52 protein-coding genes, 2 tRNA genes and 1 riboswitch (1 of these 55 only partly in view) are annotated in these 56,230 nt (G+C 59.9%); of the genes, 26 read left to right on the forward strand and 28 right to left on the reverse strand.

Annotated features, from left to right (window positions below; genetic code table 11):
* Window positions 1-70 precede the first annotated feature (70 nt).
* Both AGR1_RS05315 and AGR1_RS05320 read left to right on the forward strand, forming a co-directional pair.
* On the forward strand, window positions 71-1,882 hold the full coding sequence (locus AGR1_RS05315; RefSeq protein ID WP_080790617.1) for a monovalent cation:proton antiporter-2 (CPA2) family protein: 1,812 nt from the start codon (window positions 71-73) through the stop codon (window positions 1,880-1,882).
* A 50-nt stretch (window positions 1,883-1,932) separates the two neighbouring features.
* Window positions 1,933-2,541 carry a pyridoxamine 5'-phosphate oxidase family protein gene (locus tag AGR1_RS05320; RefSeq protein ID WP_149146369.1) on the forward strand — a complete coding sequence of 203 codons (609 nt, stop codon included), beginning with the start codon at window positions 1,933-1,935 and terminating at the stop codon, window positions 2,539-2,541.
* Window positions 2,542-2,750: 209 nt separating this feature from the next.
* On the opposite strand, the gene AGR1_RS05325 is transcribed toward AGR1_RS05320, so the two are convergent.
* From AGR1_RS05325 to AGR1_RS30090, 7 genes are all read right to left on the reverse strand, one after another.
* Window positions 2,751-3,821, reverse strand: coding sequence for a GGDEF domain-containing protein (locus AGR1_RS05325; protein ID WP_080790622.1), 1,071 nt, complete (start codon window positions 3,819-3,821; stop codon window positions 2,751-2,753).
* 505 nt (window positions 3,822-4,326) lie between these two features.
* The gene (gene glp, locus AGR1_RS05330; protein WP_149146370.1) at window positions 4,327-5,544 is read right to left on the reverse strand and encodes a gephyrin-like molybdotransferase Glp; all 1,218 of its coding nucleotides are present in this window, start codon (window positions 5,542-5,544) and stop codon (window positions 4,327-4,329) included.
* A complete protein-coding gene (gene moaC / locus AGR1_RS05335; RefSeq protein WP_080790626.1) occupies window positions 5,545-6,036 on the reverse strand; it encodes a cyclic pyranopterin monophosphate synthase MoaC in 492 nt (163 codons plus the stop codon).
* 7 nt (window positions 6,037-6,043) lie between these two features.
* Window positions 6,044-6,859 carry an indole-3-glycerol phosphate synthase TrpC gene (gene trpC / locus AGR1_RS05340; protein WP_149146371.1) on the reverse strand — a complete coding sequence of 272 codons (816 nt, stop codon included), beginning with the start codon at window positions 6,857-6,859 and terminating at the stop codon, window positions 6,044-6,046.
* A 10-nt stretch (window positions 6,860-6,869) separates the two neighbouring features.
* A complete protein-coding gene (trpD, locus tag AGR1_RS05345) occupies window positions 6,870-7,898 on the reverse strand; it encodes an anthranilate phosphoribosyltransferase (RefSeq protein ID WP_080790629.1) in 1,029 nt (342 codons plus the stop codon).
* A 14-nt stretch (window positions 7,899-7,912) separates the two neighbouring features.
* Window positions 7,913-9,805, reverse strand: a complete 1,893-nt coding sequence (locus tag AGR1_RS05350; protein ID WP_149146372.1) for a peptidyl-prolyl cis-trans isomerase — start codon at window positions 9,803-9,805, stop codon at window positions 7,913-7,915.
* 321 nt (window positions 9,806-10,126) lie between these two features.
* Window positions 10,127-10,261 (reverse strand): hypothetical protein, encoded by a 135-nt coding sequence (locus AGR1_RS30090; protein ID WP_256387174.1) that lies wholly within the window; start codon window positions 10,259-10,261, stop codon window positions 10,127-10,129.
* A gap of 656 nt (window positions 10,262-10,917) precedes the next feature.
* On the opposite strand from AGR1_RS30090, the gene coaD reads away from it, so the two are divergent.
* The 6 genes from coaD (at window position 10,918) to AGR1_RS05390 (ending at window position 16,286) form a co-directional block, all read left to right on the forward strand.
* A complete protein-coding gene (gene coaD, locus AGR1_RS05365; protein WP_149146373.1) occupies window positions 10,918-11,412 on the forward strand; it encodes a pantetheine-phosphate adenylyltransferase in 495 nt (164 codons plus the stop codon).
* Between the two features lie 29 nt (window positions 11,413-11,441).
* A complete protein-coding gene (locus AGR1_RS05370) occupies window positions 11,442-12,011 on the forward strand; it encodes a peptidylprolyl isomerase (protein WP_077982177.1) in 570 nt (189 codons plus the stop codon).
* A gap of 35 nt (window positions 12,012-12,046) precedes the next feature.
* Window positions 12,047-12,556 (forward strand): peptidylprolyl isomerase, encoded by a 510-nt coding sequence (locus AGR1_RS05375; RefSeq protein ID WP_149146374.1) that lies wholly within the window; start codon window positions 12,047-12,049, stop codon window positions 12,554-12,556.
* 322 nt (window positions 12,557-12,878) lie between these two features.
* Complete coding sequence (gene queA / locus AGR1_RS05380; protein ID WP_149146375.1) at window positions 12,879-13,961, forward strand: tRNA preQ1(34) S-adenosylmethionine ribosyltransferase-isomerase QueA; 1,083 nt, start codon at window positions 12,879-12,881, stop codon at window positions 13,959-13,961.
* A complete protein-coding gene (gene tgt, locus AGR1_RS05385; protein ID WP_031233875.1) occupies window positions 13,961-15,091 on the forward strand; it encodes a tRNA guanosine(34) transglycosylase Tgt in 1,131 nt (376 codons plus the stop codon). The genes queA and tgt overlap by 1 nt, the downstream gene beginning before the upstream one ends.
* A 37-nt stretch (window positions 15,092-15,128) precedes the next feature.
* Window positions 15,129-16,286, forward strand: coding sequence for an aminodeoxychorismate synthase component I (locus AGR1_RS05390; RefSeq protein ID WP_149146376.1), 1,158 nt, complete (start codon window positions 15,129-15,131; stop codon window positions 16,284-16,286).
* Between the two features lie 119 nt (window positions 16,287-16,405).
* On the opposite strand, the gene AGR1_RS05395 is transcribed toward AGR1_RS05390, so the two are convergent.
* From AGR1_RS05395 to AGR1_RS05415, 5 genes are all read right to left on the reverse strand, one after another.
* Window positions 16,406-17,683 (reverse strand): type III PLP-dependent enzyme, encoded by a 1,278-nt coding sequence (locus AGR1_RS05395; RefSeq protein ID WP_187772047.1) that lies wholly within the window; start codon window positions 17,681-17,683, stop codon window positions 16,406-16,408.
* Window positions 17,667-19,199, reverse strand: coding sequence for an AMP-binding protein (locus tag AGR1_RS05400; protein WP_149146377.1), 1,533 nt, complete (start codon window positions 19,197-19,199; stop codon window positions 17,667-17,669). The genes AGR1_RS05395 and AGR1_RS05400 overlap by 17 nt, the downstream gene beginning before the upstream one ends.
* The gene (locus tag AGR1_RS05405; protein WP_080790642.1) at window positions 19,196-19,459 is read right to left on the reverse strand and encodes an acyl carrier protein; all 264 of its coding nucleotides are present in this window, start codon (window positions 19,457-19,459) and stop codon (window positions 19,196-19,198) included. Before AGR1_RS05405 ends, AGR1_RS05400 begins: the two co-directional genes overlap by 4 nt.
* Before the next feature lie 106 nt (window positions 19,460-19,565).
* Entirely contained in the window at window positions 19,566-20,306 is a 741-nt protein-coding gene (locus tag AGR1_RS05410; protein ID WP_187772048.1) for a hypothetical protein, read from the reverse strand.
* A 288-nt stretch (window positions 20,307-20,594) separates the two neighbouring features.
* On the reverse strand, window positions 20,595-21,722 hold the full coding sequence (locus AGR1_RS05415) for an S-(hydroxymethyl)glutathione dehydrogenase/class III alcohol dehydrogenase (protein WP_080790644.1): 1,128 nt from the start codon (window positions 21,720-21,722) through the stop codon (window positions 20,595-20,597).
* A 425-nt stretch (window positions 21,723-22,147) separates the two neighbouring features.
* Between AGR1_RS05415 and AGR1_RS05420 the strand changes: the two genes are divergently transcribed.
* The 3 genes from AGR1_RS05420 to AGR1_RS05430 are packed head-to-tail and all read left to right on the forward strand — an operon-like array spanning window position 22,148 to window position 24,544.
* A complete protein-coding gene (locus AGR1_RS05420) occupies window positions 22,148-23,362 on the forward strand; it encodes a TadE/TadG family type IV pilus assembly protein (RefSeq protein WP_149146379.1) in 1,215 nt (404 codons plus the stop codon).
* 1 nt (window position 23,363) lies between these two features.
* Window positions 23,364-23,930, forward strand: a complete 567-nt coding sequence (locus AGR1_RS05425; RefSeq protein ID WP_080790645.1) for a TadE/TadG family type IV pilus assembly protein — start codon at window positions 23,364-23,366, stop codon at window positions 23,928-23,930.
* On the forward strand, window positions 23,927-24,544 hold the full coding sequence (locus AGR1_RS05430) for a TadE/TadG family type IV pilus assembly protein (protein ID WP_080790646.1): 618 nt from the start codon (window positions 23,927-23,929) through the stop codon (window positions 24,542-24,544). The genes AGR1_RS05425 and AGR1_RS05430 overlap by 4 nt, the downstream gene beginning before the upstream one ends.
* 6 nt (window positions 24,545-24,550) lie before the next feature.
* Here the strand turns inward: AGR1_RS05430 and trmFO are convergent, their stop codons facing one another.
* The 3 genes from trmFO to AGR1_RS05445 all read right to left on the reverse strand — a co-directional run bounded on the left by trmFO (window position 24,551) and on the right by AGR1_RS05445 (window position 27,239).
* Window positions 24,551-25,993, reverse strand: coding sequence for a methylenetetrahydrofolate--tRNA-(uracil(54)-C(5))-methyltransferase (FADH(2)-oxidizing) TrmFO (gene trmFO, locus AGR1_RS05435; RefSeq protein ID WP_187772049.1), 1,443 nt, complete (start codon window positions 25,991-25,993; stop codon window positions 24,551-24,553).
* Between the two features lie 475 nt (window positions 25,994-26,468).
* Entirely contained in the window at window positions 26,469-26,612 is a 144-nt protein-coding gene (locus tag AGR1_RS05440) for a DUF1127 domain-containing protein (RefSeq protein WP_003515516.1), read from the reverse strand.
* A gap of 480 nt (window positions 26,613-27,092) precedes the next feature.
* Entirely contained in the window at window positions 27,093-27,239 is a 147-nt protein-coding gene (locus tag AGR1_RS05445) for a DUF1127 domain-containing protein (protein WP_004433052.1), read from the reverse strand.
* 660 nt (window positions 27,240-27,899) lie between these two features.
* Between AGR1_RS05445 and AGR1_RS05455 the strand changes: the two genes are divergently transcribed.
* A tRNA-Leu gene (locus tag AGR1_RS05455) sits at window positions 27,900-27,982 on the forward strand.
* 231 nt (window positions 27,983-28,213) lie between these two features.
* Window positions 28,214-29,692: a trigger factor gene (gene tig, locus AGR1_RS05460; protein ID WP_080790647.1), complete on the forward strand. Its 1,479-nt coding sequence runs from the start codon at window positions 28,214-28,216 to the stop codon at window positions 29,690-29,692.
* 132 nt (window positions 29,693-29,824) lie between these two features.
* On the opposite strand, the gene AGR1_RS05465 is transcribed toward tig, so the two are convergent.
* The gene (locus AGR1_RS05465) at window positions 29,825-30,814 is read right to left on the reverse strand and encodes a carbon-nitrogen hydrolase family protein (protein ID WP_149146381.1); all 990 of its coding nucleotides are present in this window, start codon (window positions 30,812-30,814) and stop codon (window positions 29,825-29,827) included.
* A 439-nt stretch (window positions 30,815-31,253) separates the two neighbouring features.
* On the opposite strand from AGR1_RS05465, the gene AGR1_RS05470 reads away from it, so the two are divergent.
* Window positions 31,254-31,904, forward strand: coding sequence for a hypothetical protein (locus AGR1_RS05470; protein WP_149146382.1), 651 nt, complete (start codon window positions 31,254-31,256; stop codon window positions 31,902-31,904).
* 251 nt (window positions 31,905-32,155) lie between these two features.
* On the opposite strand, the gene sthA is transcribed toward AGR1_RS05470, so the two are convergent.
* From sthA to AGR1_RS05485, 3 genes are all read right to left on the reverse strand, one after another.
* Window positions 32,156-33,559, reverse strand: coding sequence for a Si-specific NAD(P)(+) transhydrogenase (sthA, locus tag AGR1_RS05475; RefSeq protein ID WP_080792927.1), 1,404 nt, complete (start codon window positions 33,557-33,559; stop codon window positions 32,156-32,158).
* Window positions 33,560-34,314: 755 nt separating this feature from the next.
* A complete protein-coding gene (locus tag AGR1_RS05480; protein ID WP_187772050.1) occupies window positions 34,315-34,848 on the reverse strand; it encodes a DUF1003 domain-containing protein in 534 nt (177 codons plus the stop codon).
* A 118-nt stretch (window positions 34,849-34,966) separates the two neighbouring features.
* Window positions 34,967-36,907 (reverse strand): LTA synthase family protein, encoded by a 1,941-nt coding sequence (locus AGR1_RS05485; protein ID WP_187772051.1) that lies wholly within the window; start codon window positions 36,905-36,907, stop codon window positions 34,967-34,969.
* A 222-nt stretch (window positions 36,908-37,129) separates the two neighbouring features.
* Between AGR1_RS05485 and AGR1_RS05490 the strand changes: the two genes are divergently transcribed.
* The 3 genes from AGR1_RS05490 to bluB all read left to right on the forward strand — a co-directional run bounded on the left by AGR1_RS05490 (window position 37,130) and on the right by bluB (window position 40,808).
* Window positions 37,130-38,809, forward strand: coding sequence for an NAD+ synthase (locus tag AGR1_RS05490; RefSeq protein ID WP_149146383.1), 1,680 nt, complete (start codon window positions 37,130-37,132; stop codon window positions 38,807-38,809).
* 123 nt (window positions 38,810-38,932) lie between these two features.
* The gene (locus AGR1_RS05495) at window positions 38,933-39,763 is read left to right on the forward strand and encodes a TolB family protein (protein WP_149146384.1); all 831 of its coding nucleotides are present in this window, start codon (window positions 38,933-38,935) and stop codon (window positions 39,761-39,763) included.
* Between the two features lie 66 nt (window positions 39,764-39,829).
* Window positions 39,830-40,015: riboswitch (cobalamin riboswitch) on the forward strand.
* Window positions 40,016-40,091: 76 nt separating this feature from the next.
* Complete coding sequence (gene bluB / locus AGR1_RS05500; RefSeq protein ID WP_149146385.1) at window positions 40,092-40,808, forward strand: 5,6-dimethylbenzimidazole synthase; 717 nt, start codon at window positions 40,092-40,094, stop codon at window positions 40,806-40,808.
* Between the two features lie 209 nt (window positions 40,809-41,017).
* Here the strand turns inward: bluB and AGR1_RS05505 are convergent, their stop codons facing one another.
* Complete coding sequence (locus AGR1_RS05505; RefSeq protein ID WP_187772052.1) at window positions 41,018-42,118, reverse strand: DUF2865 domain-containing protein; 1,101 nt, start codon at window positions 42,116-42,118, stop codon at window positions 41,018-41,020.
* 135 nt (window positions 42,119-42,253) lie between these two features.
* Window positions 42,254-44,569 (reverse strand): NADP-dependent malic enzyme, encoded by a 2,316-nt coding sequence (locus AGR1_RS05510; RefSeq protein ID WP_080790654.1) that lies wholly within the window; start codon window positions 44,567-44,569, stop codon window positions 42,254-42,256.
* Window positions 44,570-44,797: 228 nt separating this feature from the next.
* Between AGR1_RS05510 and AGR1_RS05515 the strand changes: the two genes are divergently transcribed.
* Complete coding sequence (locus AGR1_RS05515; protein WP_187772053.1) at window positions 44,798-45,637, forward strand: UDP-2,3-diacylglucosamine diphosphatase; 840 nt, start codon at window positions 44,798-44,800, stop codon at window positions 45,635-45,637.
* A 249-nt stretch (window positions 45,638-45,886) separates the two neighbouring features.
* Here the strand turns inward: AGR1_RS05515 and dgcA are convergent, their stop codons facing one another.
* On the reverse strand, window positions 45,887-46,870 hold the full coding sequence (dgcA, locus tag AGR1_RS05520) for an N-acetyl-D-Glu racemase DgcA (RefSeq protein WP_149146387.1): 984 nt from the start codon (window positions 46,868-46,870) through the stop codon (window positions 45,887-45,889).
* A 143-nt stretch (window positions 46,871-47,013) separates the two neighbouring features.
* Between dgcA and AGR1_RS05525 the strand changes: the two genes are divergently transcribed.
* The 5 genes from AGR1_RS05525 to AGR1_RS05545 all read left to right on the forward strand — a co-directional run bounded on the left by AGR1_RS05525 (window position 47,014) and on the right by AGR1_RS05545 (window position 52,083).
* The gene (locus AGR1_RS05525) at window positions 47,014-48,174 is read left to right on the forward strand and encodes an ABC transporter permease (protein WP_080790656.1); all 1,161 of its coding nucleotides are present in this window, start codon (window positions 47,014-47,016) and stop codon (window positions 48,172-48,174) included.
* 10 nt (window positions 48,175-48,184) lie between these two features.
* On the forward strand, window positions 48,185-49,021 hold the full coding sequence (locus AGR1_RS05530) for an ABC transporter ATP-binding protein (RefSeq protein WP_149146388.1): 837 nt from the start codon (window positions 48,185-48,187) through the stop codon (window positions 49,019-49,021).
* An 8-nt stretch (window positions 49,022-49,029) separates the two neighbouring features.
* Complete coding sequence (locus AGR1_RS05535; protein ID WP_149146389.1) at window positions 49,030-50,400, forward strand: MlaD family protein; 1,371 nt, start codon at window positions 49,030-49,032, stop codon at window positions 50,398-50,400.
* Window positions 50,401-50,415: 15 nt separating this feature from the next.
* On the forward strand, window positions 50,416-51,021 hold the full coding sequence (locus tag AGR1_RS05540; protein ID WP_080790659.1) for an ABC-type transport auxiliary lipoprotein family protein: 606 nt from the start codon (window positions 50,416-50,418) through the stop codon (window positions 51,019-51,021).
* Between the two features lie 99 nt (window positions 51,022-51,120).
* Entirely contained in the window at window positions 51,121-52,083 is a 963-nt protein-coding gene (locus tag AGR1_RS05545; RefSeq protein ID WP_149146390.1) for a dienelactone hydrolase family protein, read from the forward strand.
* A gap of 30 nt (window positions 52,084-52,113) precedes the next feature.
* Here AGR1_RS05545 and AGR1_RS05550 read toward each other — a convergent pair whose 3' ends face one another.
* Window positions 52,114-52,551 (reverse strand): PACE efflux transporter, encoded by a 438-nt coding sequence (locus tag AGR1_RS05550; RefSeq protein WP_080790661.1) that lies wholly within the window; start codon window positions 52,549-52,551, stop codon window positions 52,114-52,116.
* A gap of 366 nt (window positions 52,552-52,917) precedes the next feature.
* Here AGR1_RS05550 and AGR1_RS29495 point away from each other — a divergent pair, with 366 nt between their 5' ends.
* Together AGR1_RS29495 and AGR1_RS05560 are read left to right on the forward strand one after the other, a co-directional pair.
* Window positions 52,918-53,076, forward strand: coding sequence for a hypothetical protein (locus AGR1_RS29495; protein ID WP_187772054.1), 159 nt, complete (start codon window positions 52,918-52,920; stop codon window positions 53,074-53,076).
* 149 nt (window positions 53,077-53,225) lie between these two features.
* Entirely contained in the window at window positions 53,226-53,474 is a 249-nt protein-coding gene (locus AGR1_RS05560; protein ID WP_080790662.1) for a hypothetical protein, read from the forward strand.
* Between the two features lie 130 nt (window positions 53,475-53,604).
* Here the strand turns inward: AGR1_RS05560 and AGR1_RS05565 are convergent, their stop codons facing one another.
* The 5 genes from AGR1_RS05565 to AGR1_RS05585 all read right to left on the reverse strand — a co-directional run bounded on the left by AGR1_RS05565 (window position 53,605) and on the right by AGR1_RS05585 (window position 55,423).
* Window positions 53,605-53,793 carry a hypothetical protein gene (locus AGR1_RS05565; protein ID WP_149146392.1) on the reverse strand — a complete coding sequence of 63 codons (189 nt, stop codon included), beginning with the start codon at window positions 53,791-53,793 and terminating at the stop codon, window positions 53,605-53,607.
* Between the two features lie 283 nt (window positions 53,794-54,076).
* Window positions 54,077-54,307, reverse strand: a complete 231-nt coding sequence (locus AGR1_RS29500; protein WP_080790665.1) for a hypothetical protein — start codon at window positions 54,305-54,307, stop codon at window positions 54,077-54,079.
* Between the two features lie 201 nt (window positions 54,308-54,508).
* Window positions 54,509-54,760, reverse strand: coding sequence for a hypothetical protein (locus AGR1_RS30145; RefSeq protein WP_149146393.1), 252 nt, complete (start codon window positions 54,758-54,760; stop codon window positions 54,509-54,511).
* Between the two features lie 177 nt (window positions 54,761-54,937).
* Window positions 54,938-55,013 (reverse strand) — tRNA-Lys (locus tag AGR1_RS05580).
* 155 nt (window positions 55,014-55,168) lie between these two features.
* Window positions 55,169-55,423 (reverse strand): GlsB/YeaQ/YmgE family stress response membrane protein, encoded by a 255-nt coding sequence (locus AGR1_RS05585; RefSeq protein WP_077982907.1) that lies wholly within the window; start codon window positions 55,421-55,423, stop codon window positions 55,169-55,171.
* 122 nt (window positions 55,424-55,545) lie between these two features.
* Here AGR1_RS05585 and AGR1_RS05590 point away from each other — a divergent pair, with 122 nt between their 5' ends.
* On the forward strand, window positions 55,546-56,230 hold the 5' portion of the coding sequence (locus tag AGR1_RS05590; protein WP_187772055.1) for a mechanosensitive ion channel family protein. The gene runs 1,946 nt beyond the window's last position; the window shows 685 of its 2,631 coding nt (coding positions 1-685); its start codon is at window positions 55,546-55,548; its stop codon lies off the right edge, out of view.

Below are 56,230 nucleotides of genomic sequence, written 5' to 3' on the forward strand. Positions count from 1 at the left end.
TTTCACACCGATGCGCTAGGAAGTGAGGGAGGGAACACCCTCGTCTTATCGATTTTCAGCGGGGTGGCGTGTGGCTGTAGAAGCGAACGGAAATGATCTGGCCCAGGTGGTCGTGCTTCTGGCGGCAGGCGTTGTCGCTGCGCCGATCTTCAAGCGCATCGGTCTCGGCTCGGTGCTCGGTTATCTGGCCGCCGGCCTCGTGATCGGGCCTTATGGTCTCGGTTTCTTTTCCGATTCGCAGGCCATTCTGCATATAGCGGAACTCGGCGTGGTGATGTTCCTGTTCATCATCGGCCTTGAGATGCAACCGTCGCGGCTGTGGTCGATGCGGCAGGATATTTTCGGGCTGGGTGCGCTTCAGGTGCTGGTCTGCATGGCGGGCCTGACATTGATCGGGGTCGGTCTCGGTTTTCCCGTCATCATGTCGTTCGTCGCCGGCACCGGTTTCGTGCTGACCTCGACGGCCATCGTCATGCAGATGCTGCAGGAGCGCAACAGCATGTCGAGCCTGAAAGGGCAGCGCATCATCGCCATCCTGCTGTTTGAGGATCTGGCCATCGTGCCGCTGCTGGCGCTTGTCGCCTTCCTCGGTTCGGGCGGCGAACATGTGACGGCGTCGGAGCGCTGGGTTTCCGTCGGCATCGCGCTTGCCGCCGTCGGTGCGCTCATCCTTGCCGGGCGTTATCTTCTCAATCCGTTCTTTCGGCTGCTCGCGGCTTCCGGCGCGCGGGAAGTGATGACGGCCGCCGCGCTGCTGGTGGTGCTGGGTTCGGCGCTTCTGATGCAGGTGAGCGGCCTTTCCATGGCCATGGGGGCCTTTCTGGCCGGCGTGCTGCTGTCGGAATCCTCCTTCCGCCATCAGCTGGAAGCGGATATTGAGCCGTTTCGCGGCATTCTGCTCGGCCTGTTTTTCCTCGGTGTCGGCATGGCGATCGATCTTGCCGTCATCGCCTCCAGCTGGCAGCTCGTGGTCATCAGCGTTGTGGGCTATATGCTGCTCAAGGCCTTCCTGATCTATGGCGTGGCGCGGGCGCTCGGCACCACCCGGCGCGAAAGCCTGGAACGGGCGGTGCTGATGGCGCAGGGTGGCGAATTCGCCTTCGTGCTCTATTCGGCCGCCGTCAGCGCCGGCATTCTCGACCGGGAGGCGAACGCCATCCTCACGGCGACCATCATCATCTCCATGGTGCTGACGCCGCTGATGGTTATCCTGCATGACCGGCTGGTGCCGGCGGCGGTTCCCAATACCGACGATCTCGACGTGCCTGAAAATGTCGAGGGCAGCATTCTGCTGATCGGCTTCGGGCGTTTCGGCCAGATCGTCAGCCAGCCGCTTCTGGCGCGCGGTTATACGCTGTCACTGATCGACAAGGACGCCGACTTCGTGCGCGATGCGGCGGAATTCGGCTTCAAGGTCTATTATGGCGACGGTTCGCGGGCGGAAATCCTGCATGCCGCCGGTGCCAGCACGGCACGCGCGGTACTTATTTGCGTCGATGACAAGGAAGCTGCTGTGCGGATCGCAGAGATCGTCAAACACGAATTTCCGCTGGTTCCGGTTCTCGCCCGTGCTTACGACCGCGGCCATGCCATTGATCTGCTCAAGGCGGGCGTCGACTACCAGATTCGTGAGACGCTGGAATCGGCGCTGAATTTCAGCGAGGAAGTGCTGGGTGCCATGGGCGAGGAGCGTGAAGACGCAGCCCGTCTGGTGGAGGAATTCCGCGACCGCGACGAGGAACGTTTCGCCATGGAAGTCGTCGGCGGCATCTATGCCGGCCGTTCGCTGATCCGCGGCAACGCCCAGCCGGCCGACCTCGTTGCCGCCCGCACCGCGCGCGAGCGGGCCGAGCGGGAAAAGGCGGAAGCGGCGGAAGAGTAGGGGATTGCGCCCGTTGGCGGCGCAGCATGATTTCGAGGGATTGAACTGACATGACTATCATTCGCACGGTTGAGGAACTGAAGGCCATCTATGACGGCACGAGCGAAGCCTCGGTCGCCAAGGTGACGGCGACACTGACGGCGGAATACCGGCAGATGATCGAGGCATCGCCCTTCCTCGCGCTGGCGACGGTGGGGCCTGAAGGCATGGACTGTTCACCGCGCGGCGACAAGGGTGGCGTGGTGCGGGTGGCCGATGACAGGACCGTGCTGTTGCCGGACTGGCGTGGCAACAACCGCATCGATTCGCTTCTGAACATCGTGCGCGACCCACGGGTGGCGCTGATGTTCCTGATCCCCGGTTCCAACACGACCATGCGCATCAATGGCCACGCGGTGGTTTCCGTCGATACGGGGTTGTTGCAGAGCTTCGAGATGGATGGCAAACATCCGCGCACCGTCATCGTGGTGACGATAAACGAGGTCTATTTCCAGTGTGCACGGGCGCTGATGCGCTCCGAACTGTGGAACCCCGCCAGTTTCGTCGATGTGGCATCGCTGCCGACGCCCGGCACCATGCTCAAGGCGGCGAAGGCGGAGTTCGATCAGGAGACTTATGATCGGGAATGGGCGGCGCGGGCGGCAAAGACCATGTGGTGAGGCATCAATTGCCGCAGCAACAGGTTGGCATTTAAAGGGCATGCACTTGCGTCACCCCGCCCTCATTCCTGTGCTTGTCACAGGAATTTAATCGACGCGTGTCTGCGCGGCGGGAAGAGTCTTCTCAGCCCAAGGACTTGGTCTGGCTGGATTCCTGTGACGAGCACAGGAATGAGGGCGTCAACGGAACGGCTGCTGCCCTCTAATTTTCACGTCCGATAAATCAGCCAGTTCTTGCCCGCATAGTTCTTCTGCATGCCGTCCTCGTAATAGACGGAGCGGTTTCGGCCGGTTTCCTTGGCATGATAGAGCGCGGTGTCTGCATGGCCGTAAAGCTCGCTCGGGTTGCTGGCCTGCGCGGCGGAAGCGAAGCCGAGGGAGATTGTGACCGTGCCGTAGTCAGCGCCCGATCTCGAATTGCGGAAGGGCGTGCTTTCCAGCGACAGGCGGATGCGCTCGCACATCACCATCACCTCTTCCGGCGTATTGCCATCCAGAATGATGGCGAATTCTTCACCGCCGCTTCTGGCCACGAAACCATCCTTGCGGACATTGGCGCGGATGACGGAGGCGACGGTGGCGAGGATCTTGTCGCCGACCGGGTGGCCGAAAGTGTCGTTGATGCGCTTGAAGTGATCGATATCGAGCAGGACGAGCGTGGTATATTGCAGGCCGATGGAGCTGTCATAGATGGATGCCAGCCGGTCGTCGAAGGCGCGTCGGTTGGAAAGGCGCGTCAGCGAATCCGTATTGGCGATGCGCTTGTACTCATCCAGCTCCAGACGCACCTGGTGCATTTCCTCGGCATGGCGGTTGACATCGTTGAAGGTCTTTTCGCCGTCGATGATTTTCGAGCCAGTGGCCTCGGCCAGCAGCGAAATCGCATTCCTTAAAATATTGCTGCTGGCGGCGTTCTTGTCATCGATGCGCTGACGCGTTTCACCGAGAATCCGGTTGTAGTTTTCGATGGAGGATTGTTCGCGCCTCAGCGTTCCCAGAAGGCCCTCCAGTTCGCGCCTGAGCTTCTCATGCGCGTCGTCGAGCGACCGGGCGGGATTGCCTTCTCCATAGCGGGAGGACAGCTCGTCCAGATCCTCCTGCGTCACCCGGTGTCCAAGCGCGGCCAGCTCCTTCGTCAGGGCAGGGTTCGAACCGATATAGGCTTCGTAAAAGAGACTATAGTTACGCGGGATCGGCGAAACACCCATGCTCCGCATGGCATAGGCAATCTGCCCGGCAATGTCGGGCCCCGTGGTTTTGGGCGTGGATGCCGTGTTCATCAAGAAACTCCAGTGAGTCTGCTTATCGACTATGATTATTATTATGAAGTTCGTTTTGGAAAGCTTAATTTATGGGAAACTAATTTTTGTGCCATGAAACTTCATTTCTGCCAATTTGTATTTTATTTAATTGATAAATATAAGTAATTTTCATTTTTGAGAATTCCGGAACTTTTTCCCTCTATTATTCGTCTTGGTGACAGCATCGCATTTATTCTGTCAATCCCAATAACGGGATTCGTGTGGTTTATTTTGGTACAACAAGATGGAGAAATAATCCCGGCGCGGAAAGGCATGGTGGTTTTTTAATTCCGCGCGATCCTGCCTATAGGCGGCTTTTTTTGTCATTCGTGTCGGGATACAGGAATGTTACAGTCTTATCTTGGGTTCCTGCGCCATGCGGGACGCGGCAGCGCTGTTTTGGGACGGCGCGGCAATCATTCGGCAAGATTCAGAAAAAGGCCAGTTATGCGGCCGGTCGTAATCCGTGCGTATCGCCCGAGCGTCAGGATTTCAGCCGGATGACCGGGCATTCTGTCCCGGCCGCCGCTGCTGGCGCATTTGGCGGGCGCACGAGCAGCCCGTCGGAATGGGCCAATATCTTCATCATCGATGAATCCTGCTTTGCATGGACTTGCGCCACCAGCAGGCCGTTTTCGTCCGTGCTGAAACGGGCGCGCAGATAATCCTGCCGGTGATCATTCGCTTTCAGTGGTGTGGCGGTGCGGGCGGTCGCCGCTCGTTGCAGGGGCGCGCGGCGGGCGATGGTGCGGATCAGCGGTTCCAGGAACAGCAGGCCGCAGACAAGGCTGGCAACCGGGTTTCCGGGCAGGCCCAGAACCTGCATGGAGCCGATGGCGCCGACCATCAGCGGTTTTCCCGGACGCATGGCGATGCGCCAGAAATCAAGCTGCATGCCTTCCGCCTTCAAGGCTGCCTGCACGAGGTCATGGTCGCCGACGGAAGCGCCGCCGAGCGTCACCAGCACATCGACCTTCGCCGCGACGGCCTTGCCGATGGCGGCGCGGATCAGCCTGTCATCATCGGCGACGATGCCGAGATCGATAACCTCGGCCCCGGCCTGCCGGGCAAGGGCTGCGACGCCGAAGGTGTTGGAGGCGATGATCTGCGCGGGCTGCGGTGCGCTTCCCGGCGGCAGCAACTCATCGCCGGTGGCGAGGATGGCGATACGGGGCCTGCGATAGACGGTGAGCGTGGCATGGTTCATCGCGGCCGCCAGCGTCAGGTCGGTGAAGCCGAGTTCCCGACCGGCCTTCAGGGCCGCTTCGCCTTCGGTAAAATCCTGTCCGCGCGGGCGGATATGTCGCCCAGCGGTGACGTCGAAGGCGGTGCGGATTTTTCCGCCCTCCAGCACTTCGGCGTCTTCCTGAATGAGAATGGTATCCGCACCCTGCGGCACGGGCGCGCCGGTGAAGATGCGCACGGCCTGGCCTTCACTCACCGCGCCGGTAAAGGCATGGCCGGCGGCGGCCTGCCCGATGACGGTCAACACCGAGCCGATATCGGCCGCATCGGCGCTGCGCAGCGCGTAGCCGTCCATGGCCGAGGCGTCGAAGGGCGGTTGAGTAAGGCGCGCCGCCAGATCGGTCGAAAGAACCCGGCCATCACATTCGGCAAGCGGCAGGGTCTCGCTTTCCGCTACAGGAACCGCCGCTTCCAGAAGGCGCCTTATGGCTTCATCCACGGGCAGCAGCGGTTTCATTCAATTCTCCTGTCGCCGGAAATCGCCGGATTTACCGCCGCTCTTTTCGAGCAGACGGATATTGACGATCTCCATCGCCTTGTCGGCGGCTTTCGCCATGTCATAGATCGTCAGGCAGGCGATGGAGACGGCGGTCAGCGCTTCCATCTCCACGCCGGTCTTGCCGGACAGTTTCACCAGCGCTTCGACCCGCAGGCCGGGCAGGGTGGCGTCTTCGGCAATGTCCACCGCCACCTTGGTCAGCATCAGCGGATGGCAGAGCGGGATGAGGTTTGCCGTCTGTTTGGCGGCCATGATGCCGGCGAGGCGTGCGGTGCCGATGACATCGCCCTTCTTGGCGTTGCCCTCGCGGATGAGCGCCAGCGTTTCCGGCTTCATCTTCACGAAACCTTCGGCCACTGCGACACGGACGGTTTCGGCCTTGTCTCCGACATCGACCATATGCGCTTCGCCGCCGGCATCGATATGGGTCAGCTTTCCAGCCTCGCTCATTGGCGTCTTATTCCGCTGCCATAATGCCGGATTGGCCGGTCAGAAGGGCTTTGGTCGCCGCTGTCACATCGTCCTTGCGCATCAGGCTTTCGCCGACGAGGAAGGTGCTGATGCCGCTTTTTTCGAGACGCTTACAATCCTCGAAGGTGAAGATGCCGCTTTCGCCGACCAGCAGCTTTTCCGCCGGCACGAGGCCCGCCAGTTTTTCGCTGGTTTCAAGGCTGACTTCGAAGGTGCGCAGGTTGCGGTTGTTAATGCCGAGAAGCGGCGAAGCGAGCTTCAGCGCGCGTTCCGTTTCTTCCTCATCATGCACTTCGATCAGCACATCCATGCCGAGCGCGAAAGCCTCGTCTTCAAGACGTTTCGCCTCGTCGTCGGAAAGTGAGGCCATGATCAGGAGAATGCAGTCTGCACCCCAGGCACGGGCTTCGTGCACCTGATAGGTGTCGAACATGAAATCCTTGCGCAGCGCGGGAAGGGCGCAGGCATTGCGGGCGGCGGTCAGGAATTCCGGTGCGCCCTGAAAGCTTGGCTTATCCGTTAAAACCGAAAGACAGGCGGCGCCACCGGCTTCATAGGCGGCGGCCAGCGCCGGCGGATCGAAATCCGGACGAATGAGGCCTTTCGAGGGGCTGGCCTTCTTGATTTCGGCGATCAGGCCGAACTTGCCTTCTGCCTGCTTTGCCTTCAGCGCCCTGTAGAAACCGCGCGGCGCGCTCTGGCCGGCGGCCATCGCCTTCAGGTCGGCCAGCGAAACCTTCGCCTTGGCGGCGGCGATTTCCTCGAGCTTGTAAGCCTCGATCTTTTTCAGAATGTCGCTCATGATCTCGCTCTCATTCCTGACCTAAGGTGGCCTCGTTGGACACGGCGACCAGACGGTCGAGCGCTGCTGCGGCCTTGCCGCTGTCCAGCGCCTCGCTGACGATCGCCATCGCGTCGGTAAGCGTTTCCGCCTTGCCGGCAATGACCAGCGCTGCAGCCGCATTGCACAGCGACACGTCACGATAGGCGTTGCGCTTGCCGGAAAGAACCTCGCGCAGCGCCGCCGCATTGGCAATGCCGTCGCCGCCCTTCAGGTCTTCCATGGAAGCGGGCTCGACACCGAAATCCTTCGGCGTCAGGTCGAAAGTGCGGATCTTGCCGTCTTCCAGCGCCGCCACATGGGTAACGCCCGTCGTCGTCACCTCGTCCATGCCGTCGCCATGCACGACCCAGATGCTTTCCGAACCCAGATCGCGCAGTACTTCGGCAAGCGGCACCAGCCAGCGCGGCGAAAAGACGCCAAGCAGCTGACGTTTTGCGCCGGCCGGGTTGGAGAGAGGGCCGAGCAGGTTGAAGATGGTGCGCGTGCCGAGTTCGACGCGGCTCGGGCCGACATGGCGCATGGCCGAGTGGTGAAGCTGCGCGAACATGAAACCGAGGCCAGCCTCCGCGATGCAGCGGGCGATGAGATCGGGACCGATATCGAGCTTCACGCCAAGTGCCGAGAGCGCATCCGCCGTCCCTGATTTGGAGCTCAGCGCCCGGTTGCCGTGCTTGGCAACCGGCAGGCCCGTACCGGCGACGATGATGGAAGCCAGCGTCGAGATATTATAGGTGCCGATGCCGTCCCCACCCGTGCCGACGATATCAATGGCGTTGGCGGGGGCCGAAACCGGCAACATGCGGGAACGCATGGAGGAGACGGCACCGACGATTTCGTCCACCGTTTCCCCGCGCACGCGCAGCGCCATCAGGAAACCGCCGATCTGTGACGGTGTTGCTTCGCCCGACATCAGAATGTCGAAAGCCGTGCGCGCATCCTCGCGGTTCAGGCTTTCTCCGTTCGCGACCTTGGCGATCAGCGGCTTCAGTTCGGCCATTTCTCGCCCCTCGGTTAGAAACCGACCATCGCCTGATCGGCGAGGGCCTGGTTGATGGTGACACCATAGTCATTCTGCAGGCGGTTGACCATCTGGTCCAGCATGTCGTCGCCGGCGGCGCGGGCAATGGCGGCGAACTGCTGGTCGTCATTGGCGAGCGCATCGGCAGGCGCATTTGTGTCAACCGCGGTGACCTTGAAGAGGATACGGCTGGAACCGTCGGCATCAGCCGCCTCGCCCACCTTGCCCTCTGCGCCGGAGAAGACCGCCGCTATCGTCTGCTGGCCGAAAATAGCGTCTTCGCTGTTGCGGCGCAGGCCGGACTTCTGTTCGACGGCGAGGCTCAACTCACCGGCTACTGCTTCCAGCGTCTCGCCCTTTTCGACGCGCGTTTTCAGTTCTTCGGCCTTGGCGGCAAGCGCGTTGCGCTGCTGTTCCGCCGTCCAGTCGGCCACGACATCGTCGCGGACTTCGGCAAGCGTGCGGTCGCGGGCGGGGATGATCTGGTCGACATCGAACCAGATGTAGCCTTCACGGCCGAGATTGATCGGCAGCGCTTCCGTCCCGGGTTCGGTCTTGAAGACCTCCTGCGCCAGCTGCGGGGAGGGCAGGCCCTCAACCTTATCACCCTTTTCATCGAGGCCGGACGCGTCGATGGCGGCGATGGTGACGGGTTTCAGGTTCAGCTGCTGGGCAGCGTCGGCGAGCGAAGAACCGCCGGCGCGCAGGTCTTCATACCGGTCATGAACATTGATGATTTCTTCGGCGGCGGCGGCCGTGGCGAGATCCTTGCGGATATCTTCCTTCGCCTCTTCCAGCGTGCGGGTCGTTTCCGGCTTGATGCCGGTGACGCGCAGGATGACCGGGCCGAAAGAGCCGTCGACCACCGGAGATACGCCGCCATCCTTCTGGATGGCGAAAGCGGCGTCGGCAATCGACTGGTCGGGAATGGTGTCCCTGGTGAATTCGCCGAGCGTGACGTCGGAAGCGGTCTTGCCCTGATCCTTCACCACCTGATCATAGGTGGTATTGCCAAGCCTGATCTGTTCGGCGGCGGCGGCGGCCATTTCCTTGTCCGTAAAGGTCAGCTGTTCAACCGTGCGGCGGCCGGCGGTGCGGAAGCTATCCTTGTGGCTGTTATAATAATCGGCAATCTGCGCATCGGTAACCGAGGCCGGTTCTGCGATATCGGATGGTTCCAGCTTCACATAGGTGAACTTGCGGAATTCCGGTGCGCGATATTTCGCCTTGTTGGTTTCGAACCAGGGCGCAAGCACGTCGTCGCCCGGCGCCTTGACGGGAGGAATGACGGCGTTCGAAAGAATGACGTAATCGACGGCGCGCTGCTCGTTGCGATATTGTTTCAACGCATCCACCAGGACCTGCGGCGCGGTAAAACCGTCCGACACGGCTTCGACGATCTGGCTTCGGACGGCGACCTTGCTGCGTTCCTTGATATAGTCATCCTCGCGGAACCCCGAATTGCGCAGGCGTTCGCTGAAGAGATTGCGATCGAACTGGCCGTTGACCGACTTGAAGGCCGGGTCTTCGGCGATCAGGTTCGCGAGGCGGTCTTCCGAAAGGCCGAGATTCATTTTTGAGGCCAGTTCGTCAAGTGCTGCGCCCGCCGCAAGCTGGCTAAAGACCTGACGATCAATGCCGAAGGCCTTGGCCTGCTCGGTCGTCAGCCTTGTTCCGAATTGACGGCTGAGATCGGAAATCTGGCGCTGATAGGCAAGGCGGAATTCCTGCGGGCTCACCGTCTGGTCACCCACCGTCATGACGGCGTGGGAATTGGAGGTGACAAGCGATGCGGAGACGCCCCAGACGCCGAACGAAACAACAAGCAGGAGAAGCAGCAGCTTGGCTGCCATGGTTCGAGAAGCATTTCTCAGGGAATCGAGCATCGTTATGCAAACCTCACAGGAACGTCATTGCGGTCGCCGGCTATCCGGCCCGCAACGTATCGGCGTTCCTTAAATCAATCCAAACGGAAATTGAAGGGAATTTGCCTTGGAAAAACGGCGTTTTGAAAACGGTTCTGTGATTGGACGCGTCGAAATGGGCGCAACGGATGGATATAGGCTGCCTCTACACCCTCATTCCTGTTCCGGGGAACAGGAATGAGGGTGGGTATCGCTGAGGAATTGGCAAAACAAAACCGCCCGGACAGTCCAGGCGGCTGAAAAGAATCATTCCGGCAACAGCTTGAAGCCGACAAGTCGTGCTCAGAAGGCGCGGTCCCGGCGGATCATCGCCTTGAATTCCTCATCCTCGCGCCGCATCTCGGCGACAACGGAGATCATCGACGTCACGAACATTACGCTGATCAGGGCCAGAAGCATCGTCAGAAATGTAAACATGATATCGTCTCCGGGAGATTTGAGGGAATTTCCCCGTTACTCAGTAATAATTCATATACTGGTAGCGGGCGGTCAGCTGCGGATAGTTCGGTCCCTGCGTTTCAGACTTGTGCTCATAAAGGCTAAACGTCGTTGCTACCATTGCGATAACCAGCACTGTCCAAGCTGTGCTGATGACGCTGATTTTCGCCGACGTAGACTGTTTTTCTCTTATAAACATCTGTCCGTTCCTTTGGTTCTTTCTTAACGCACCATGCCTCGACATGTTCCGCGTCAACCGTAAAAATCGATTAGCATCGCGCCTGTGAAACTTCCTTGAATGGCTCGTTCATCTGGCGTTCAGGAAGCTGGCCAAGGCCGTCATTCGAGGAAAAGATACTCGGCTGCGAATGAAGCGATGATCGAAAGGACGATCATGAAGGCCAGCATTTTTAATTCTCCAGATGCTTAACGAGTGAGGGGCGTTTCGGTTTCCCGATGCCGTGCATTTAAACAAAATAGCTGTGAAACCGCGCTGAACGGCCCATTCATCGGGGGTTCACGCCGCAGCCGCGCTTGTGAGGGATGGTTATAAAGTCTTGCGCGGCGTGCCTCTCCATGACAAAAGGCGGCACATATGTCGAAGCGTCGAGACGCGCCCACCACCTGAGAGCGATATGACGATTGCCTTTTATCCAGGATCCTTCGATCCGATGACCAACGGACATCTGGATGTGCTTCTCCAGGCGCTGAACGTGGCGTCGAAAGTCATCGTGGCCGTTGGCATTCATCCCGGAAAAACGCCGCTATTCAGCTTCGAGGAACGGGCAGGGCTGATAATGCAGGCGCTTGCCGCACATCTGCCGGGTGAAGCGGCGCGCATGGAAGTCGTCGCCTTTGATAATCTGGTCGTCGACGCCGCCCGAAAGCACGGCGCACGCCTTCTGCTGCGCGGCCTGCGCGACGGCACCGATCTCGATTATGAAATGCAGATGGCCGGCATGAACCGCCAGATGGCGCCGGATATCCAGACCGTATTCCTGCCCGCCGGCACCTCGTCGCGACCCATTACAGCCACATTGGTCCGGCAAATCGCCGCCATGGGCGGCAATGTCGAGGCTTTCGTGCCGAAAGCCGTGCTTGAAGCCCTCAACGCCAAGCTGAAGCGCTGACTTCAGCTTCATATTCTGGAGCCAATCCGATGAAACTCGTTCGATTTGCCTTTGCCGGCGCCATGTTTGCAGGTGCGCTTGCCGCCAGCACCCTTGCTTCTGCAGCCGAACTCTTGACCGTGCAGCTGAAGGACGGTCCTGTCGTCATCGAGCTGATGCCGGAAGTTGCGCCCAAGCACGTTGCGCAGATCGAGGCGCTGGCCAAGAAAGGCGCTTATGACAATGTCGCCTTCCACCGCGTCATCGACGGCTTCATGGCGCAGACCGGCGACGTGCAATACGGCAACATGGAAAAGGGCTTCAGCGCCCAGCGCGCGGGTACGGGCGGTTCCGACCTGCCGGATATTCCGGCCGAATTTTCCAAGGTTCCGTTCACGCGCGGCGTGGTCGGCATGGCCCGCTCGCAGGATCCGAATTCCGCCAATTCGCAGTTCTTCATCATGTTTGCCGACGGCCCGTTCCTGAACGGTCAATATACCGTGGTCGGCAAGGTCGTGTCCGGAATGGAAGCCGTGGACAAGATCAAGCGCGGGCAGGGCGGCAACGGCGAAGTTTCCAACCCCGACCGGATGATCAAGGTCACCGTCGGCAAGAAGTAAGGTAGGGCAATAGAGCCCGAACAGAGGAGAATAACATGGCCGAGATCAAGGATCCGGAAAACACCATCATCATGGAAACCACGACCGGCACGGTTGTGATCCAGCTGTTGCCTGAAGTTGCGCCGGGCCACGTCGCCCGCATCAAGGAACTCGTCTCGGAAGGCGCCTATGACGGCGTCGTTTTCCACCGCGTCATCGAAGACTTCATGGCCCAGACGGGCGACGTGAAGTTCGGCAAGAAGGGTTCCGAAAGCTTCAACCCGGCCCGCGCCGGCATGGGCGGCTCCGACAAGGAAGACCTGAAGGCAGAATTCTCCGCCATTCCGCATGTGCGCGGCACCTGCTCCATGGCCCGTTCGCAGAGCCCGAACTCCGCCAACTCGCAGTTCTTCATCTGCTTTACCGATTCCCCGTGGCTCAACAAGCAGTACACCGTCTGGGGCCAGGTCATCGAAGGCATGGAAGCCATCGACAAGGTCAAGCGCGGTGAGCCGGTGAAGGATCCCGATTCGATCGTTTCGATGAAGCTCGCTTCGGCGGCCTGATTGTCGGCAATTGCAGTTCGACCCGTCTCGCAGACTATGCGAGGCGGGTTTTGATGTTTATTGAGGGTGCGTGACGTGGAGGATGCGTGCGGCAGGTTCGACGCTTGCCATTCTTTGCGCCGTTTCCTTCTTTCCTCATTCCTGTGCTTGTCACAGGAATCCAGCCAGCCCAAGTCTTTGGGCTGGAAAAGCTCTCTCGCCACGCAGACGCGTGCCGGCTGGATTCCTATGACAAGCACAGGAATGAGGGGAGTGGGCGGGGTGCGGCGGAACGCAAAATCACCGTGCCATTTAAAGTTTTGATGTCTGGAAGACCCTTGCAATGCGCGTAGACCTGTTCGATTTCGATCTGCCCGAGGAGAATATCGCCCTTCGCCCGGCGAACCCGCGCGATAGCGCGCGCCTGCTGGTGGTCGATCCGAATCAAGACCGCATGGAAGACCATCGCGTCTTCGATCTGCCGTCCTTCCTGCGGCCCGGCGATGCGCTTGTCTTCAACGACACCCGCGTCATCCCCGCCCAGCTCGAAGGTGTCAGGCTGCGCGAAGGCGCGCCGGAGACGGCGGTTTCGGCCACGCTGCACATGCGCGCCGATCAATCCCGCTGGAAGGCCTTCGCGCGTCCCGGCAAGCGCATCAAGGAAGGCGACCGCATCCGGTTTGGTTACGAGCGCGACAATGCTTGCGGCCTTGCCCATCTCGAAGCCACCGTCGAGGAAAAGGGCGAGGACGGCGAAATCACGCTGCTGTTCGCCGTCTCCGGCCCGGTGCTGGACGAGGCGATAGCCTCCGTCGGCCATATTCCCTTGCCGCCCTATATAGCGGCCAAGCGGCCCGAGGACCAGCAGGACCAGACCGACTACCAGACCATCTATGCCCGCGAGAAGGGCGCGGTTGCCGCGCCAACCGCTGGCCTGCATTTCACGCCCGAGCTGTTTGCGGCGCTCGACAAGGCCGGTATCGAGCGGCATTTCGTGACGCTTCACGTCGGGGCAGGCACCTTCCTGCCGGTCAAGGCTGATGATACCGACGATCACAAGATGCATTTCGAGATCGGCCACGTCTCCCAGGAAACCGCTGACCGGCTGAATGCGGTGAAGGCGCGGGGCGGGCGCATCGTCTGCGTCGGCACGACGTCGCTGCGCCTGATCGAAAGTGCTGCTGCCGAGGATGGCACCATCCAGCCGTGGTCCGATGCGACCGGCATCTTCATCACGCCCGGTTATCGCTTCCGTGCGGTCGATATTCTGATGACGAATTTCCACCTGCCGAAATCGACGCTGTTTATGCTCGTTTCGGCTTTCTGCGGTCTCGAAACGATGCGTGACGCTTATAAGCACGCCATCGAAACCGGATACCGCTTCTATTCCTATGGCGATTCCAGCCTGTTGTTCCGGAAAAACTGATGCACGACAAATTCACCTTCACCCTGAAAGCCACGAGCGGCGGTGCGCGCCTCGGCGAAGTCGCCATGCCGCGCGGCGTCATCCGCACGCCCGCCTTCATGCCGGTTGGCACCGTCGGCACCGTCAAGGCCATGTATCTCGATCAGGTGCGGGAGCTGGGGGCCGATATCATTCTCGGCAATACCTATCACCTGATGCTGCGGCCCGGTCCGGAGCGTGTCGCCCGCCTTGGCGGCCTGCATGAGCTGATCCGCTGGCCACACCCGATCCTCACCGACAGTGGCGGTTTTCAGGTGATGTCGCTTTCCGGCCTGCGCAAGCTGGATGAGCAGGGCGTGACCTTCAAGAGCCATGTGGACGGTTCGCTGCACCACATGTCGCCGGAACGCTCTATCGAAATTCAGGGCATGCTCGATTCCGACATCCAGATGCAGCTCGACGAATGCATCGCGCTGCCGGCCGAGCGCAAGGAAATCGAGCGCGCCATGGAAATGTCGCTGCGCTGGGCCGAGCGCTGCCGCGTCGCCTTTGGCGAGCAGCCCGGAAAGGCCATGTTCGGCATCGTGCAGGGCGGCGATCAGCCGGACCTGCGCATTCGTTCCGCAGAGGGACTGAAGCAGCTTGATCTGAAGGGTTATGCCGTCGGCGGCCTTGCCGTTGGCGAGCCGCAGGATGTAATGCTCGGCATGCTCGATATCACCCTGCCGGTGTTGCCCACCGAAAAGCCGCGTTACCTGATGGGCGTCGGCACGCCGGACGACATCCTGAAATCGGTGGCGCGCGGCATCGACATGTTCGACTGCGTGATGCCGACCCGCTCCGGCCGCCATGGTCTCGCCTTCACCCGTCGCGGCAAGGTCAATATTCGCAATGCCCGCCACGCCGAAGATATGCGCCCGCTGGACGAGCAGTCCAACTGCCCGGCCTCGCGCGATTATTCCCGCGCCTATCTGCACCATCTCACCCGCGCCAACGAGGCGCTGGGCGGCATGCTGCTCTCCTGGCACAATCTTGCCTATTATCAGGAGCTGATGCAGGGTATCCGCAAGTCTATCGAGGAAGGCCGTTTCGCCGATTTCTATGCGGAAACCATCGAAATGTGGGCGCGGGGCGATATAGACCCCATCTGACTCTTCCCGAGTTTTTCTCCTGTTTCGGACGCTTTCCTTGGCACACGCGCCTTACGTTCTTTTCCGGGATGACACGACCGGCACGGTGACAGCCTTCACCGAGCCGGAAGAGATCATCGTCGCGGATGAACCGGCGTCGTTTTTTGCTGCGCTCAAGCGCATGGAAGAGCTGCGCCGGGCCGGGAAATACCTCGCCGGCTATATGTCCTACGAGGCGGGTTTCCTGTTCGAGCCGAAGCTTGCGCCTTTCGCGGACGAGCCTCGCAACGTGCCGTTTCTCAATTTCGGCGTCTTTTCCGTCCCGCTGCCGGATAGCGGGCGGTTTGCGCGGCCGGCAAATCTGCCGGATGCGGATGCTTTTCTGTCCGATCCCGTGCCGGCATGGACCCTTCAAGACTATTGCCAGCGCTTCGCGCGGCTGCACGGGCATCTGCGGCGCGGCGACTGTTACCAGGGCAATCTGACCATGCCCATTCATGCCCGCTGGAGCGGCGATCCGCTGACGGCCTTCTGGTCGCTGATCGAACGGCAGCCGGTGAAATATGGCGCGCTGGTCGATCTCGGCGGCCCGGTCATCCTGTCGCGTTCGCCAGAACTGTTCTTCTCGGTCGACGGGGAAGGTTTCATCGAAACCCATCCGATGAAGGGAACGACGCCGCGCGGGGCCGATGCGGAAGAAGACCGGGCCATCGTCGCGGCGATGCTGGCGGACGAAAAGACGCTCGCCGAAAACCGCATGATCGTCGACCTGCTGCGCAACGATATTTCCCGCATTACCGAAGTCGGCAGCCTTGATGTGCCGCGGCTGTTCGATATAGAAACCTACCCGACCGTGCACCAGATGGTCAGCCATGTGCGGGCGAAACTTCTGCCTGACGTGACGGTGGAAGACATATTCGCCGCTCTGTTTCCCTGCGGCTCCGTTACCGGCGCACCGAAAATGTGGGCGATGAAAATCCTGCGCGAGCTGGAAGCGACCCCGCGCGACGCCTATTGCGGCGCAATTGGCTTCATGTCTCCAGATGGTGAGATGCGGTTCTCCGTGGCGATCCGCACGCTCAGCCTGTTTGACGAGGGCCGTGCGGTCTTCAATGTCGGCGGCGGTATCGTGTTCGATTCCGTCGGCGAAGCGGAGTATGACGAGTGTCTGCTGAAATCGAAATTCGCGGTGGGGGACAGGTTGCTGCGGGGTTAGTCGTCTGCCTCATTTCTGTACTTGTCACAGAAATGAGGGAGGTTGGAGGAAGCTCCGGGCTAAGCAGCCAAATGTGTGCCCTTAGGAAAGCCGGCTACGGTTTTCGCTACCAAACGTCGTCAGCGCCCGATCACCTTAAACACCCCATTCTCCACCAGCACTTCCTTCGCCGCCGCATGGCTCAGAAAACCCGCAGGGCTGGCGCTGGCGCCATAGGCGCCCGATTGCAGGACGGCGAGGAGATCGCCGGCCTTGAGCTTGGGTAGCGTCGCATTGCGGGCAAGCGTGTCGAGCGGTGTGCAGAGCGGGCCGACGAGGGTTGCCGTTTCCGCATGCTCCGCCTGCATCATGGCAGGTGCGATGATGGGGTAGTTGCGCTTGACGATCTGGCCGAGATTGCCGGATGCGGCGAGGTGGTGGTGCATGCCGCCATCCATCACCACGAAGGTGGTGCCGCGCGAGGTCTTTACCGAATTCACCTCCGCCACATAGATGCCGCCGGGACCGGCGAGGAAACGGCCGGGTTCAACGATGACATGGGCGTCGGTTATCAGCGGATGCGCCTTCAGGAGCGCCTTGAGATCGGGAATGGCGGCGCTGACTTTTTCAAGATCGAGCGGCGTTTCGCCTGCGAAATAAGGAATGCCGAGACCGCCGCCGAGATCGATGGTTTCGAGCGGCTTTCCGAGCATCTCGGCCATGCGCGCGGCAAGGGAAATGCCGTGTCTCCATTGGGAGACAAGCATGTTGGCATCAAGGATCTGCGTGCCGCCGTAAATATGGACGCCGACGAGATCGATATGTCGGGCGTCCTTGAAGAGCGGCAGGACGGTCTCGAGTTCTTCCTCGTCGAAACCGAAGGCCGTGGCCTTGCCGCCCATGCGCATCGCACCCGCTTGTGCGTCCGGCACTGGATTGATGCGGATCGACGCCTTGACCGGCATGCCGATCGCCTCGATGCGGCCGATTTCCTCGGCGCTTTCGATGTGGATTTCGCCGATGCCGCCCTCGATCACTTCGCGCAACTCGGCCATGCCTTTGCCGGGGCCGGCGAAGATGATGTTTTGCGCTGCGACACCAGCCTTGATGGCGGCGCGGTATTCGCCGACGGAAGCGATTTCCGCGCCCGCACCTTCCTGCCGGAAAAGCGAGACGATGGCGGGCAGGGGATTGGCCTTCACCGAATAATAGATATCGGCAAAACCGTCGAGCGCGGTTTCGAGATCGCGATAGGCGCGGCGCATGGCGGCGGCGTCATAAAGGAAGCACGGTGTTCCGGTCGCGGCGACAATATCGCGCACGGGAAGTCCGCCGATCATCAGATCGTTCTCGTTTATGTCGAAAGACGCGGCTGCAAAGGCCGGGCCGTGGTTCTGGGGTTTATCCGTTGGCGCCATTGTCCGTCCGTTCGCGCACCAGCGCGCGGTAATCCACTTTGCCATTGGCCGTGACCGGCAGTCGTTCCACCAGTTCGATGGCGCGCGGGATCATGAAGGGGGCGAGCATTTCGGCTGCCCTTTTAAGTGCTGCCGTTACATCGATATTCTGGTTGGCGGCAGTCGCCACGGCATGGACCTTTTCGCCCGCGAAGGGGTCGGGCAGTCCGATGACGGCGACCTCAAGGAAAAGGCCTGTCGACATCAGGCTTTCCTCAACCTCGGTCGGGCTGATGCGATAGCCGGACGATTTGATCATCGCATCGTTGCGGGCGACGAAACTGAAGAAACCATCCTCGTCCTCCACCGCCAGATCGCCGGAATAACACACGGTCTCGCCGCCCAGCGCCGCCGGAATGAAGGGGTGAGGGCGCAGTACCTTTGCCGTATCCTCCGGCCGGTTCCAGTAACCCAGCGAGACGGTCGGGCCGCGATGCACGAGAATGCCGGGCTCACCCGGCTTTGCCCTGTGTCCCTCGGCGGTGACGATGAAGATTTCGCATTCGGGAATGGCCTTGCCGATGGAGGTCGGGCGGCGGTCGATTTCATCGGGGGGCAGGAAGGTGGAGCGGAAGGCTTCCGTGAGGCCGTACATCAGGTAGATTTTCGTATCCGGCAACTTCTCGCGCAGCGCCTTGACGGTTTCCTGCGGCACGCGCCCGCCGGAATTGGTGATGTAACGCAGATGCGGCAGAGGCGTCTTTGTGAGCGACGGGGCGGCTTTCGTCAGGATCGCCCAGATGGTCGGCACGCCGGCGAGACCCGTGACGGCATGGTCGCGCAGATCACGGACGATCTCATCGCCCAGCCGGAAGGTGGAGATGATCGTGGTCGCACCCTGTTCCACCGCCGTGAGCAGCTGGTTCAGGCCATAATCGAAGCTGAAGGGCAGAAGGGACAGAATGCGGTCGCTGCCGGTGATTGCCAGATAGGTGCGCACGATGCGCGCGCCGGCCAGAAGATTGCGGTGCGACAGCATCACGCCCTTCGGCGAGCCGGTGGAGCCGGAGGTATAGAGGATCGCCGCGAGGTCCTCGCCGATTGCCGCCGAAGGGCGGGCAGGCGTTGTCGCGCGGGTTTCGATCTCTTCCGCCAGCAGCACCGTGACCTCGGGAAGGTCTTCCAGTGCCGCTTTCAGTTCATCCATCATCGCGGCGTCGCTGATGACGATTTTTGCGCCGCAATCGCTGACGATATGGCGGATCTGCTGCGCCTTCAGCAATGCGTTCACCGGCACGAAGACGCCGGACGCCATGCTCACACCGAAGATCGACCAGCATTCCGCGATGCCGCGCGGCAGATAGATGACGACGCGGTCTCCGCGTTGCGCCCCGGCTTCCTGCAATGCCGCCGAGCAACGGGCCGCCGCTGCGGCGAAGTCGCGATAACTCAGCGATCTGTCCTTGTGGACGAGGGCCTGGTCGTCGCTTGCCGCGCGGGCGGTAAGCAGGTGGTGCAGCAGGAAATGGGGTGTCATCTCCTCCGTTCCCTGAGGACGAAGGCGACGAGATCGGCCGGCGTGCCGAGATTTTCGGGCGTGAAATGCTCGTCATCGAGAATGATGCCGAAACTCTCGCCGAGGAAGACCATCAACTCGAGAAAACCGAGCGAATCGATCACGCCTCCTTCGAGAAGCAGCGTATCGGCGGAAAAGGGGGCATAGGCAGGAAAACGGTCTGCAAGATAGGAATAGATGGTGTCGGCAACGTCGATTTCATTCTTTTTCGCTGCAAGCATGCTCGTTCTCCGATTTCCCGCGTGTTTCCCAACGACCTGCCCGGAACGGCGTTTTATCTGCAAAAGGCCAAGATTCCGTCAATTCGCGCAGGACTCACTAAAATACCTACGGTGGCAATAACACCAATTCTGAGTATGTTTCGTTAATAAACTGTGGGTTCCATGCGCCTTTTACTTGTATCGGTGCAGGTTTATGTGCGGCAAATCCGCCGACCTTTCGCTCTTCCTCAAGCGCCGCCATGGTCAGCGCAAGCCGGCCATGGCCAAGAAGGTGGCGGGCGATTGCGGGTATGTGCCTTTGCGCGACCTGTCGGTCGTCGCAATGGATGAGGCGCGCGGATGGCAATCTTTTGGTCGTGGTTTTCAGGAAGACCAGCGGGTAATGGCGGTTCTCCGCCTCCATAACCGCCACGATGCAGCCGAGACGGGCATGGTCTTCCAGCATGTCGCGCGTTTCGCCGGACAGTATTTCCGGTTTTATCTCGCCTGGCGGGCGCAGCCGTGCGCTTGCCGGGCGAAGCGCTGCAAGGGGCAGCGGATAAAAAAGCGTGCAATCGGTCACTGTCGCGAAGCCCAGCCTCTCATTCAGCTTGCAGGCTTCGGGAGAGGGGGTGAGATCGGTGAAGATTTCGCCCTCATTGGAGGAGGCCATCTGCAGCATGCGCGGGGCGAACCAGCGGCAGGAAGGCTCCACATACCAGCTCGACAGGTTAACGACGATCCTTTCGGTCTCCGGCAGGCGGCTTTTGATCGTCAACAGTACGCCTGCGGCATCGTCGCCCTTCATCAGCAATTGCCCGATCGCACCGAGTTCGCGCCGCTCGTGATGTTCGCTGACGAGCGACAATCCGCGCGACCAGAAGGCCTCGCTTTTTTCCGGGAAGCCTTTCGCCAGAAGAGCGACGGCGGCGACGCGGTTTCCGTTGTCGATCGGTACGATTTTCAGGGTCGCTCTCCGCAGGTCTGGCGTCGTTCTGGGCGGGGAGGGATTTTCAACTCCACCGCGCAGTATCGGCTTACGACGATAGATTTACTGTCCCGTTAATCGCAATGGCTGCAGCGGGTTGGAGGCGATCACATTTGCATGAAATGGCGGGCAGGAGTGGCTGTGCTGGCCCGCCTCTGTTTTATCCAATCAATAAACCACGACGCCGCGGATGCTTTCGCCCTTGTGCATCAGGTCGAAGCCCTTGTTGATGTCTTCAAGCGGCATGGTGTGGGTGATCATCGGGTCGATCTGGATTTTGCCTTCCATGTACCAGTCGACGATCTTCGGCACATCCGTGCGCCCGCGCGCGCCGCCAAAGGCGGTGCCCATCCAGTTGCGGCCGGTGACGAGCTGGAACGGGCGCGTGGAGATTTCCTGGCCCGCACCCGCAACGCCGATGATGACGGACTTGCCCCAGCCGCGATGTGAGGCTTCCAGCGCCTGGCGCATGACTTTGGTGTTGCCGGTGCAATCGAACGTATAGTCCGCGCCGCCGATCAGGTCGCCATTGCGCTTCGTCATGTTGACGAGATAGGGCACGATGTCGTCGCCGACTTCCTTCGGGTTGACGAAGTGGGTCATGCCGAACTTCTCACCCCAGGCTTTGCGGTCGTTGTTGATATCGACACCGATGATCATATCCGCGCCGGCAAGGCGCAGGCCCTGAAGCACGTTGAGGCCGATGCCGCCGAGACCGAAGACGATTGCGGTGGAGCCGATCTCGACCTTGGCGGTGTTGATGACGGCACCGATGCCTGTCGTCACGCCGCAGCCGATGTAACAAACCTTGTCGAAGGGCGCGTCGGGATTGATCTTGGCGAGTGCGATCTCCGGCAGAACCGTATAGTTCGAGAAAGTCGAGCAGCCCATATAGTGATGGATCTTGTCCTTGCCGATGGAGAAGCGCGAGGTGCCGTCCGGCATCACACCCTGGCCCTGGGTGGCGCGGATGGAGGTGCAGAGATTGGTCTTGCGCGAGGTGCAGGAATAGCATTCGCGGCATTCCGGCGTGTAGAGCGGAATGACGTGGTCGCCCTTCTTGACGGAGGTGACGCCCGGTCCGACATCGACGACGACGCCCGCGCCCTCATGGCCGAGAATGGCCGGGAACAGGCCTTCCGGATCGGCGCCCGAGAGCGTGAAGTCGTCCGTGTGGCAAATGCCGGTCGCCTTGACCTCGACCAGCACTTCGCCGGCGCGCGGGCCTTCAAGTTGAACGGTCATGACTTCAAGCGGTTTTCCAGCCTGAATGGCAACTGCGGCGCGGACGTCCATATCTTATCTCCTGGCAATGTCTTGTGTTGGTTGGGCTGTTTTGCCCGAGCTTGCCGAGGGGGACAAGAGGCGAGCCCGAGTTTGTGGTTCTGCACGTGGCCGTAATTGAGACCCCCGCATCGCCGTCAAGCGGTCAGATGTTCCTATTGGTACTCGCTAATTTATTAATAAATAAATTAAGCATATGAATTTGCTTCATATTTTTGAGTTCCGGTTGAGTTTTGATTTACGGTTTGCGTGTTAATTAACCCCTGTATTTCCAGTGGTCAGGCGAGGTTTCTCAAAAAGCAGCCCGCCGGCGACCAGCGAGCAATTTCAAGCGACCGGCGTCAGTCGGGTATTTTTAAACGTCGCAGAAAGCCAGGCGTGCCGCTTTTCATAGCGCGCCTTTCCCATGGCGATGAGCGACATGAGACGGTGTTTTAATGACGAGCAGGCGGATAAAGAAAGCAGCATGGAAAAGGGGGCCGTTTTCGTCGCTCCTGAACGACCGCACGGGCACCTTTGCCATCATGACTGCGCTGGTGCTGCCGATATTCATCATCTTGCTGGGGCTTCTATTTGAAGGCGGCCGTGCGCTCGCCTATTACAACCAGTCGAAGCGTGTCATGGCGATGGCGTGCGAAAGAGCCACCAAACCGACGCGCACCTACACATTGTCCGACGAAGTCCGGCGCGACAATGTGGCCGCGGCCTTCGATGCCATGATTCAATCCACCAAGCAGAAGGTCCTCTCGCGCGAGGTGAACGTGGCCTGGACCGAGACGAAGATCAAGGCCGAGTTCAGTTACAGTTTGATTTTCTCGGAGATGTTCAATCTCGATGAGCTGAAATATCGCCTCAAGGAGTCGTGCGCAGGCATACCGCCTTACCCTGAGGACGATGCGGTCATCATTGACAACATGTTCGAGAGCAACGCTCTCGGTGTCGAGCGGATTCTGAAAAACGGCGTCACCAAGGAAACACCCGGCGGTTGCTGGGGTGTCTATCCCTATTGGGAAATTGGATGGGATGGCGGAACCGGGCCCGGTGTCGAGTTGCAGGACTGGAGCAGCCCCTGCTGCCGCCGCAACCACAATTGGCAGGGTTATCCGGCCGGAATGCAGAGCAAGAAACTCAACGAGACCCTTACCGCCAATGACAAAGCCTGCACTCTGAAGGAGGTCGATAAGGCAAAGACCACCGACAAGATCGAAATCGAGAAGAAGGTAGGCACCGAGCTCTCATTGCCAACCCGTTATGTCATGGAGCTCGACAGCGATTGGGGGCCGCCTGCGCCCGGCAAGAAAAAAAATAGCGAAGCCAATAGCTCGATCTACAAGGATGTCGAGCTTCACCCCGGAATATATAAGGTTCTGGTTTGGTACAATGGGCGCCGGGCCGTCGACGACGTGGAAAAAACAAACGGAATCAAGATTTCGCTACAGCAACGGCTCCCAACCCTGAAACCTCAGCAGAAGCTGTGGGAGATGACTCAGGATAAAAACAGTATTGCCTGGACGCCGAAGGAGTACGGTTTCAGGGTCAGGGCCTACTCCATTTATCGGGTGACGATCGAGGCCACCGGACTAAGCGACAGCTTCGGTGGCATCATCACCGGCTTCCAGCTCATCTATGTGGATCGAATGGAAGAAGACTGAGATGAAGTCTTTTCTTTCCCCACGCCAGGATAAAAGCTTCGGAGGTCCGCGCAGATGCCGGTTCGCGTATGCGGCATGTTGTCGGCTATTTGGCGACCGAAAGGCGGCAACGGCGGTGGAGACGGCGCTGCTGTTGCCGCTGTTTTTTGCGCTGATTTTCGGGACGCTCGAAATTGGCCTGCTGATGCTCTATTACCTCTATCTCTCTTTTGCGTCGAATGCGGGCATCGAGTATCTCCGCAAGGCGGCGGCGGACGGTCGACCGGCGACCGAGATTGCCTTGCGCAAGGCAATCGCCTCTCATTTCATTGGCGGGACGGACGAAACCAATCTCAAGATTGCTCTCTTGCCGATCCCCGACGACGATATTGCGGAAGCCAAAGTGCCCATACCGATCGTCAACGATTTTCGCCCGCCCGCCGATACCGCCGGGCAGTACATTCTGGCAATCGGTTACCAGTGGAGTTTTTTGATGCCGACGACGCGTTTCCTTGTGCCGAGCACGGACGGCGTTCCTCAGTTGCGCAACATTTCCCTGGCGATCACTGCCGTGAAGGTGAGCGAATGAAAAAGACGACATGGTTTTTGCGTCTTGGCAGCTTCAGTCGTTGTCGTTCTGGCGCTGCTGCAGTGGAAATGGGGCTTCTGGCGCCGCTGCTCGTTCTTATGCTTGCAGTGGTCATTGAGGTGGGGCGGGGCTGGCTGAGTTATGACCGGTTCATGACGATCGTCGACAATTCAGCGCGCTGGGCGGCAAGATTCCCCGAATTCGAGGAGCGGGTGCGCACTGGCGTTCCGAGTTTCGTCGTCCTTTCTGGCAGCGGCATTCTCCAGACGGGCAAACTCGACCTGGCGTTGAGAAGCGTCAAACTGGTGGATAAGGTACCCCGGCTGCAATTTCCCGCCCACAATTTCATGGGCTCTGCCGAAGATGTGCCGTGGGAAAAAACGGTGATTGCCAACGGTTTCGGTGCTCAGGAAGCTATTATCGTCGTCTCCGGGCGATACAGCTATAAGCCGCTGATCTCGGTCCTCGCCGATATCACGCTCAAATTCGAGTATGTCGCAGCCGTCAACCCGTTCTTTTCCCAGCGATATCCATACCAGAGCGGCAAATCGGATTTCGCAAAATGGAACCTCACGCGCACGCCCAAACCCAAACCCATACCCAAACCAGACTGAGCAGCCTCAACGCGCTTCTGTCGCGGCCTCACCTGCACCGAGCCACGCCGCACAGTCCTTCAAGGCCCGCGCAGCAATCAGCTGGCGTTTCATGATCGTCTTGTCCTTGCCGCGGAAGCGCTTGACGCCTTCCGGCTTGACGATGGAGCCCGGCGCCAGTTCCGGGAAGAGGCCGAAATTGATGTTCATCGGCTGGAAGGAGCGTTTGCCCGGCTCATCATCGGAAGAGAGGTGGCCGCCGGTGATGTGGTTGAGGAGCGAGCCGAGCGCGGTGGTGGCCGGCGGCAGGCTCGGAGCCTCGCCTTTCCGTTCGGCGGCGGCGAAACGGCCGGCGAGAAGGCCGACGGAGGCGCTTTCCACATAACCTTCGCAGCCGGTGATCTGGCCGGCAAAGCGCAGGTCCGGCCGGGATTTCAGCCTTAGCGAGCGGTCGAGCAGAACAGGAGAATCGATATAGGTATTGCGGTGCAGGCCGCCGAGGCGGGCAAATTCCGCGTTTTCGAGGCCTGGAATCATGCGGAACACATCCGCCTGCACGCCATATTTCAGCTTCGTCTGGAAACCGACCATATTATAGAGCGTGCCGAGCGCATTGTCCTGGCGAAGCTGCACGACGGCATAGGCCTTGACGGTGGGGTTATGGGCGTTGGTCAGCCCCATCGGTTTCATCGGCCCGTGGCGCAGGGTCTGGCGGCCACGTTCGGCCATGATCTCAATTGGCAGGCAACCGTCGAAATAGGGTGTGCCTTCCCATTCCTTGAAACCGACAGTGTCGCCGGCGACCAGCGCGTCGATGAACGCGTTATATTCCGCTTCGTCCATCGGGCAGTTGATGTAGTCCTTGCCCGTGCCGCCGGGGCCGACCTTGTCGTAACGCGACTGGTACCAGCAGATATCCATATTGATGCTATCGCGGTGAACGATAGGGGCGATGGCGTCGAAAAAGGCGAGCGCATCCTCACCCGTTTCGGCCTGAATGGCGGCTGCGAGATCCGGCGAGGTGAGCGGGCCGGTGGCGATGATCGAGTTGCCCCATTCCTTCGGCGGCAGACCGGAAATCTCTTCGCGGACAATGGTCACCAGCGGGTGACTTTCCAGCTCCTTCGTCACGGCCTCGGAAAACCCGTCGCGATCGACGGCGAGCGCGCCGCCGGCGGGCACCTGATGTTTATCGGCGCAGGCCATGATCAGCGAGCCGGCAAGCCGCATTTCGGCATGGATGACACCCACTGCATTGGCCGTCGCATCGTCGGAGCGGAAGGAGTTGGAACAGACCAGTTCCGCCAGCGTATCGCCCTTATGCGCATCGGTGCCGCGCACACCGCGCATTTCGTGCAGGATGACGGGCACGCCGCTCTGCGCAATCTGCCAGGCGGCTTCCGAACCGGCCAGTCCGCCGCCCACGACGTGAATGGGAGAAGTGGTCTTGTCTTGCATGCTGGCGTCCATGAACCTCGGCGGGGCAAAGCTCCCGTCCGGCGGCTGTCTTTCGAGTGAGTGTCTTGCGCGGGCCCTTGAGGACGCGGCGTTGTTGCGGCATGCACTAGCATGCATGGCTGGGGCAGCCAAATGTTTTTGCGGTTGGGGTGGGCGAGGAAGAGATGCGCGGCCTGGTGAAACGAGCGCGTGCCCCTTGTTTCTTCTCCCCGCCGGGGAGAAGTCCGCGGCAGCGGGATGAGGGGGCCACGTTGCCGGATTTCGGAGAGCTTGCCCCCTCATCCGACCCTTCGGGCCACCTTCTCCCCGGCGGGGAGAAGAAATATGCGGCGCCGCCGATTGCCCCTCTGACGTTGGGGCCACAGGGAATCCATTTTCCGAAAATACCGCCAAGAATCAAAAACGGCGCACAAGGCGCCGTTTTTTTTAGAACCGTCGCTCAATCGTCGCGCCCTGGAGGTCGGGCAGCGGGACGATCATTTACGCCTTAGCGGAACGAACGGGAAGCAACGTTACGGATGTCGTAACGTGTCAGGCCGATGTCGCTCAGGGCCTGGTTGGACAGGCTGCCAAGTTCGTTGATCGTGCGGCGATAGGAGATCCAGTTCTTTGCGATGCGGATGGGGTTCATGGTCGTTTCCTCAATCTATCTTTGTTGATTTCGTCGGCCGGCTCAGCGGTTTCTCTGTGCTCTCGGCTGTTGAGGTTTATATATAGACATTAAGCCATGTTGTGCAGTGCAGATTTTAAGCGACTGCCATGCATTTGTGCACTATGTCGGCTAAATTTGCGGCTCTGAGTGTCATCTGAGCAAAATATGAGCGGAAATGCCCGTCTTTCAGGCATTTTTGACGGTTTTGGCAGCCTTTGGCGGCGCAAAAGGGGCTTGCCGGTGTAGAAAGGGGGCGGCGGGAGGGTGTCGGACGCTATCCGGGCGCTGCGTGAATGGTCGGCAATAGATGCTTTTTTATCTGCCGACACTGCGGGCGGCTGTGGCGATGCCGCTTCGAACCGGAGAACCGCCCAAAATAAAAAAAGGCCGGAGGCGGGAGCCTCAGGCCTTTTTGGGTAGGTCGTCTCGCATCCGCCGCAAGGAGCGGCGGGCGTATAATCAGAAGCCGACGGCGGTCTTGGCGACGCGGCGGATGTCCTGGCGGCCAATGCCGAGGTCGCTCAGTTCGCGGTCGGTCATGCGACCAAGTTCGGTTACGGTCTGACGATACTTGCGCCAGTTGGTGAGCGAGCGTGCAATGTTCATTTTCATCTTCCTCTTCTTGCTGTTCAGTCTCTGCGGCCAGTCTTGGGAGGCTTTGGTCCGGGGCTGAACTCGATCTCTGTATGACCATGAATATAATCGGTTTAATCAAAACAAAAACAGACAAAGCAAGATGTCACCTATGCGCTCATTGCAATGCAAGCCGGTAAATCAGGCCGATTGCGGCTATTCATGCATAATTTGTGACCAATTTATGTGCTTTTGGTGATTGTCTGGGGGAGCGGCAGTGCGAAAGCGTGGGGCATGACCGGATAAGGTCGGGGCAGGGTGCGGAAGTCCTGAATCGCTGATTTGGAGCAAGGGCCTGCAATCCGGCTATCTGGCTGCGGCGCGCTCTATATATAATGTCAATGCACCTGCATAAATATTGTCTGTTGTCTCGCCTGCCGGCATGCGATGCGCCGGGCGAGGCGGGTCGGGAAGGCGGGGGGGCGGATGCCGCGCGGTTTGGCGTTTTCCGCCCAAAGATTGCCTCTGTCCGGCTGTTGCGCGCTGTCCCCCGGGGAGAAGGGCGAATAAGCGGCGCGCGCGGACGGCTTCTGTCGCCGGTGCGGGGGATGAGAAAAGTCAGGAGGAAACGAAAGGCGGCGATAAGGCGTGCTTGACCCTTTCTGAACATTGTGACATACCGCCGCCCAACGTGCGGGTATGGCGGAATTGGTAGACGCATTGGTTTTAGGTACCAACGCTTCGGCGTGGGAGTTCGAGTCTCTCTACCCGCACCACAAGCAAGGCATGGCTTCGCCACGCTTGCGCCAGAGTGCATCTTTATAAGATGCGGGGCTTTTGGGGTGTCCCTCAAGCTGTCTCGGGCGCGGGCGTTCAAGGTGTCCGGCAGGCGCTTGTGTAAAGAAATAACAGAAGCCACGGCCGGGGAACGATGTTTCCGGCGCAGTGCTCGAAAGTAAACCAACGGCTGTCTGAGCACCGCCGCCATGATGTGAAGGTTTGAGAAAATGCAGGTTATCGAAACGCTCGCTGAAGGGCTGAAGCGCGAACTCAAGGTCGTTATTCCGGCTGCCGACATGAAGGCCCGTTTGGACGAGCGCCTCGTCGACGCCAAGGACAAGGTTCGCATCAACGGTTTCCGTCCCGGCAAGGTGCCTGTTGGCCACCTGAAGAAGATGTACGGCAAGTCCATCATGGCTGACCTCGTCAACGAGCTGGTTCGTGAAAAGCCGACCGAAATCCTCTCCAGCCGTGGCGAAAAGTCTGCAACGCAGCCTGCAATCTCCATGACCGAAGACGAGCAGGAAGCTGAAAAGATCCTGTCGGCTGAATCCGATTTCGAATTCACCGTTGCCTACGAAATCATTCCGGCCATCGAACTGAAGGCCAATGACGGCATCAAGGTTACCCGCGAAGTTGTTGAAGTCTCCGAAGACGAAATCAACGAGCAGATCCTCAAGATCGCTGAAAGCGCCCGCACCTACGAGACCAAGAAGGGCAAGGCCGCTGAAGGCGACCGCGTCACCATGAACTATCTCGGCAAGGTTGACGGCGTTGCTTTCGACGGTGGCGCTGCTGAAGATGCCGAACTGGTTCTCGGTTCGGGCCGCTTCATCCCCGGCTTCGAAGACCAGCTGGTTGGCGTCAAGGCCGGCGACGAAAAGACCATCACCGTGACGTTCCCGGCCGATTACCCGGCTGCAAACCTCGCAGGCAAGGAAGCCAACTTCGACATCACCGTCAAGGAAGTCGCTGCCGCTGCCGCCGTTGAAATCAACGATGAACTGGCTGAAAAGCTCGGTCTCGAATCGGCTGAAAAGCTGAAGGAAATCGTCAAGGGCCAGATCGAAAGCCAGTACGGCAACGTCACCCGCCAGAAGGTCAAGCGCCAGATCCTCGACCAGCTGGACGAAATGTACAAGTTCGACACGCCGGCTGGTCTGGTTGATGCCGAGTTCGACAACATCTGGCGCCAGATCAACACCGATCTCGCCCAGTCCGGCAAGACCTTCGCTGACGAAGACACGACCGAAGAAGAAGCCCGCGAAGAATATCGCAAGCTTGCTGAACGTCGCGTCCGCCTTGGCCTCGTCCTCTCCGAAATCGGCGAAAAGGCCGGTGTTGAAGTGACCGAAGAAGAAATGCAGCGCGCGCTGTTCCAGCAGCTGCAGCAGTTCCCGGGCCAGCAGAAGGAAATCCTTGATTTCTTCCGCAACACCCCCGGCGCTTCCGCTTCGCTGCGCGCTCCGATCTTCGAAGAAAAGGTCATCGACAAGCTGCTCACCGAAATCTCGGTAACGGACAAGACCGTTTCCAAGGAAGAGCTGCTGGCTGACGACGGCGAAGAAGCCACGGAAACCAAGAAGAAGGCTCCGGCCAAGAAAAAGGCTGCTGCCAAGGCTGACGACGCCGCTGAAGGCGAAGAAGCCGCTCCGAAGAAGAAGGCTCCAGCCAAGAAGAAGGCCGCTGAAGGCGACGCCGAATAATCTTGCTTGGTGCGAGCTGATTGAATGGAAGGCCGTGGCGAAAGCTGCGGCCTTTTTGTTTGATTATGGATGCGATGTGTTCGACCTTGAATCGGGTGGCCAGCGGCACAATCAGCGCCACCGGCCGCTATGCTAGAACTGGTTTCGGCTATCGCTTCTTGGATCGTTATCTACCTGGTGAGGGGCATATAGGTCGGTACGCGCTTTTTGCCGCCATGGTCGGGCGGGATGTTCTCGATTGATGATGACGTCTGCCACCGCAATAGCCGGTAAACCATTTATCGGGCATTGAGCCGCCCATTGACCATCCGGCGCTGCTATTGCCGATGGGGCGCCGGGACTTTGGGTGGCAAGTGTGGAATAGCTGGCCCAGTAGGTATTGCTCGCTGCATGACCCAATATCTCGGCGGCAAACGCGGAGGCATTTGAAGCGTCTTCGCCTGCGGTAGAAAACAGCATGCAATCAACATTGAGCTTCTCATATTCCATGAATATTTCCGGATAATGCGCCTCCATGCCAAGCGCGCAACCGAAGCGGAACCCATCGACGTCGAACGTCACCGGGAGATGTCCCGGCGAGTACATGAACGAGATTTTGGTTTTCGACAACAGACGCTCATCATAGCGGGTTATGAGCGTCCCACGATCTGAGATGACGTACAGGCTGTTATATGGTCTGTGCGGCGGCGTCAGTCGATGGACGGCACCGAGAACCGTCCAGAGTTTCAGCTTGCGCGCCAGTTTTCTGGTTGCCTCCAGTTCTTTGCGCAGAGTTTCCCATTCAAAGCGTGTCCAGTCGGAAGGGCCGATTTCTCGCGGACCAGTCTCTGACATGATCCGTTTATGCGGCCAGCAGGTTGCGCCTTCAGGGAAGTGTATGAGACGTGCGCCAGCATGATGAGCATCGTTCATAAGACGGCGTATTTCCTGTCCGCAGGTTTTTAGGGCGGAGACGTCCCGAGGATCGTTGAACAAGGATGTTTGCGCGACCGCCACTCGTATTGAGTTGCTCAAAGGAGCGTCCGGTACTCTGCGAATATGTTGAAGGGCGGCTGTATAAGATTCGCCGGTTTTGGCTGCGCGCGCTCTTACACGCCGTTTTAGATTGCTATTTTGCGTCATTGTCAGGCCTTTCACGTCCCGGACGCAGTTCCCCAGCAACCCGCCCGAAACGATCGGACCAAAACAATTGCCTGAGACAATAGTCCCTTTGCCTCCATTGAAGACCCTGCTGGGGAAGGTCGTGGAGGTTAGGCGCAGGCGACGCAGTAACAAATATCAGTTGGAAGACGCCGATTCGTCAAGCGGTTGGGATAGCTGGCCATGTGAAGCTTTCCGATCACAATGCAGTGCAGCATGGCTTTTTGCTGCATCTGCTCTTGTTCATCTCCCGTTCATCTGGCACCGTGCGCAGCATGATTTGCCCCGGCCGCTGCATGCGGTCGTTTGGGCATTATGTGCTGCTCTTGCGCGGCCTCGTCGCTGCCAACCATTGGCCTTAAGCTTTTACCGTGCCTGCCGGGTTCTCCCGGCGCGCCCTTAATTTGCCAGGGGACAAGATATGTCGCCACGAACGGGTTTTACCCTCCTGTTGTCTCTTTTCACCGCCACTGGCACCGCGGCCCATGCCGATGAGGCCGGGCTGATCTGGAAGCCGGTCAAGAATTCAGACCGTTCCTATACGGCGCGCATCGGCGCCAAGCTGCCGGTAGATACGCCGATCCGGGCGGGGCTCGAAATGGGCATGAGCGCGTCTAAGGGTGGGCAGCTGGTGGATACGCCGGTGCGGCTATGGGGCAACGTCACGCTGCTCGCCGAACAGTTGCCTGGCGTTTCCCTGGCCCGTGATGTCGGCGTCATTTTCAATGCGCTGACGGGTTCGAGCAGTATCTCCGTGACCTCGCAGCAGAAGCGCATCGTCACGCCGGAACTGGATATCGAGGCGAACCGCAATTTCACCGTGCGTTATGACGGCACGGCGCAGCAATGGAACGGGCTGGATGTATCGCAGTCGCTGCGCCTTTCTCGGTCCGAAACCGGCACGGCCTTTGTGCTGACCGGGGCAAGCCGCAACAGTTTCAACGAGTTCAGCAGCGGCGTGGCGGTGGAGCAGAAACTGGGCGATCACCTGACTGTGCGCGGGACGCTGGATCAGGGTTATGCGGACCATTTCCGGCCAGGCGTGAGTGCGCGGTATAGTATTCGCTGGTGAGGGGCGCTGCCTTCGCACCGTTAATCGACAGGTTAGACAGTCTTTTTGACGCGCCAACTCTCTTCCGTCATGCCGGACTTGATCCGGCATCCAGCCACGGCGCGTCTGCGCCGTGAAAGGACTTTCTCGCGATCAGGACTTGATCGCGCTGGATCCCGGCTCAAGGCCGGGATGACGAGGTGGGGTGCCATGCTTTCTCAAAAAGCCGACGACGGAGACGCCGCCGTCTCAACCGCCGCCTCGGTGCAACCTCAATCCTTCTTCATCTCACCCATCCGGTTCCACGCATCGAGCCCTGCAATCTTGTAGGCCTCGGCCAGCGTCGGATAGTTGAACGTATTCTCGACGAAATATTCCACCGTGCCTTTGAGATTCAGCACCGCCTGGCCGATATGCACCAGTTCGGTGGCGCCTTCGCCGACGATGTGGACGCCGAGCAGGCGGCGGGTTTTCAGCGAGAAGATCATCTTCAAGAGGCCGCTGTCGAGGCCCATGATGTGACCGCGCGAGGTTTCGCGGAAATGGGCGATGCCGCATTCATAGGGAATGCCGCGTTCGATGACTTCTTCTTCCGTCAGGCCGCAGGTGGAGATTTCCGGTACGGCATAGATGCCATAGGGGAAGAATTGCGGCGGTTCGCCGGCCGGTGCGCCGACGGCATGGCGGGCGGCGATGCGGCCCTGTTCCATGGAGGTGGAGGCAAGGCTCGGGAAACCGATGATGTCGCCGGCGGCATAGATGTTCGGCACCGAGGTCTGGAATGTCTCGGGATCGACTTTCAGGCGGCCGCGGCTGTCGGCTTCCAGCCCGCAGGCGGAAAGGTTGAGCGTATCGGTGGCGCCGACGCGACCGGCGGCGAAGAGTACCGTCTCGGCTTTGAGGACACGGCCGTTGCCGAGCGAGACGAGGCATTTGCCGCTCTCGTCGCGTTCCACCTTTTCCGCCTTCTGGCCGAAAATCAGTTTCATATTGCGGTCGCGCAGCTGATAGGTGAAGTCCTCGACGATTTCCTTGTCGATGAATTCGAGCATGGTTTCACGTGGCTCCACCACCGTCACCTGCGTATCGAGCGCGCTGAAGATCGTCGCATATTCGATGCCGATGACGCCGGCGCCAACGACGATCATGGAGCGCGGCAGTTCCTTGATTTCTAGAATCTCGTCCGAATCGAGCACCGCTTCGCCATCGAAGGGAATATGCGGCGGCCGGTAGGGGCGGGTGCCGATGGTCAGCAGGATGGAGGTGGCGGTGACAGTCATGATCTCGCCGTCGTTCTTCACCACCTTCATGGTGTTGGCGTCGATGAAGCTTGCCGTGCCGCGAATGTGCTGCACGCGGTTGCGGGCGAACTGGTGTTCCAGCACTTCCACTTCGTGATCCAGCGTGATGAGCAGGCGACGGCGAAGGTCTTCCGCGTCGATCTCCTGCTTGACGCGATAGGCGCGGCCGTAAAATCCGCGCTCGCGCCAGCCGGTGAGGTTGAGCGCGGTTTCGCGCAGGGTTTTGGACGGAATGGTGCCGGTATGCACCGAAACGCCGCCGACGCGGCTGCCCTTCTCGATGACCAGAACCCTCTTTTCGAGCTTGGCGGCCTGAATGGCGGCCCGTCTTCCCGCCGGACCGCTGCCGACAACAATCAGATCGAACTGGTGCATGAAAAACCCCGGAATAAGATGTATTGCGATACCGGATGTCGCATCCGGCGTGGCGTCGTCGCGAAATGGTCCTGACGCCATTTTGACGGTGGGGAGTGATTCCCTGTCAGCCTTGCCCGCTAGAGTGCAATGCAACAAACGCCTGCGTCAATCTGTAGCGTAAGAATCTGACGGATTCGTAACTGGGTGGGGATTTTCGGGAGGTTGTGTGATTCACAGCGGGGAGGGGTGCGTGGGGCTTACCCCCCTCTGCCCTGCCGGGCATCTCCCCCTCAAGGGGGGAGATCGACCCAAGGCCAGGCCTCGGCCATCTCGACAGTTGAGAATGAAGCGCCGACAAAGCGTCTTGCCGATCTCCCCCCTTGAGGGGGAGATGCCCGGCAGGGCAGAGGGGGGTAAGCCACACCTACTTCCGTCCACTTTTTCCGAACATGCCCTAAACACCCAACACCTTCATCCCGCACGGCGCTGCCGAACGGGTGATCGCTAGAGGGGTCGGGCGATTGCCCGGCTGCGCTTCATGTGAGGTTGGTGTTTGTCGGATGCGTTGCGCAGCCGGGTCTTTCACCATGCCGTATCTCGCAAGGGCCGTGCACGGCGGCCTTGCGAAATGGTCCTTTCCACGAACGTTGCCAGCGTTCCACCACCAGGACCGTCCTTCGGTTTGCGCCACGTCTGGCACCCACCCGGCAGGACTGCGTTCACTTTAACAGCGGGTCGCGGGGCGGGGAAAAGCGGGGATGATTTTTCCGGTGTCAGTCGTCTTTGCTGGTGACGTGGTGATGGAGTGCGGCGATGTCCTGCCGCAGTGCTGCCAGTTCGGCAAGTACTTTGACATCGATCTTTTCATGCAGGGACAGAACCTCGAGCTCGGCCTTCAGGTTCACCTCATAATCCTTGGCGGCCTCGAAACGGTCGCGGGCGGCCTGGCGGTTCTGCGACATCATGATGATCGGCGCCTGAATGGCTGCCAGCATGGAGAGCAGCAGGTTAAGGAAGATGAAGGGGTAGGGATCGAAAGCGCGAGTGGTCAAAATGATGGTGTTGATTACCGCCCAGAAGATCAGGAAAAAGCAGAAACCGAGGATGAAACCCCAGGAGCCGCCGACCTTGGCGATATTGTCGGCCAGCCTGTCGCCGAAACTCGCGCCAGCGGAGAATTCCGCATTGATGTCGCTCGAAACAAGCTTCTTTTCGTGCGACAGTTCCAGAATGTGCCGCTCCACTTCGCCGATTTCGCGAGAGGAGCGCTTGAAATGCGAAACGATATAGTCGGAGATATCTGACACGGTGTGTCTCCGGTTCTGATGGAGCGCTGCGGATGTTATCCCGAAATAAACCCGCATGATGGCGGAATTCAAACGATTTCCACCGCCATGCGGTTCAGGCGTCCCTCGCCGAAAACCATCAGACCGATGGCGCCCCCTCGTGCAGCCAGTTGAAACCGGGGAAGAAGCGTTCGCGGCCATATTGCTGGCCGAACATCATGTCGAATTGCAGCATCCTGTAATCGCGCACTACCTCGGGAACGGCGTTCGGGGCAATCGACCAGTCGGGCAGGGCCTTGCCGTCGGCCGTCACCAGCATATGCCGGTCGACGACGGAAAAGGCCTGCTGCACCTCGCCGAGCGTGCCGGTATAAAACGGATCGGAGAAGCCGGCGGTCTTCAGCACATGATAAGGCAAAAGCGCCGGGCTGATGGTGCCGATATTCTTGCGCACGCCCTTTTTTGAGGACCAGACGACGAGCGGTGTCTCGTGTTCCTTCTTCATCACCTCCAGCGGCGCGCGACGGCTGGCCACCATGCCCGGCATGTAACCGCTTTCCACAAAGGTCTGGCCGAGCGGCGGCAGGTGATCGCCGAAGAGGACGATGATGGTTTCCCGGTCGCGCTTCTTCGCCCAGCGCATCAGTTTCAGCAGCGCTTCGTCAGCTTCCGCCACCCCTTGAGAATAGGTGGCGAGCGCCTGCGAGGCCGAGGCGGAGAGGTCGCCTTCGACGCCAATCGTGTTTTTTGCGTAACGGGTCGCCTCATAGGGACCATGTCCCTGAAGGGTGACGGCGAAGAGGAAGAGCGGGTTCTGCGCCTTTTCGGCCGTCGCCATGATCTCGTCCATCAGCGCATCGTCGGAGGCAAAGTTGCCGCGTTTTTCCATGGCCGGCAGCGTCTCTTCGGAGCGGAATTCCTCGAAGCCGAAATTCGCATAGATCTGCTTGCGGTTCCAGAACCATTCCTGGAAGGGATGCATGGCGATGGCGGAATAACCTTCGCCACGGAAAAAACTGGCGAGCGAGGGCACCGGGCGACGGATATATTGCTGATAGGGAATGCTGCCATAGGGCAGGAAGGCGTTGGAGAAGCCGGTCAGCGCCTCGAATTCCACATTTGCCGTCATACCGCCAAATTCCGGGGAAAAAACATTGCCGGACCGTTTGGCGCGGATCGTCGGCATGGGATCGTCGGAGAGCTTCACATTTTCCAGTCGCGTCGGATCCCACAGCGATTCGCTCATCAGCATGATGACATCGGGGTAATCGCCCTTGTTGGCGGCGAAGGCGGCGGGCTCTGATGTCAGGTCGGCAATGGCGTTTTCGCCGTAACCCTGCGGCGCCGACACATTGGCCATCGGAATATTGAAGGCGAAGGCCATCAGGAAGCCGTTATGGCGGTAATTTTCCTGCTGATCCCACATCATGGGAATGATGTTGAGGCGATCGCGCACCCAGGAATAATGCGAATAGTCCATAAGTGAGGCAAGGCCGGCAAGAAGCGGCAGCGCCAGCGCGAGACCAGCGGCGCGTTCGCGCCAGCTCAAGCCCGGCGAGTGGCGGCGCGCCAGCAGCCAGAGGCCCGTAAGTGCCGCAATCGTGGCAAAGATGCCAAGGGAGACGAGGGCTGCCGTCATCGGCTGGGCCTTCAGCATGGTCGGCAAAAGCTCGAGGATCTGGCGGCCGAACAAGAGGTCGGATGGATAAAGAGGATCGGAGAGATAGGTCTGTTTCTGCGCGGAAATCAGCCCCGTCAGCGCGCAGAGCGGCGCAAGCGCGATCAGCGACAGGTAACGCCTGCCAAGAAGTGCATCCAGCGCCACGAGGAGGGCGAGCACGGCGGCAATGGTGGTCATTCCGGGGCGGGCGGAGGAGGTGAGGAAAGCGCCGACATCGGTGAGCGAGCCGCGCGCGATCCACTCCAGCGCCACGACCAGCACGACGGACGCGACCGTCAGATTGGCAAGCGGATAGGCGATGCCCGAAAGCTTGGAAAGGCTCCTTGTCCATGCAGGCGAAAAGACGAAACCAGCCTTTTCGGAAGCCGTTGTTTTTGGCGCCGAATGTTTCAAACCCATACTCCGGTATTGCAGGCGGCACGACCGATCCGGGCAGGTGAATCGGGTGTCGCAAAAGTGTCATGTAACTGTCACATAAGCGCGATGAACGCGACATGAACTTTGAAGAGTCTGGCCGGTGCGGCGATAACCTTAGCGTGAAGGCGTGCGGCCGAAGCGTAACGGACGCCGCCATGCAATTGCCGCGTTGCGGAGCGGCCACGGGCGCGGTATTGAAAAGCCATGAGCGACAGACACGATATAGAGAACCATCTCCGGATTGCCGTCGGGCAGTTCAATCCCACCGTTGGCGACGTGGCGGGCAATCTCGCCAAGGCGCGCGAGGCAAGGGCCGATGCGGCGACGCAGGGCGCCGATCTTCTGCTTCTGACGGAGCTGTTCATATCCGGCTATCCGCCGGAAGACCTGGTGCTGAAGCCGGCTTTCCTGAAAGCATGCCTGAAAGCGGTGGAAGAGCTGGCGGCGGAGACCGCCGATGGCGGGCCGGGCGTGGTCATCGGTTTTCCGCGCCAGGGCGAGACGGGCCGGCACAATTCCGTGGCGCTGCTGGATGGCGGCAAGATCGTTGCGCTGCGCGACAAGATAGACCTGCCGAATTACGGCGAGTTCGACGAGAAGCGGGTTTTCTCTGAGGGGTCGATTTCCGGGCCTTATAATTTCCGCGGTGTCCGGATCGGCATTCCGATCTGCGAGGAAATCTGGAACGATATGGGCGTGTGCGAAACACTCGCCGAAAGCGGCGCGGAAATCCTGCTGGTGCCGAACGGTTCGCCCTATTATCGCGGCAAGCTGGATGTGCGCCATCAGGTGGCGCTGCGGCAGGTTATCGAAAGCGGTCTGCCTCTCGTCTTCGCCAACCAGTTGGGCGGGCAGGACGAACTGGTGTTCGACGGCGCGAGTTTCGCCTTTAATGCCGACAAGACGCTTGCCTTCCAGATGAGCCAGTTCGAGGCCACGCTTGCCGTTACCGACTGGAAACGCACGGCGGATGGCTGGCGTTGCGAAAGCGGGCCTTTCTCGAAGATTCCCGAAGGCCAGGAGGCGGATTACCGCGCCTGCATGCTGGGCTTCCGCGACTACGTCAACAAGAACGGCTTCAAAAGCGTGGTTCTGGGCCTTTCTGGCGGCATCGATTCGGCGATCTGCGCCGCCCTTGCCGTCGATGCGCTGGGTGAGGAGCGGGTGCGCTGCATCATGCTGCCCTACCGTTACACCTCGGAAGAATCGCTGAAAGACGCCGCCGATTGCGCCAGGGCGCTCGGTTGCCGTTACGATATCGTGCCGATCGTCGAGCCGGTGGAAGGCTTTCTCTCGGCGCTGTCAGAACTTTTCGAAGGCACCGAAGAGGGCATTACCGAGGAAAACCTGCAGAGCCGCACACGCGGCACCATCCTCATGGCGGTCTCTAACAAGTTCGGCTCGATGGTGGTGACGACCGGCAACAAGTCCGAGATGTCAGTGGGGTACGCCACGCTTTATGGCGACATGAACGGCGGTTTCAACCCGATCAAGGACCTCTACAAGATGCAGGTCTACGCCATTTCCGCCTGGCGCAACGCCCACGTGCCGCCTGGCGCGCTCGGCCCTTCCGGCGAGGTGATCCCCGCCAATATCCTTTCCAAGGCCCCGTCGGCCGAATTGCGCCCCAACCAGACCGACCAGGATTCGCTGCCGCCCTATCCGGTGCTGGACGATATTCTGGAATGCCTTGTCGAGAAGGAAATGTCGGTCGAGGAAATTCTGGCCCGCGGCCATGATGTGGCCACCGTGCACCGGGTGGAGCATCTGCTTTACCTTGCCGAATACAAGCGCCGGCAATCGGCTCCGGGGGTGAAGATCACCAAGAAGAATTTTGGGCGCGACCGGCGTTATCCGATTACCAACCGGTTCCGCGACAGGTGACTGTTTGGCAGACGGGCTGTTTGCCATGCGGCCATGGGATCATAATCGCTGTATGGCGGACGCAAACGGAATTTGCGTACCGCTCAACGCCGATCCAGATCTAGGACGGGCCCGGGAGGCAACATGCGCAGTTCCATAGAAATCTTCAACATCCGCAACAGGCAGGTGCGGGTGGTGTGGCAGACGCCGGAGCTGTTCGAAGCGCCGAACTGGTCGCCGGATGGCAAATATCTGCTGCTGAACAGCGAAGGGTCGCTCTATCGCCTGTCCCCATTTGGTGATGCTTCGCCGGAGAAGGTCGACACCGGTTTTGCCACTCAGTGCAATAACGATCACGGCATCTCTCCGGATGGATCGCTCTATGCCATTTCCGATAAGGTCGAGTTCGGCAAGAGTGCGATCTATCTGCTGCCATCGGCGGGCGGTGCGCCGACGCTGATGACGAAGAACCTTCCTTCCTACTGGCATGGCTGGGCACCGGATGGGAAAGGTTTCGCCTATTGCGGCATTCGCGATCAGGTCTTCGACATCTATTCCATGGATATTGCAAGCGGCGTCGAGACGCGGTTGACCCATGGCGAGGGCCGCAATGACGGGCCGGATTATTCGCCTGACGGCGCGTGGATCTATTTCAATTCCAGCCGCACGGGGCGGATGCAGATCTGGCGGGTACGGGTGGATGGTTCCGCCGTCGAGCGCATCACCGACAGTGCCTATGGCGACTGGTTTCCGCATCCGTCTCCTCGAGGGGACAAGGTGGTGTTCATTTCCTATGAAGGCGACGTTTTCGACCATCCGCGCGATCTCGATGTGCGGGTGCGGTTGATGGATATGGATGGCGGTAATGTCGAAACGCTGTTTGATCTTTTTGGCGGGCAGGGAACGATGAACTCGCCCAACTGGTCGCCGGATGGAGACGAGTTCGCCTATGTCAGGTATTTTCCGGTGCAGTGATGGGGGCAGAGGCATGCCACATTGCCGCATCGCCAGCCGGATACTTGCATTCGCAAGGTTTTTTGCCCATAGCTTCCTCTGTCAGGTGCCTGCCTTTGCGGCGGGAGAATCGGGAATCCGGTGAAAGACCGGAACGTGCCCAGCGCTGTGAGGCGGACGCTCTTTTTTTTAAAAGCCACTGAAGCAATTCGGGAAGGCGAAAAGGGCGGATGAAGCCTAGTCAGAAGACCGGCCTGACGAAATGGACCGAACCGCGCGGACGGCGGCAGGTTGTTGTCGAGGCGGGGTGCGCAATTGCGCCCGGCCTTCGCATTGTTGGGGATAAACGATGCCAGCCGATCCATCCGTGAGCAATCCGCCCGGGGTCAATTCGTTCGATCACGCGCTCTCTCCCGCCCGCCCGTTTTCGGGTGAGGAACGCGAGGCGATTTATCGCGCCATCGAGACCCGTCGTGATGTGCGCGACCAGTTCCTGCCGGAGGCGCTTCCGGACGATCTGGTGGAGCGTCTTTTGAAGGCGGCCCATTCCGCGCCCTCGGTCGGTTTCATGCAGCCGTGGAATTTCACGCTTATCACCGACGCCGCCGTGCGCGAGGCTGCATGGGAAGCCTTCAGCCGCGCCAATGAGGAGGCGGCTGCTATGTTCGAAGGCGAGCAGCAGGCGCTTTATCGCAGCCTCAAGCTTGAAGGCATCCGCAAGGCACCGCTCAGCATCTGCGTCACCTGCGATCCGACGCGCGGCGGCAAGGTGGTGCTGGGCCGCACCCATAATCCACGTACGGATGTCTATTCCACCGTCTGCGCCATCCAAAACCTGTGGCTCGCCGCCCGCGCCGAAGGGATTGGCGTCGGCTGGGTCAGCATTTTCCACGATAGCGACATTCGCGCCATTCTCGGCATTCCCGAGCATATCGAGATCGTCGCCTGGCTGTGCCTCGGGCGGGTTGATGCGCTCTACACCGAGCCGGAACTGGCGGTGAAGGGCTGGAGGCAGCGCGTGCCGCTGGAGGAGCTTGTGTTTCGTAACCGCTGGGGTGGGCGGTGAGGCAGATAAAAGTTCTGCGAGGTAAGCCGGAGCGTTGCTGCGTGTTTCTTCTCCCGAGGGGGAGAAGATGGCCCGAAGGGTCAGATGAGGGGGCAAGCTCTCCGCATATCTCTACCGTAGCCCCCTCATCCCGCTGCCGCGGACTTCTCCCCGGCGGGGAGAAGAAACAAGGGGCACGCGCTCGCCCCATTCCGCGCGCAGAAGAGATTTCACTGCTGCGGCTGGATACCCTTCAGCGCCGGGTTCTTCAGGTCGATCTTGCCGGTCTGGTCCGGCAGGAATTTGGGTCCGATGACACGCACTTTCGCATCGTTCGGGTCATAGTCGCGCTCAGGAACGGGTTGCTCCGGCGGCTTTGCGGCCTGCTGCTCGGCGGGCTTTGGGGCCTTGTCACCTTGCGGCGATGGAATGGTGGTGATGCTGGAATAGGGCTTTCCGGCTTCCGGCCGGGACGCCTGTTCCTGCTTCTGCATCTCCTCATGATAGGCGGCCATGTTGCAGGCGCAGCCGGGTGCTTTCACTGACGAATTGCGGTAGGCGAAGGCGGTCGGCAGGTCCTTGTAGGGTTTGCCGGTTTCAGCGGAAACCATGTCTGCTGTTTCCTGATCCGTCATGGAGTGGAAATAGAGCTCCGTCTCCGTTCCCGGGCACATTTTCTGGCATTGTTCGGCCTGGGCGCGGAAATCGAGCGGCGAGGCGTCGGAGGCGATCGGGAAAAACGACCCGTCGCAGGTGCGCACGCAGAGTGTGCGAAGCCCGCCCTCGGCGGCGGCGTTGGGATAGGGGGAAAGGCCGGCCTGTCCCGGCTCAATGCCATTCTGACGGAAGGCATCTGGATAACGGGTCACATCGGGAGCCTGCGGCGGCGGCATGTCCGTTTCCGGCATCGTGCTGCAGCCATTGGCATCGAGGGCGGCGAGAATGCGCTGGCGTCTGACGTCGCCATCATCATTGCGAGCCACCGCCATGGCCTCATTGCGGTCGCGGATGATCGCGTCACGTTCGGCTTCGGCATCCACCAGCGCATCGCCGATTTCGGCGCAAAGGCCGGCATTGGGATTGCCGTAGACGATGACGCTGCCCGATGAGCAGCCATAGCTGCGCATGTCGTTCCTGATCTTGCGGATGACGATGTTCTGACGCGCAAGCGCATTGGCGTAACGCCGCACCTCCGCCGTATTGCCGATGATGCGCGGCGGCTCTCGCAGCTGCCCATAAAGCGTATCGCATACCTGGTCCGCGAAAGCGGCGGCAGGGGCCATGAAAACAAGGGGAAGCAGGAGGCCGATGATGCGGCTGCGGCGGGTCAATTGTCGATCCGTTCGATGTCCCCGGCCAGTGGCAGGGGTGTTATGCTTCAGGAAATTCGTGTTTCAGGAAGATAACATAAGCTGTTGCCGCAATGCGGCAACAGTCTGTTCAAAATTGCGTTAATGCGGCCTCTATTACACCGAAGGATGCGAGGCCTGCACCACGGCAAAGGCCGCCATGTTGACGACGCCGCGCGAGGTGACGCTGGGCGACAGGATATGGGCGGGCAGGGCCGTGCCGAGCAGGATCGGGCCGACATGCAGGCCTTCCGTCAAGGTGCGGGTGACGCCGAGCGTGATGTTGGCGGCATCGAGGTTCGGGAAGACAAGGAGGTTCGCCTCTCCCGTCAGCACGCTGTTCGGCATGGCGCGTTTGCGCAGCGCTTCAGACAGCGCCGAGCCGCCCTGCATTTCGCCGTCGACTTCCAGTTCCGGTGCGGCTTCCTGCACGATCTTCAGGGCGCGGCGCATCTTGCGGGCGCTTTCGGAATCGCGCGAGCCGAAGTTGGAATGGCTGGCGAGCGCAATCTTCGGCGTGATGCCGAAGCGGCGGATTTCCTTGGCCGCGAGAATGGCCATTTCCGCCACTTCCTCGGAGGTCGGGTCATAGTTCACAAAAGTATCGGTGAGGAAGAGCGCACCCTGCTGGGTGATGAGCAGGCTGAGGCCCGCGAAGGAACGCACGCCTTCCTGCTTGCCGATGATCTGGTTCACGTCGCGCAGATGGCGGTCGTAACGGCCTTCGAGGCCGCAGATCAGCGCATCGGCTTCGCCGCGCTTGACGGAAAGCGCACCAATGACGGTCGTGTTGGTGCGCACGATGGTGCGCGCCGCTTCCGGGTTGATGCCGACGCGGCCGACAAGGGCGAAATAATCATCCACGTATTCACGGTAGCGCGGATCGTCTTCCGGGTTGACCACGGCGAAATCCGTATGCGGGCGGATGCGCAGGCCGAAGCGCTTCAGGCGCGTTTCGATGATCTGCGGACGGCCGATGAGGATCGGGACTCCGGTGCCTTCTTCCAGAAGCACCTGGGCGGCGCGCAGCACGCGTTCGTCTTCGCCTTCCGCAAAGATGATGCGCTTCTTTTCGGCGGCCTTGGCGGCGTTGAAGACCGGCTTCATGATGAAGCCTGATCGCCAGACGAAACGGTTCAGCTGGTCGAGATAGGCTTCGAAATCGGTGATCGGCCGGGCGGCGACACCGCTTGCGGCGGCGGCACGGGCGACCGCAGGGGCGATGCGCAGGATGAGGCGCGGATCAAAGGGCGAGGGGATGAGGTAGGTTGGGCCGAAGATCGGCGTTTCGCCGCTATAGGCCTTGGCGGCCACTTCGGAGACTTCCTCACGCGCGAGTTCGGCGATGGCCTGCACGGCGGCCATCTTCATTTCCTCGTTGATCGTGGTTGCGCCGCAATCCAGCGCGCCGCGGAAGATATAGGGGAAGCAAAGGACGTTGTTGACCTGGTTCGGGAAATCCGAACGGCCGGTGCAGATCATCGCATCCGGACGGGCAGCACGCGCCGCTTCCGGCATAATTTCCGGATTGGGGTTGGCAAGCGCCAGGATCAGCGGGTTTTCCGCCATGCGCTCGAGCAGTTCCGGCTTCAGCACGCCGGCGGCGGAAAGGCCGAGGAAGACATCCGCGCCGTCGATGGTTTCGGCCAGAACGCGCTTGTCAGTCTTCTGGGCGTAAACTTCCTTCCACTCGTCCATCAGCGTGTTGCGGCCGTCATAAACGAGGCCCTCGATGTCGTGGACCCAGATGTTTTCCTTCTTCGCGCCCATGGCGACGAGCAGGTTGAGGCAGGCAAGTGCTGCCGCACCGGCGCCCGAGGCAACGATCTTGACGCTGGACAGAGACTTTCCGGCCAGTTCCAGAGCGTTGGTGACGGCGGCGGCGACGATGATCGCGGTGCCGTGCTGATCGTCGTGGAAGACCGGAATGTTCATCTTTTCGCGCAGCTGGCGTTCCACCTCGAAACATTCCGGCGCCTTGATGTCCTCAAGGTTGATGCCGCCGAAGGTGGGCTCCAGCGCTGCGATGGTGGAGACCATGTCGTTGATGCCGGGTGCGTCGATCTCGATATCGAACACGTCGATGCCGGCGAATTTCTTGAAGAGCACGGCCTTGCCTTCCATCACGGGCTTGGAGGCGAGCGGGCCGATATTGCCAAGGCCAAGCACCGCCGTGCCGTTGGAAATCACCGCAACGAGATTGGCGCGGGCGGTATATTCCGCCGCCATCTCCGGGTTCTCATGAATGGCAAGGCAGGGCGCGGCAACGCCGGGCGAATAGGCGAGCGCCAGATCGCGCTGGTTGCCGAGCGGTTTGGTGGCCTGGATTTCCAGCTTGCCGGGGCGCGGGTAGCGGTGGAAAAAGAGCGCCTGTTCCTCGATGTCGGCCTTTGCCGTGTTGGCGGGCGTGTTGTTCTTATCGTGAGAGGTCATTCTTCCACCGTCATGTCTGGTTCAATTCCGGCCCCCTGAATACAACAAACTTCCCCGTGGTACAGCCGTTATTTACCGCCCCCTTATGCAAATGCGGGCATGGCTTATTCGCGTTTTCGTGAAGGCTTTAGTCATATTCCCTATAAAAACCGACGTCTGTCATGTTGCTGAAACACGAGTCTGGTTCTGAGAGGGAAGAAAGCCGCAGGGACGCAACCGAACAGGGGGATGAAATCCGTGGCCGGTCAAATCGAAACCAGACAGTTCAGAACGCTTTTCATTTCGGATGTTCATCTCGGCTCCAAGGCGGCCAAGACGGATTATCTGCTCGACTTCCTGAAATACCACGAAGCCGAAACGATCATTCTCGTCGGCGACATCGTCGACGGCTGGCGTCTGCGCCGCAGCTGGTACTGGCCACAGGGCTGCAACGACGTGGTGCAGAAGCTTCTGCGCAAGGCCCGCAAGGGCACCCGCATCGTCTATATTCCCGGCAATCATGATGAATTCCTGCGGGAGTTTCCGGGCATGCATTTCGGCGGCATCGAGGTGGCCGAGCGCATGATCCACGAGGCGGCCGACGGCAAGAAATATCTGGTCATCCATGGCGACGAGTTCGACGTGGTGGTGCGCAACGCCCGCCTGCTCGCCTATCTCGGCGACTGGGCCTATGACGCGGCGATCGCCATCAACATCGCCCTTGCCGCGGTGCGCCGCCGCATCGGCCTGCCTTACTGGTCGTTCTCGGCCTGGGCCAAGCTGCAGGTCAAACACGCGGTCAACTTCATCGGCGAATTCCAGCGCGTGGTGGCCGAAGAGGCGCGGCGCAACAATGTCGATGGCGTGATCTGTGGCCACATTCACCATGCTGTGATGGAAGACATGGACGGCATCCGCTACATCAACACCGGCGACTGGGTGGAAAGCTGCACGGCGATTGCCGAAAATGCCGATGGCAGCTTCGAGCTGATCACCTGGATGCAGACGAGCGACGTTACCGCCGAACAGGCATCGGACGAGATGGAGCCGGTGGATATTCCCGGGCTGATTGGCAAGCATGCGGCCTGAGTTGGGGCGCTTGGCTTTAACGCAAATTATCGTCGGATACTTGAGATCGGCGGTCTTATAGTGAACGAGCGGTTGCCACGTGCTTCTTCTCCCCGGCGGGGAGAAGGTCGCGGCAGCGGGATGATGGGGCAAGCTCTCCGAAATCCGTCAACGTTACCCCCTCATCCGACCCTTCGGGCCACCTTCTCCCCGGCGGGGAGAAGAAACAAGCGGCGACGTTGCGCCTGATCTGGCTTTGATTTCCGGAGCTTACCCCCACAATTCCGGCCGCGCCGGATAAACCAGCGATCCTTCATAAACCAGCCCAGGCTCCCGGTCCTCAGCCAACAATAGCGGCCCGTCGAGATCGGCGAAGGCCGTGCCCTGAGCCGCCAGCACGGCGGGCGCCATGCCGAGCGAGGTGCCGAGCATGCAGCCGACCATGATGGTGAAGCCGAGCCGTTCCGCTTCCGCTTTCATGACAAGCGCTTCGGTCAGGCCGCCGGTCTTGTCGAGCTTGATGTTGATCGCATCGTAACGGTCGCGCAGGCCTGCGAGGTCCCTGGTGGAATGCACGCTTTCATCGGCGCAGATCAGCACGGGATGGTCGATGCGGGCGAGGATGGCGTCCTTGCCGGCGGGTAGCGGCTGCTCGATGAGCGATATTTCCAGCTCTGCCGCAAGCCGCAGATAATATTCGATATTATAGTCATTCCAGCCCTCATTGGCATCGATGATGATGCGCGCTTCGGGTGCGGCGGCGCGCACGGCCCTTAGACGCGCCTCGTCATCCGCCGTGCCGGTTTTGATCTTCAGCAGCGGGCGGCCTGCGTTTTCCGCCGTTTTCGCGGCCATGGTCTCGGGGTCGGCAAGCGAGATGGTGTAGGCGGTGATGAGCGGCTTTGCCGCCTGTCCAAGGATGCGCGCGGCAACAGTTTTGCCGCTGATCTTGGCCTCGAGGTCCCATAGCGCGCAATCGACCGCATTGCGGGCGGCACCGGGTTGCATCGCCTGCTGTAGTTCCTGTCGTGTCACGCCGCCGGCGATCTGCTCCGCCATCGCCTCGATATCGGCGATGACGCCCTCGATGCTTTCGCCATAACGCGGATAGGGCACACATTCACCTCTGCCGGTAAAGGAACCATCGCGGATGGTGCACGTTACGACATCCGCATGCGTGCGGGTGCCGCGTGAAATGGTGAAGCTGCCAGCCACGGGGAAACGTTCTGTTGTGGCTTGAAGGTAACGGGGCATGTTTTTTCACTTCCTAACGGGCGTCAAAAGACACATGACGCCAAATTTATCGCGAATTGTCGGCCGTCACTGTGGCTTGCCGAAGGCCAAACCGTTATGAAACCATTAAGAATCTCGTGACGGCTGCACTCGCTCGGAGCATTATGCAAGAACAGGACACACGGCAACAGGCGAACCCGGCCGCAATTACCGCAGACGATAACGTCTCCGGCGGCGGCGTGCGTTTTGCCATGAGCGGTTCCTGGCGCAACAGCAATCTCGCCGGTGTTTTCTCCAGTCTTGAAAAGATCGAAAAGAGCAAATCCGCCGGCCCGGTGGAAATCGATCTTTCTTCCGTCGAGGCCATCGATACGACTGGCGCATGGATCATCCAGCGCCTGCGCAGGGACCTGGAGGCAAATGGCGCCACCGTCACCGTGACGGGCAATGACCGTATCGAAGAGGTTATCGGCCAATTGCCTGAAAAGGTGGAGATGGAGGGCGCGGCCGCTGCGAAGGCGGGGCTTGCCGAACGTATTTTTGCGCCTGTCGGCAAGGCCGTCGTGCAGAACGGCGCGGATTTTCTGGCGGGCATGTATATTCTAGGCTCCGCCGTGCGCGGCGCGCAGATGAAGCTCGGGCGCGGGCGCGGCGTTTCGCCGGCGGCCATCGTCAACCAGATCGACCATATGGGCGTGCGCGCCGTGCCGATCATCATGCTGATGTCGTTCCTGATCGGCGCGATCATCGCCCAGCAGGGCGCGTTCCAGCTTCGTTATTTCGGTGCGGAAGTCTTCGTTGTCGATCTCGTCGGCATTCTGCAATTGCGCGAAATCGGTGTGCTTCTGACCGCGATCATGATCGCCGGCCGTTCCGGCAGCGCGATCACGGCGGAAATCGGCTCGATGAAGATGCGCGAGGAAATCGACGCGCTGAAGGTGATCGGCCTCAACCCCGTGGGCGTTTTGGTGTTTCCGCGGCTGGTGGCGCTCACCATCGCGCTGCCGCTTTTGACCATTCTTGCCAATTTCGCCGCCCTGTTTGGCGCCGCCATCGTGGCGCTGCTCTATTCCGGCATCACGTTTGAGGTGTTCCTGTCGCGCCTGCATGGCGCTGTCGAGGAGTCGACCATTGCGGCCGGCATGATCAAGGCGCCGTTCATGGCGCTCATCATCGGCATCGTCGCGGCGGTGGAGGGCATGAAAGTGGGCGGTTCGGCGGAATCGCTTGGCAAGCACGTCACCTCGTCGGTGGTGAAGTCGATTTTCGTCGTCATTCTGGTCGATGGTCTTTTCGCCATCTTTTACGCAGCCATCGATTTTTAGGGAGGGCGCGTTGGAAACACTGGACCAGAAGCCGCAAGAGAGGAAAACCGTAAAGGACGGCCGGGAGGCGGTGCTCTCCGTGGAGGGCGTGACTGTCGGTTTCAACGGCAGAAACGTGCTGGAGAATCTCGATCTCGACGTCTATCGCGGAGAAATCCTTGGCTTCATCGGCCCTTCCGGCGCGGGAAAATCCGTGCTGATGCGCGCTATCCTGCGGCTTTTGCCGCGGCAGGCGGGCACGATCCGAATTCTCGGCGCCGATTACGACAAGGCGAGTGAAGATGACCGCATGATGCTCGACCAGCGGCTCGGCGTGCTGTTCCAGCAGGGCGCATTGTTTTCCGGCCTGACGGTGAAGGAAAACATCCAGTTGCCGATGCGCGAATATCTGGACCTGCCAAAGAAGCTGATGGACGAGCTCGCCTACCTCAAGATCGAGATGGTGGGGTTGAAGCCCGATTCGGGCGACAAGTACCCATCCGAGCTTTCCGGCGGCATGATCAAGCGCGCAGCCCTTGCAAGGGCGCTGTCGCTCGATCCCGATCTCGTCTTTCTCGATGAGCCGACATCCGGCCTCGATCCCATCGGGGCGGCGGAATTTGATATGCTGATTGCGCGCTTGCGCGATTCGCTTGGCCTGACCGTCTATATGGTGACGCACGACCTCGACAGCCTCTTCTCCGTCTGCGACCGCATTGCGGTGCTGGGCCAGAAGAAGGTTCTGGTAGAAGGGACATTGCAGGACATGTTTGCCTGCGACGACCCGTGGGTGCAGTCCTATTTCCGCGGCAAACGGGCGCGCTCTGTCGTTCTTCCGGACGGCAGACACGAAAATCCGGTGGAGTAACAAGAAGCATGGAAACCAAGGCGAACTACACCATAGTCGGAATTTTCACGCTGATCGTGATCGCCGCCGCATTCGGCTTCGTTTACTGGATGGCCGAGTTTGGTCGCGGCGGCCCGACGGCGCAGCTGATCGTGCGTATTCCCGGCTCCGCGAACGGCCTTTCCGTCGGCTCTCCCGTGCGCTTCAACGGTATTCCGGTGGGTACCGTACGCGGTCTTGCTATTGACCGCGACGACCCGGCTTACTCAATCGCATTCACGGAAGTGCAGGCCGATGCGCCGGTTTTCCCGTCCACGCGCGCTGTGCTTGAAATTCAGGGCCTGACGGGCGCCGCCTATATCGAGCTTTCCGGCGGCAACAAGGATGGCGAGCGTATTCTGCAGAAAGCCGTTGAAAGCGGTGTTCCGGCCGAGTTGACGGCCGACCTTTCCAGCGTCACCAACCTGCTTGCTACCGCCGATAAAATCCTGAAACGCGCCGATGGCGCCATCGGCGAATTGCAGGGTTTCGTGCAGGATGCGCGTGGTCCGTTGACGCAGACGGTGCGCAACGCCGAGAAATTCTCCGATGCGCTGGCGGCCAATTCGGATGGTATAAAGAATTTCATTGCAAGCTTGAGTTCGCTGTCCACGACGGTGCAATCCGTCTCGGTGCGGCTCGACGGTACGCTCACCGCAGTCGAGGATCTGGTGAAGGCGGTCGACGCCGGCAAGATCGATTCCATCCTGTCGAATGTCGACAAGGTGACGAAGGATGTTGCTTCCGCTTCCAGCGATATTCAGGGTATCATGGAAACCGTGCAGAGCACGGCACGCAATTTCGAGGCGGCGAGCACGGAAGTGCAGACGGTCGTGAAGCGCGCGGATGAGCTTCTGGCGTCGGTCGATCCCGCCAAGGTCAGCACCGTGGTGGGCGATGTTTCCGCAGCGACAGCCGATGCGCGTGACGCCGTGGCGAACTTCAAGCGGATTGCCGACGATGTCGGCGCCCGCCGCGCCGATATCGACCAGGCGGTTTCCGACTTTACCGAAATGGGCCGCAAGTTGAACCTTGCCTCCAGCCGCGTCGATGGCATTCTCGCCAAGGTGGACGGCATGCTCGGCACGGATGACGCCAATTCGCTGTTTGCCAAGGCGCGCGAGACGCTGACCTCCTTCAAGGCGGTGGCCGACAATCTCAATGCCCGCATCGGGCCGATTGCAGACAACCTGACCCGTTTCTCCAGCTCCGGCCTGAAAGATTTCCAGGCGCTGATCGGCAGCACGCGACAGACGGTCGACAATCTCAACAACGCCATCACCAATATTGACCGCGATCCGCAGCGGTTGATCTTCGGCGGCGAAACCGTGAAACAATATGACGGCAGAACAAGGCGCTAAGAGGGGTATGGGCCAATGAGACTATCGATGAACGGCCAAATGCGCCGCTCCCTCGTTCTGGCTCCACTGCTTGCCGCCTTGATGGCGGGCTGCGCGGGTGCACCGAAGAACGATACTTTCGATCTCTCCGTCTCTTCAGCGGCGGTTACACAGGGGCCGTCGCTGAAAAGCCGGCAATTGCTGATTGCCGATCCGACCGCGCTGAAAGCGCTCGATAGCGAGAACATTGTGGTTCGCCTGTCCGGCTCAGAGGTGCAATATCTCGGCAATTCGCAGTGGAGCGACCGCCTGCCGCGCATGGTGCAGTCCAAGCTGGTGGAAGCCTTCGAGGATACCGGCAAACTCGGCGGCGTCGGCCGCCCGGGGCAGGGGCTGGCAATCGACTATCAGGTCGTGAGCGATATTCGCGCCTTTGAAATCGATACGGCGAAGAATATCGCCAATATCGAGATATCGGTGAAGCTCCTGAACGACCGCAATGGCACGGTGAAGGCGCAGGAGGTGTTCCGCGCCAGCGCCCGCGTCAGTGGTTCCGGCAATGCGAATTTCGTGAAGGCGCTGGATCAGGCCTTCGCTTCCGCCACGCGGGAGATCGTGGCCTGGACGCTGAGGTCGCTTTAAGCGTTCAGCGTGATTGCCGTCACAGGAAATTGCTTTTTGTTCGCGTAGCGCCGGTCACCTATCGGCCTATGCATAATGGTCCCGATCCGTGAGTTGGTGATGCGATTTCTGCTGCTTTGCCTTGTGTTTTCCGCCCTGTCTGAAACGGGCGCCGCCATGGCGGCCGGTCTCCGGCTGATCGATGTTCCATCGGCGAATGGCAAAGCTGCCATGAAGGCGGCAGTGTGGTCGCCCTGCGCGACTGCGCCGGAAGAGGTCAGGATCGGTCCCTTTATCTTGCCCGCCGTGCGCGATTGCCCTGTTCCTGATGGAAAATATCCGCTCGTGGTCATCTCCCATGGCTTTGGCGGTACCTATTTCAGCCATCGGGATACGGCGGCGGCGCTGGCGGATGCCGGCTTCATTGTTGCGGCGATCAATCACTCCGGAGACAATGCGCTTGACATGAAGAAGGCCGGCGAACTCTCCGCGCTGACGGACCGTCCGGCGGATATTGCCCGGTTACTCGATCATCTTCTGAAAGGTTTTAGCGGAGCCGGTTCCATCGATGCCGGCCGGATCGGCGTTTTTGGATTTTCGCGCGGCGGTTATACCGCGCTGGTGCTTGCAGGCGGCATGCCTGATTTTGCCAATGCCGGACTGCCCTGTCCCGACCCGCAGGCGCCGATTTGCACGCAGATGCGGCAGAAGACGACATTGCCGCAGCATGGCGGTCAGGATCCGCGGATAAAGGCTGTGGTTGCCGCCGACCCCTTGAATGCCTTTCCCGGCGCGGGTGAGCTGAAGAATATCACGATCCCCGTCCAGCTCTGGAGTTCCGAGCTCGGCGGGGATGGTGTCGCGCCGCAGGATATTACGAGACTGCGTGACGATCTGCCGGTGAAGCCGGATTATCGGATGGTGGACGGGGCGGGGCACTTTTCCTTTATTGCCCCTTGCCCCGCCGAGATGGAGAAGGCCGTGCCCCAGATTTGCAGCGATGCGGCGGGTTTCGATCGGGTGGAGTTCCATCGCGGGTTCAATGCTGATCTCGTGAGCTTCTTCAAGGCGTCACTGCGCTGAACCGCCTATGTCGGCTGTGGCCGCCGCCCCTCAGGCGGCGTCCTGCTGCGACTTCCATTCCGGCAGGGGGAAAACCCGGTCGTAGCCCCAGTTGAAAACAAAGGCGTAGACCACGTAAAAGAGCGCAAACGAGATATCCATCACCAGCGCGTGGGCAAGGCTGATATTCAGATACCAGGCGATGAAGGGCATCAGCACGATCAGCAGGCCGAGTTCGAACAAAACGGCATGGGCGACCCGAAGGGCGGGCGTCTTCAGCGTCGTGCCTTTCAGCCGCTGCATGGCGTGGTCGAAACCGAGATTGTAGACATAGTTCCAGACCGTCGCCAGCGTGGCACTGACGACGCCGACGATGCCGATATCTTCCATGGGCATGCCAAAGAGCAGCGCGCCGAGCGGAATGACGAGCAGGAGGCCGATGATTTCGAAACTGAGGGCGTGACGGATACGATCTTGCAGGGAACGCATTTCATTCTCCGGTAGGTGACCGGGCCGTCCCGCATGCTGTCGCCGATGTGGCCGAGGTCGTCCTCGCGCTGAGGCATATAGAGGCTTTGGGCGAATTTTTCAAGCGCGGGCGTTGAGGGCAGTCGATGTCACGGGGAGGGCGCCACTTGTTTCTTCTCCCGCCGGGGAGAAGTCCGCGGCAGCGGGATGAGGGGGCAAGGGTCGTGAGATACGGCAGCGTTGCCCCCTCATCCGGCCCTTTGGACCACCTTTTCCCCGGCCGGGATAAGAAACACTGGCAGCGTCTTGATCTCTCTCGGTGCATACAGAGGGCGATGCGGAACCAGACCGGCGCATTTTCGTTCTCACCATGGAAGGAGGCGCGCCATGCAGCAGAATTCCTCTGAAGGAAGAACGATAAAGGCCGCCAACTCGGCAAAGGTTTCGACTTATACGCCAAACCTCATCTCTCTTAAGGGAAGTTATGTGGCGATGATATTTCGTAGACCGCTTTGCCGAAATCCGCTGGATGTGCGGAAGAAATAAGGGCGACCGCATTTGCCTTGCGCCTGCGCCCCGCACATTTGACGACGACTGCCGACATGATGAGCTTTAGATGTCTCTAAAGTGTGATTTTCAATCCGGCCCGTCTCCACATAGACTGGAGATTGCCACAAGAGCGAAGGGAGAATGACATGAAATCAGTTCTCATTATCGCCGCTGTCTTTGGTTTTTCCGCCAGTGCAGCGCTTGCGGAATGCGCAGGTCATCAACAGATCAACGCTTCCGTTCCTGCCGTAGATCGCGAATTCAAAACCGCAAGCATCGTTCCGCCGACAGATCCGGTGGAAAAGCCCGTCGTCATCCTGAAAAAGACCGACCGCCTTCCTGCAACAGTTGCGACGACCGGCCAACCGGAAGCCGTAATGCAGCGTATGCAATAGACAAAAAATAATAACCTCTTCATTCTTAAAATCCCGTGCGTGAGGTGATGCGCAGGGGATTTTTGCTTTTCGGACGAAGACGGGTCGCCGCTTTCACGGCGTTGCGCCTGCCGGTTGTTTGCATCAGCGACTAGCTGTCGAGTTTCAGCGACAGCTGTTTCGGACCAGCGTTCTTTTTGAGGACGTAAAGCGGCCTGGTGACGATGACTTCCGTTCGCCGTTGCAGTTCGCGCCGCCGCTCGAGCGCGCGTTCGCGCATATCGCGGGAGCGGGCGACAACGGAGAGGGCATTTTCTATGGCTGCGTCTGCTGTGTTCATCGCTGACCTCCATAATGTTCACTTTATGTTCTCATTATCGGTGGCTTGTGTCAACACTATGGCAGGGTTGCCGGCAGGCGGTTGGGACGCCCGGCACGACGAACGGTCGTGCGCGCGTCAGGCTGCGTCGGGTGCGAGAGGGATCGGCTTTGCCCCACACGTCGACCTTCACAGCACAAACCTTGTTCCGGCAGTGTCGACAGGGACACTCCGGACCTGCTGTGCTGATTTTTGCGATGATGTTTCGATGACGCCGGCGCTGATCCGCCCGGCTTCAGGCAGATCAGGAGAGGGGACGTTGATCCGGCGCGGGAATGTCGCCGGCGGACAATAGATCGGTGAGATGCTCGCTGGCGAGCGCGACGATGGCAAGGGCGGCCTGCTGGCGGTTCCAGCCGGCATGTTCGGCTTTTTCCATCAGCTTGTGAATGGACGGCTCCAGCGCGAACTGGCACTCGGCCTGATAGTCCATTGTGTCGATCGAAAGCGACGGGGAATTGATCGAGGCCCGCATCTTTTGGTCTCCCTGTTTTCCGTCATGCTCATCATACGCGAGACGCAAATCGGAACATGTACATTCAGAGGCCGGTGATATCGGGTATGCTCATGAGCCCCGCATATCACTGGCAGCGAATCCCCCAGCGGCAGGACGTTAGCGGCAAGTCGTGAGCGCTGTCAACGCGTGCGCGGCGGCGATGACGTCGCCGTCCCGTTTTCAGAGCCTTCCGTTCCGGAAAGGTTTTCGCCGCCAGATCAGCAGCGCCATCACATACAGCGCAAAAAGCACGAACCATGTGACGGGCAGCACCATGAAAAGCGCCGCATAAGCGCAGTTTCCCTCAAAACAGGAGCCGAGAAATCCAGAATCGGCAAGCACTGCCGATAATACAAACGCGCATATCCCGCTCCCGACCGCGCCGAGAATGAAAAGCAATATGTTGATGAGCAATCTCATGATCCCGATCATAAGGACGATTGAGACAGCTTTGGGGAAGCGGGCGGTGCTGCAGCGAGATTCCTGTCCCTTGCGGATATCGTTGCCGGCGGCAGGGATGGCAATGCCAAGTGACGGGCCGCATCGGCACAAAGGATCATGCGATGCTTTAAGTTAGCATCGCAACGTCTTGTCATTTCAGGAGGAATTTGGTGGGTGATGTAGGGCTCGAACCTACGACCCGCTGATTAAGAGTCAGCTGCTCTACCAACTGAGCTAATCACCCGACCGGCACCGTGTGGCGGTGTGAGGGGGGCTATAAAGGGGAAGTTTGGGCTTGTCCAGCGCGGAAATGAAATTTCTTCGATTTTTGTGACAAAAAAATTTCAGTCGCGCTGGAAAACTCTGGAAATCCGGGGTTTTGCGGATTTTTTCTTTTCTTCACCCGCGTCTAAAAGCCCGGCCGACAAGGATGAGGATGCAGGCGCCGATGAAGCCGGCGATGAGATAACCGAGCCAACCTTGCAGAACGATTCCAAATACCGAAAGAATGGCATTGGCGACGATCGCGCCGACAATTCCAAGAAGGATGTTCATGAAAACACCCATATTGCTTTTCATGAATTGTTCGGCGAGCCACCCGGCGACACCACCGATGATGATGGCTGCGATCCAGCCAATGCCAGCAGATTCCATGATTTCCTCCCATGTTGCTGCACCATCAAAGGTGATGATTTTCGTGGTGAAAAGCAAGGCAAACTCCTGAAAACCTCCCTTAATGCGGGTGGTTTTCCGCGCGACAGGCGCTAAAAAGCCTGATGCGGTGCAAAAAGACGAAAGGCGTGGATGTGCGGTTGATGTTCGGCGAATTGATAGAGGGCAGGGTTTTCGACGGCTTGGCGCGGGGTCAGCGGCAGAGGAGCGCCATGGCGACGATACTGGCCGCGGTGCTTTTTCTTGCCGGCGGTCTCTTGTCGGCAATGCCGGCCGCAGCGCAAGGGGAAACAACATCGCCCGCGCCGGTGGCTATCCAGGCTTCGACCGTTGAACAGGCGAGGGCGGAGCTGGAGAAATGGAAGGGCGATGTCGCGGCGATCGCCCAACAGGTGGAAGCCGGCGGCCGCGACGATGCGCAGCTAGTGGACCTGAAGGGCCGCGCCGACACCATTGCCGCCGATGCCGCCGCCGCCAACACCAAGCTGCGCACCCGTCTCGACCAGATCAAGACCCGGCTGGATGCGCTGGGTGCGGCGCCTGCGGACGACCAGCCACCGGAAGCCAGCATGGTGACGGAGGAGCGAAACCGGCTGACGGCGGAACGGGCTGAGGTGAATGCTATTGCCGGCGAAGTGGAGAGCACGGCCGCCAATGCCGCGCAGATTTCCAATAACATCACCGCTTTTCGCCGCGCGCTTTTCGCCGCCACGCTGTTCAAGCGCACGGAAGTTTCGGCGCAGACGCTGGGCGACGCGTCCTCCGCCTTTCTGACCGAATTGACCAACC

Source organism: Agrobacterium sp. B1(2019) (genome assembly GCF_008274755.1).
GTDB lineage: Bacteria > Pseudomonadota > Alphaproteobacteria > Rhizobiales > Rhizobiaceae > Agrobacterium > Agrobacterium salinitolerans.

Coding starts and splice junctions, on each gene's coding strand:
- AGR1_RS05525 (WP_080790656.1), top strand. CDS start 47,014: ATGCAAGAACAGGACACACGGCAACAGGCGAACCCGGCCGCAATTACC.
- bluB (WP_149146385.1), top strand. CDS start 40,092: ATGCCAGCCGATCCATCCGTGAGCAATCCGCCCGGGGTCAATTCGTTC.
- coaD (WP_149146373.1), top strand. CDS start 10,918: ATGACGATTGCCTTTTATCCAGGATCCTTCGATCCGATGACCAACGGA.
- AGR1_RS05540 (WP_080790659.1), top strand. CDS start 50,416: ATGAGACTATCGATGAACGGCCAAATGCGCCGCTCCCTCGTTCTGGCT.
- AGR1_RS05420 (WP_149146379.1), top strand. CDS start 22,148: ATGACGAGCAGGCGGATAAAGAAAGCAGCATGGAAAAGGGGGCCGTTT.
- sthA (WP_080792927.1), bottom strand. CDS start 33,559: ATGCACCAGTTCGATCTGATTGTTGTCGGCAGCGGTCCGGCGGGAAGA.
- AGR1_RS05440 (WP_003515516.1), bottom strand. CDS start 26,612: ATGAACCCCATCCGCATCGCAAAGAACTGGATCTCCTATCGCCGCACG.
- AGR1_RS05320 (WP_149146369.1), top strand. CDS start 1,933: ATGACTATCATTCGCACGGTTGAGGAACTGAAGGCCATCTATGACGGC.
- AGR1_RS05375 (WP_149146374.1), top strand. CDS start 12,047: ATGGCCGAGATCAAGGATCCGGAAAACACCATCATCATGGAAACCACG.
- AGR1_RS05515 (WP_187772053.1), top strand. CDS start 44,798: ATGAAATCCGTGGCCGGTCAAATCGAAACCAGACAGTTCAGAACGCTT.
- AGR1_RS05585 (WP_077982907.1), bottom strand. CDS start 55,423: ATGGAATCTGCTGGCATTGGCTGGATCGCAGCCATCATCATCGGTGGT.
- AGR1_RS05560 (WP_080790662.1), top strand. CDS start 53,226: ATGAAATCAGTTCTCATTATCGCCGCTGTCTTTGGTTTTTCCGCCAGT.
- AGR1_RS05565 (WP_149146392.1), bottom strand. CDS start 53,793: ATGAACACAGCAGACGCAGCCATAGAAAATGCCCTCTCCGTTGTCGCC.
- AGR1_RS05400 (WP_149146377.1), bottom strand. CDS start 19,199: ATGACACCCCATTTCCTGCTGCACCACCTGCTTACCGCCCGCGCGGCA.
- AGR1_RS30145 (WP_149146393.1), bottom strand. CDS start 54,760: ATGATCGGGATCATGAGATTGCTCATCAACATATTGCTTTTCATTCTC.
- AGR1_RS05510 (WP_080790654.1), bottom strand. CDS start 44,569: ATGACCTCTCACGATAAGAACAACACGCCCGCCAACACGGCAAAGGCC.
- trpC (WP_149146371.1), bottom strand. CDS start 6,859: ATGAGCGACATTCTGAAAAAGATCGAGGCTTACAAGCTCGAGGAAATC.
- moaC (WP_080790626.1), bottom strand. CDS start 6,036: ATGAGCGAGGCTGGAAAGCTGACCCATATCGATGCCGGCGGCGAAGCG.
- AGR1_RS05325 (WP_080790622.1), bottom strand. CDS start 3,821: ATGAACACGGCATCCACGCCCAAAACCACGGGGCCCGACATTGCCGGG.
- trpD (WP_080790629.1), bottom strand. CDS start 7,898: ATGGCCGAACTGAAGCCGCTGATCGCCAAGGTCGCGAACGGAGAAAGC.
- AGR1_RS05425 (WP_080790645.1), top strand. CDS start 23,364: ATGAAGTCTTTTCTTTCCCCACGCCAGGATAAAAGCTTCGGAGGTCCG.
- tgt (WP_031233875.1), top strand. CDS start 13,961: ATGCACGACAAATTCACCTTCACCCTGAAAGCCACGAGCGGCGGTGCG.
- AGR1_RS05405 (WP_080790642.1), bottom strand. CDS start 19,459: ATGCTTGCAGCGAAAAAGAATGAAATCGACGTTGCCGACACCATCTAT.
- AGR1_RS05470 (WP_149146382.1), top strand. CDS start 31,254: ATGTCGCCACGAACGGGTTTTACCCTCCTGTTGTCTCTTTTCACCGCC.
- AGR1_RS05550 (WP_080790661.1), bottom strand. CDS start 52,551: ATGCGTTCCCTGCAAGATCGTATCCGTCACGCCCTCAGTTTCGAAATC.
- AGR1_RS05535 (WP_149146389.1), top strand. CDS start 49,030: ATGGAAACCAAGGCGAACTACACCATAGTCGGAATTTTCACGCTGATC.
- AGR1_RS05415 (WP_080790644.1), bottom strand. CDS start 21,722: ATGGACGTCCGCGCCGCAGTTGCCATTCAGGCTGGAAAACCGCTTGAA.
- AGR1_RS29500 (WP_080790665.1), bottom strand. CDS start 54,307: ATGCGGGCCTCGATCAATTCCCCGTCGCTTTCGATCGACACAATGGAC.
- tig (WP_080790647.1), top strand. CDS start 28,214: ATGCAGGTTATCGAAACGCTCGCTGAAGGGCTGAAGCGCGAACTCAAG.
- AGR1_RS05350 (WP_149146372.1), bottom strand. CDS start 9,805: ATGCTCGATTCCCTGAGAAATGCTTCTCGAACCATGGCAGCCAAGCTG.
- AGR1_RS29495 (WP_187772054.1), top strand. CDS start 52,918: ATGCAGCAGAATTCCTCTGAAGGAAGAACGATAAAGGCCGCCAACTCG.
- AGR1_RS05545 (WP_149146390.1), top strand. CDS start 51,121: ATGCGATTTCTGCTGCTTTGCCTTGTGTTTTCCGCCCTGTCTGAAACG.
- dgcA (WP_149146387.1), bottom strand. CDS start 46,870: ATGCCCCGTTACCTTCAAGCCACAACAGAACGTTTCCCCGTGGCTGGC.
- AGR1_RS05445 (WP_004433052.1), bottom strand. CDS start 27,239: ATGAACATTGCACGCTCGCTCACCAACTGGCGCAAGTATCGTCAGACC.
- AGR1_RS05465 (WP_149146381.1), bottom strand. CDS start 30,814: ATGACGCAAAATAGCAATCTAAAACGGCGTGTAAGAGCGCGCGCAGCC.
- glp (WP_149146370.1), bottom strand. CDS start 5,544: ATGAAACCGCTGCTGCCCGTGGATGAAGCCATAAGGCGCCTTCTGGAA.
- AGR1_RS30090 (WP_256387174.1), bottom strand. CDS start 10,261: ATGTTTACATTTCTGACGATGCTTCTGGCCCTGATCAGCGTAATGTTC.
- queA (WP_149146375.1), top strand. CDS start 12,879: ATGCGCGTAGACCTGTTCGATTTCGATCTGCCCGAGGAGAATATCGCC.
- AGR1_RS05395 (WP_187772047.1), bottom strand. CDS start 17,683: ATGGCGCCAACGGATAAACCCCAGAACCACGGCCCGGCCTTTGCAGCC.
- AGR1_RS05495 (WP_149146384.1), top strand. CDS start 38,933: ATGCGCAGTTCCATAGAAATCTTCAACATCCGCAACAGGCAGGTGCGG.
- trmFO (WP_187772049.1), bottom strand. CDS start 25,993: ATGGACGCCAGCATGCAAGACAAGACCACTTCTCCCATTCACGTCGTG.
- AGR1_RS05430 (WP_080790646.1), top strand. CDS start 23,927: ATGAAAAAGACGACATGGTTTTTGCGTCTTGGCAGCTTCAGTCGTTGT.
- AGR1_RS05370 (WP_077982177.1), top strand. CDS start 11,442: ATGAAACTCGTTCGATTTGCCTTTGCCGGCGCCATGTTTGCAGGTGCG.
- AGR1_RS05485 (WP_187772051.1), bottom strand. CDS start 36,907: ATGGGTTTGAAACATTCGGCGCCAAAAACAACGGCTTCCGAAAAGGCT.
- AGR1_RS05490 (WP_149146383.1), top strand. CDS start 37,130: ATGAGCGACAGACACGATATAGAGAACCATCTCCGGATTGCCGTCGGG.